39 protein-coding genes and 1 pseudogene are annotated in these 52,834 nt (G+C 74.3%); 14 read left to right on the forward strand and 26 right to left on the reverse strand.

The annotated features are described in order from the left end of the window. From cimA to BGO37_RS13925, 7 genes are all read right to left on the reverse strand, one after another. Positions 1-1,596, reverse strand: a complete 1,596-nt coding sequence (cimA, locus tag BGO37_RS13895; protein WP_291755759.1) for a citramalate synthase — start codon at positions 1,594-1,596, stop codon at positions 1-3. A 249-nt stretch (positions 1,597-1,845) separates the two neighbouring features. Next, positions 1,846-2,946 carry a branched-chain amino acid aminotransferase gene (locus BGO37_RS13900; RefSeq protein WP_291755761.1) on the reverse strand — a complete coding sequence of 367 codons (1,101 nt, stop codon included), beginning with the start codon at positions 2,944-2,946 and terminating at the stop codon, positions 1,846-1,848. A gap of 53 nt (positions 2,947-2,999) precedes the next feature. Then, positions 3,000-4,046 (reverse strand): 3-isopropylmalate dehydrogenase, encoded by a 1,047-nt coding sequence (locus tag BGO37_RS13905; protein ID WP_291755763.1) that lies wholly within the window; start codon positions 4,044-4,046, stop codon positions 3,000-3,002. Positions 4,047-4,090: 44 nt separating this feature from the next. Beyond that, entirely contained in the window at positions 4,091-5,119 is a 1,029-nt protein-coding gene (ilvC, locus tag BGO37_RS13910) for a ketol-acid reductoisomerase (protein ID WP_291755765.1), read from the reverse strand. A 26-nt stretch (positions 5,120-5,145) separates the two neighbouring features. Further along, on the reverse strand, positions 5,146-5,670 hold the full coding sequence (gene ilvN, locus BGO37_RS13915) for an acetolactate synthase small subunit (RefSeq protein ID WP_291755768.1): 525 nt from the start codon (positions 5,668-5,670) through the stop codon (positions 5,146-5,148). 3 nt (positions 5,671-5,673) lie between these two features. Further along, positions 5,674-7,521: an acetolactate synthase large subunit gene (locus tag BGO37_RS13920; RefSeq protein WP_291755769.1), complete on the reverse strand. Its 1,848-nt coding sequence runs from the start codon at positions 7,519-7,521 to the stop codon at positions 5,674-5,676. A 233-nt stretch (positions 7,522-7,754) separates the two neighbouring features. Then, the gene (locus tag BGO37_RS13925; protein WP_291755772.1) at positions 7,755-8,783 is read right to left on the reverse strand and encodes an ornithine cyclodeaminase; all 1,029 of its coding nucleotides are present in this window, start codon (positions 8,781-8,783) and stop codon (positions 7,755-7,757) included. Between the two features lie 64 nt (positions 8,784-8,847). Here BGO37_RS13925 and BGO37_RS13930 point away from each other — a divergent pair, with 64 nt between their 5' ends. Then, the gene (locus BGO37_RS13930) at positions 8,848-12,246 is read left to right on the forward strand and encodes a bifunctional proline dehydrogenase/L-glutamate gamma-semialdehyde dehydrogenase (RefSeq protein ID WP_367188115.1); all 3,399 of its coding nucleotides are present in this window, start codon (positions 8,848-8,850) and stop codon (positions 12,244-12,246) included. Positions 12,247-12,252: 6 nt separating this feature from the next. Here BGO37_RS13930 and BGO37_RS13935 read toward each other — a convergent pair whose 3' ends face one another. The 5 genes from BGO37_RS13935 to BGO37_RS13955 form a co-directional block, all read right to left on the reverse strand. Beyond that, on the reverse strand, positions 12,253-13,248 hold the full coding sequence (locus BGO37_RS13935; protein WP_291755776.1) for an ABC transporter permease subunit: 996 nt from the start codon (positions 13,246-13,248) through the stop codon (positions 12,253-12,255). After that, positions 13,245-14,183, reverse strand: coding sequence for an ABC transporter ATP-binding protein (locus tag BGO37_RS13940; protein ID WP_291755778.1), 939 nt, complete (start codon positions 14,181-14,183; stop codon positions 13,245-13,247). Before BGO37_RS13940 ends, BGO37_RS13935 begins: the two co-directional genes overlap by 4 nt. 81 nt (positions 14,184-14,264) lie before the next feature. Then, positions 14,265-15,575 carry a VOC family protein gene (locus BGO37_RS13945; RefSeq protein ID WP_291755779.1) on the reverse strand — a complete coding sequence of 437 codons (1,311 nt, stop codon included), beginning with the start codon at positions 15,573-15,575 and terminating at the stop codon, positions 14,265-14,267. A 44-nt stretch (positions 15,576-15,619) separates the two neighbouring features. Continuing rightward, entirely contained in the window at positions 15,620-17,482 is a 1,863-nt protein-coding gene (ilvD, locus tag BGO37_RS13950; RefSeq protein ID WP_291755780.1) for a dihydroxy-acid dehydratase, read from the reverse strand. A gap of 70 nt (positions 17,483-17,552) precedes the next feature. After that, positions 17,553-18,449, reverse strand: coding sequence for an SDR family oxidoreductase (locus BGO37_RS13955; protein ID WP_291755781.1), 897 nt, complete (start codon positions 18,447-18,449; stop codon positions 17,553-17,555). Between the two features lie 81 nt (positions 18,450-18,530). Here BGO37_RS13955 and BGO37_RS13960 point away from each other — a divergent pair, with 81 nt between their 5' ends. Further along, on the forward strand, positions 18,531-19,103 hold the full coding sequence (locus tag BGO37_RS13960) for a TetR/AcrR family transcriptional regulator (protein ID WP_291755784.1): 573 nt from the start codon (positions 18,531-18,533) through the stop codon (positions 19,101-19,103). Between the two features lie 9 nt (positions 19,104-19,112). Here the strand turns inward: BGO37_RS13960 and BGO37_RS13965 are convergent, their stop codons facing one another. The 5 genes from BGO37_RS13965 to gatC are packed head-to-tail and all read right to left on the reverse strand — an operon-like array spanning position 19,113 to position 23,956. Continuing rightward, positions 19,113-20,030: a 2-hydroxyacid dehydrogenase gene (locus BGO37_RS13965; protein ID WP_291755785.1), complete on the reverse strand. Its 918-nt coding sequence runs from the start codon at positions 20,028-20,030 to the stop codon at positions 19,113-19,115. A 4-nt stretch (positions 20,031-20,034) separates the two neighbouring features. Continuing rightward, positions 20,035-20,601 carry a GNAT family N-acetyltransferase gene (locus BGO37_RS13970; protein ID WP_291755788.1) on the reverse strand — a complete coding sequence of 189 codons (567 nt, stop codon included), beginning with the start codon at positions 20,599-20,601 and terminating at the stop codon, positions 20,035-20,037. 48 nt (positions 20,602-20,649) lie between these two features. Continuing rightward, positions 20,650-22,149, reverse strand: a complete 1,500-nt coding sequence (gene gatB / locus BGO37_RS13975) for an Asp-tRNA(Asn)/Glu-tRNA(Gln) amidotransferase subunit GatB (RefSeq protein WP_291755790.1) — start codon at positions 22,147-22,149, stop codon at positions 20,650-20,652. Next, positions 22,146-23,660, reverse strand: a complete 1,515-nt coding sequence (gatA, locus tag BGO37_RS13980) for an Asp-tRNA(Asn)/Glu-tRNA(Gln) amidotransferase subunit GatA (protein ID WP_291755793.1) — start codon at positions 23,658-23,660, stop codon at positions 22,146-22,148. Before gatA ends, gatB begins: the two co-directional genes overlap by 4 nt. Next, on the reverse strand, positions 23,657-23,956 hold the full coding sequence (gene gatC, locus BGO37_RS13985) for an Asp-tRNA(Asn)/Glu-tRNA(Gln) amidotransferase subunit GatC (protein ID WP_291755796.1): 300 nt from the start codon (positions 23,954-23,956) through the stop codon (positions 23,657-23,659). Before gatC ends, gatA begins: the two co-directional genes overlap by 4 nt. Before the next feature lie 142 nt (positions 23,957-24,098). Here gatC and BGO37_RS13990 point away from each other — a divergent pair, with 142 nt between their 5' ends. Continuing rightward, a complete protein-coding gene (locus tag BGO37_RS13990; RefSeq protein ID WP_291755798.1) occupies positions 24,099-26,081 on the forward strand; it encodes an HNH endonuclease signature motif containing protein in 1,983 nt (660 codons plus the stop codon). A 129-nt stretch (positions 26,082-26,210) separates the two neighbouring features. Here BGO37_RS13990 and BGO37_RS13995 read toward each other — a convergent pair whose 3' ends face one another. The 4 genes from BGO37_RS13995 to ligA all read right to left on the reverse strand — a co-directional run bounded on the left by BGO37_RS13995 (position 26,211) and on the right by ligA (position 31,501). Further along, the gene (locus BGO37_RS13995) at positions 26,211-26,624 is read right to left on the reverse strand and encodes a pilus assembly protein CpaE (protein ID WP_291755800.1); all 414 of its coding nucleotides are present in this window, start codon (positions 26,622-26,624) and stop codon (positions 26,211-26,213) included. Between the two features lie 85 nt (positions 26,625-26,709). Beyond that, positions 26,710-27,885: a Gfo/Idh/MocA family oxidoreductase gene (locus tag BGO37_RS14000; RefSeq protein WP_291755802.1), complete on the reverse strand. Its 1,176-nt coding sequence runs from the start codon at positions 27,883-27,885 to the stop codon at positions 26,710-26,712. Continuing rightward, the gene (locus BGO37_RS14005; protein WP_291755803.1) at positions 27,882-29,120 is read right to left on the reverse strand and encodes a GNAT family N-acetyltransferase; all 1,239 of its coding nucleotides are present in this window, start codon (positions 29,118-29,120) and stop codon (positions 27,882-27,884) included. The genes BGO37_RS14000 and BGO37_RS14005 overlap by 4 nt, the downstream gene beginning before the upstream one ends. 17 nt (positions 29,121-29,137) lie before the next feature. Then, positions 29,138-31,501: an NAD-dependent DNA ligase LigA gene (gene ligA / locus BGO37_RS14010; RefSeq protein WP_291755846.1), complete on the reverse strand. Its 2,364-nt coding sequence runs from the start codon at positions 31,499-31,501 to the stop codon at positions 29,138-29,140. 168 nt (positions 31,502-31,669) lie between these two features. On the opposite strand from ligA, the gene BGO37_RS14015 reads away from it, so the two are divergent. From BGO37_RS14015 to BGO37_RS14030, 4 genes are read left to right on the forward strand one after another with little or no spacing between them, the layout of a single operon-like run. Next, positions 31,670-32,494, forward strand: a complete 825-nt coding sequence (locus BGO37_RS14015) for a GNAT family N-acetyltransferase (protein WP_291755848.1) — start codon at positions 31,670-31,672, stop codon at positions 32,492-32,494. A gap of 9 nt (positions 32,495-32,503) precedes the next feature. After that, positions 32,504-33,529, forward strand: a complete 1,026-nt coding sequence (locus BGO37_RS14020) for an ATP-binding cassette domain-containing protein (RefSeq protein WP_291755805.1) — start codon at positions 32,504-32,506, stop codon at positions 33,527-33,529. Then, on the forward strand, positions 33,526-34,362 hold the full coding sequence (locus tag BGO37_RS14025; RefSeq protein WP_291755806.1) for an ABC-2 family transporter protein: 837 nt from the start codon (positions 33,526-33,528) through the stop codon (positions 34,360-34,362). The genes BGO37_RS14020 and BGO37_RS14025 overlap by 4 nt, the downstream gene beginning before the upstream one ends. A gap of 1 nt (position 34,363) precedes the next feature. Beyond that, positions 34,364-35,155: an ABC-2 family transporter protein gene (locus BGO37_RS14030; protein ID WP_291755807.1), complete on the forward strand. Its 792-nt coding sequence runs from the start codon at positions 34,364-34,366 to the stop codon at positions 35,153-35,155. 8 nt (positions 35,156-35,163) lie between these two features. On the opposite strand, the gene BGO37_RS14035 is transcribed toward BGO37_RS14030, so the two are convergent. Genes BGO37_RS14035 through BGO37_RS14045 form a run of 3 tightly spaced genes read right to left on the reverse strand, consistent with a single transcriptional unit; the run spans position 35,164 to position 38,485 of the window. Beyond that, positions 35,164-36,183, reverse strand: a complete 1,020-nt coding sequence (locus tag BGO37_RS14035) for a hypothetical protein (RefSeq protein WP_291755808.1) — start codon at positions 36,181-36,183, stop codon at positions 35,164-35,166. Beyond that, positions 36,180-37,280 (reverse strand): tRNA 2-thiouridine(34) synthase MnmA, encoded by a 1,101-nt coding sequence (gene mnmA, locus BGO37_RS14040; RefSeq protein ID WP_291755810.1) that lies wholly within the window; start codon positions 37,278-37,280, stop codon positions 36,180-36,182. Before mnmA ends, BGO37_RS14035 begins: the two co-directional genes overlap by 4 nt. Continuing rightward, positions 37,280-38,485 carry a cysteine desulfurase family protein gene (locus BGO37_RS14045; protein WP_291755811.1) on the reverse strand — a complete coding sequence of 402 codons (1,206 nt, stop codon included), beginning with the start codon at positions 38,483-38,485 and terminating at the stop codon, positions 37,280-37,282. The genes mnmA and BGO37_RS14045 overlap by 1 nt, the downstream gene beginning before the upstream one ends. Before the next feature lie 71 nt (positions 38,486-38,556). On the opposite strand from BGO37_RS14045, the gene BGO37_RS14050 reads away from it, so the two are divergent. After that, on the forward strand, positions 38,557-39,540 hold the full coding sequence (locus BGO37_RS14050) for a phosphotransferase family protein (RefSeq protein WP_291755813.1): 984 nt from the start codon (positions 38,557-38,559) through the stop codon (positions 39,538-39,540). Here the strand turns inward: BGO37_RS14050 and BGO37_RS14055 are convergent. Together BGO37_RS14055 and BGO37_RS14060 are read right to left on the reverse strand one after the other, a co-directional pair. Continuing rightward, positions 39,537-40,496: an electron transfer flavoprotein subunit alpha/FixB family protein gene (locus BGO37_RS14055; protein ID WP_291755816.1), complete on the reverse strand. Its 960-nt coding sequence runs from the start codon at positions 40,494-40,496 to the stop codon at positions 39,537-39,539. The genes BGO37_RS14050 and BGO37_RS14055 overlap by 4 nt on opposite strands. A 13-nt stretch (positions 40,497-40,509) precedes the next feature. Beyond that, the gene (locus tag BGO37_RS14060) at positions 40,510-41,301 is read right to left on the reverse strand and encodes an electron transfer flavoprotein subunit beta/FixA family protein (protein WP_291755818.1); all 792 of its coding nucleotides are present in this window, start codon (positions 41,299-41,301) and stop codon (positions 40,510-40,512) included. Positions 41,302-41,370: 69 nt separating this feature from the next. Here BGO37_RS14060 and glgX point away from each other — a divergent pair, with 69 nt between their 5' ends. From glgX to glgB, 6 genes and pseudogenes are all read left to right on the forward strand, one after another. Next, positions 41,371-43,545, forward strand: a complete 2,175-nt coding sequence (gene glgX / locus BGO37_RS14065) for a glycogen debranching protein GlgX (protein WP_291755821.1) — start codon at positions 41,371-41,373, stop codon at positions 43,543-43,545. A gap of 130 nt (positions 43,546-43,675) precedes the next feature. Next, entirely contained in the window at positions 43,676-45,319 is a 1,644-nt protein-coding gene (locus tag BGO37_RS14070; protein WP_291755823.1) for an FAD-binding dehydrogenase, read from the forward strand. Between the two features lie 110 nt (positions 45,320-45,429). Continuing rightward, positions 45,430-47,436, forward strand: a complete 2,007-nt coding sequence (locus BGO37_RS14075) for an alpha-1,4-glucan--maltose-1-phosphate maltosyltransferase (protein ID WP_291755849.1) — start codon at positions 45,430-45,432, stop codon at positions 47,434-47,436. Between the two features lie 92 nt (positions 47,437-47,528). Further along, positions 47,529-49,202 carry a maltose alpha-D-glucosyltransferase gene (gene treS, locus BGO37_RS14080; protein WP_291755851.1) on the forward strand — a complete coding sequence of 558 codons (1,674 nt, stop codon included), beginning with the start codon at positions 47,529-47,531 and terminating at the stop codon, positions 49,200-49,202. Further along, a complete protein-coding gene (locus tag BGO37_RS14085; protein WP_291755825.1) occupies positions 49,202-50,515 on the forward strand; it encodes an aminoglycoside phosphotransferase in 1,314 nt (437 codons plus the stop codon). The genes treS and BGO37_RS14085 overlap by 1 nt, the downstream gene beginning before the upstream one ends. Positions 50,516-50,535: 20 nt before the next feature. After that, positions 50,536-52,754: pseudogene (glgB, locus tag BGO37_RS14090) on the forward strand (1,4-alpha-glucan branching protein GlgB). Positions 52,755-52,834 lie beyond the last annotated feature (80 nt).

The raw sequence follows: 52,834 nt of genomic DNA on the forward strand, positions 1-52,834 counted from the left end.
TCAGAGGGGTGGAATCCCCAGGTGGTGCAGACCCCAGATGGCAGAGTCGGTCAGCGCCTCCCACGACGCCTCGATGACGTTGGGCCCCACGCCGACGGTCATCCAGGTCGTCGTGCCGTCGCTCGTCTCGATGAGCACCCGCGTCGTCGCATCCGTGCCGTGCTGCGTGTCGAGGATCCGCACCTTGAAGTCGATGAGGACGAACGCCTCGAGCTGCGGGTACACGCGCACCAGCGCCTGGCGCAGCGCCTGGTCGAGCGCGTTGACGGGGCCGTTGCCCTCGCCCGTGCTCACCACCCGCTCGCCGCCGGCGGTGAGCTTGACGGTCGCCTCGGCGTACGCGGGTGTGCCGCGGCCGCCGCGCCGCTCGACGATGGTGCGCCAGGACTCCACCGTGAAGTACGACGGCCGGCCGGCGCCCGCCTCCTCGAGGAGCAGCAGCTCGAAGCTGGCGTCGGCCGCCTCGTAGGTGTACCCGCTCGCCTCGGCGTCCTTGACCCGGTTGGCGACGCGCGTGAGCACGTCCGGCCGGTCCGACAGGTCGAAGCCGAGCTCGCGGCCCTTGAGCTCCACCGAGGCGCGGCCGGCCATCTCGGAGACGAGCATCCGCATGTCGTTGCCGACGTTGGCGGGGTCGGTGTGCTGGTACATGTCGGGGTCGACGCGGATGGCGCTGGCGTGCAGCCCGGCCTTGTGCGCGAAGGCGCTGGTGCCGACGTAGGGCTGGCGCGCGAACGGCGAGATGTTGGTGATCTCGCTGATGGCGTGGGCGATCCGCGTCAGGTCGCGCAGGCCGCCGCCGTCCAGCGCGCGCAGCACCGGGCGGGCGAGCTTCAGCTCGAGGTTGGCGACCACCGTCAGGAGGTCGGCGTTCCCGGTCCGCTCGCCGTAGCCGTTGACCGTGCCCTGCACGTGGGTCGCGCCGGCGTCCACCGCGGCCAGCGTGTTGGCGACCGCGCAGCCGGAGTCGTTGTGGGCGTGGATGCCGAGCACCGCGTGCGGACCGACCGCGTCACGCACCGCCGTGACGGTCTCGCCCACCCAGGTGGGCAGCATGCCGCCGTTGGTGTCGCACAGCGCGACGACCTCGGCGCCCGACTCGAAGCTCGCCAGCACGGCCGCCAGCGCGAAGTCCTTGTCGTAGCGGTAGCCGTCGAAGAAGTGCTCGACGTCGACGACGACCCGCCGGCCCTCGAGCACGAGGTACGACACGGTGTCGCGGATCATCGCGAGGCCCTCGTCCCTCGTCGTGCGCAGCGCGCGCTCGACGTGCCGCACGTCGCTCTTCGCGACGAGCGTGACGATGGGCGTCTCGGCGTCGACGAGCGCCCGCACCTGGGGGTCGTCGGCCGCCCGCACGCCGGCCTTGCGGGTGGCGCCGAACGCCGCGAGCTCGGCGTTCTTCAGGTCGAGCTCCTTGGCGGCGCGCTTGAAGAACTCCGTGTCCTTGGGCACCGCGCCGGGCCACCCGCCCTCGATGACCCCGACGCCGAGCTCGTCGAGCAGGGCGCTGATGAGCAGCTTGTCGGTGATGGAGAGGTTGATCCCCTCCTGCTGGGCACCGTCGCGCAGCGTGGTGTCGTAGACCTGGAACAACTCGGGTGCTCCTTCGTCGGGACGTCGCGGGACGGGTGAGGGGTGGTACCCGGTACAACAAAAAGACCCCCCGTGGTACGGGAGGTCTGCGCGCCGGCGGATGGGCCGACGCGCTAGCCGATAATCAGCGAGTACTGATGCACGCACCCATGGTGACACACGAACCTACGGTCGCGTAACCCACGTCCGCGACCCGGACGCGGCCGGGCACGGCCCGGTCGTGGCCGGCCGGTGGCCGGCGGCGGCACGTCAGACGAGGCGGTAGAGCCAGCCGTGCAAGTCGGCGGCACGGCCGGTCTGGATGTCCGTCAGCTGCTCGCGGATCGCCACCGTCACCGGGCCGGCGCCGCCGTCGCCGACCGTCAGGTCGAAGTCGTCCGACGCCAGCCGGCCGATGGGGGTCATGACGGCGGCCGTGCCGCACGCGAACACCTCGGCGACCTCGCCGCTGGCCAGGCCGGCGGTCAGCTCGTCGAGCCGCACCGGCTCCTCGGACACCTCGTGCCCCGCCTCCGCCAGCAGCGTGAGGATCGAGGAGCGCGTGACGCCCTCGAGGATGGTGCCGGAGATGGCGGGCGTCGTCACCCGGCCGTCCGCGTGCACCACCATGACGTTCATGCCGCCGAGCTCCTCGAGCGTCTCGCCGGCCACGTCGAGGAAGCACACCTGGTCGAAGCCCTTGGCGTAGGCCTCCTGCTGCGGCAGCAGGCTGGCGGCGTAGTTGCCGCCGCACTTGGCGGCCCCGGTGCCACCGGGACCCGCCCGGTGGAAGTCGGTCGAGATCCAGATGGACACCGGCTGCACGCCGCCGGAGGCGAAGTACGGCCCGACGGGCGAGGCGATGGTGAGGAACTCCACCGCGTTGGCCGGCCGCACGCCGAGGAACCGCTCCGCGGCGTACATGAAGGGGCGCAGGTAGAGGCTGGTCTCCTCCCCCGACGGCACCCAGTCCCGGTCGGCCGCGACGAGCGCGGTGATCGCGCCGAGGAAGTCGTCCTCGGACAGCTCGGGCAGCGCCAGGCGATGGGCGGAGCGCGCGAAGCGGGCGGCGTTGGCCTGCGGCCGGAACGACCAGATCGAGCCGTCCGCGTGCCGGTAGGCCTTGAGCCCCTCGAAGATCTCCTGCCCGTAGTGGAGCACCGCCGCCGCCGGGTCGAGCACCAGCGGCGCGTACGGCTCGACACGGCGGTTCGCCCAGCCGCCGTCCGCCGTCCAGCCGATCCGCGCCATGTGGTCCGTGAAGACCGTGCCGAACCTCGGGTGCTCCAGGAGCTTCGCGCGCTCCTCGTCGGGCACCGGGTGGTCGGTGCGGTGCAGCTCGAAGAGGTCGGCGGGCGTCGTGGTGCTCATGTCTGGTGGCCTTTCACGGGACTCGGGACGAGAGTATCCGCCGGCCGGGCGGGCTAGATGCGCGCGACGAGGTCGGCGCCCACCTCGGCCGTCGACCGTACTCGGCCGCCCCGCTCGGCGAGGTCGGCGGCGACCGCGGCGTCCACCCGCGCGGCCTCGTCGTGCCGCCCGAGGTGGTCCAGGAGCATCGCGACCGACAGCACGGTGGCCGTCGGGTCGGCCTTGCCCTGCCCCGCGATGTCCGGCGCCGAGCCGTGCACGGGCTCGAACATGCTGGGCGCGGTCCGGTCGGGGTTGACGTTGCCGGACGCCGCCAGGCCGATGCCACCGGTGATGGCCGCCGCGAGGTCGGTGAGGATGTCGCCGAAGAGGTTGTCCGTCACGACGACGTCGAAGCGGCTGGGGTTCGTCGCGAGGTAGATGGTCGCGGCGTCGACGTGGCAGTAGTCGGTGGTGACGCCGGGGAACTCGGCGTTGACCGCCTCGACCGTGCGGCGCCAGAGGTGGCCCGCGTGCACCAGCACGTTGTGCTTGTGGACCAGGGTCAGCTTCTTGCGCGGGCGGGCGGCGGCCTGGGCGAAGGCGTAGCGGACGACGCGCTCGACGCCGAAGGCGGTGTTGACCGACACCTCGGTGGCGATCTCGTGGGCTGTGCCGACCCGCAGCGCGCCGCCGTTGCCGACGTACGGCCCCTCGGTGCCCTCGCGCACGACGACGAAGTCGACGTCCCCGGGGTTGGCCAGCGGGCCGGTGACCCCCGGGTAGAGCTTGGACGGGCGGAGGTTGACGTAGTGGTCGAGCGCGAACCGGAGCTTGAGCAGCAGCCCGCGCTCGAGCACGCCCGACGGCACGGTGGGGTCGCCGACCGCGCCGAGCAGGATGGCGTCGTGCTCGCGGATCGCGGCGAGGTCGTCGTCGGTCAGCGTCTCCCCGGTGGCGTGCCACCGGGCCGCGCCCAGGTCGAACGGCGTCGCCTCGACCTGGGCCGAGCCGCCGACCGCCTTCTCCAGCGCGAGCAGCCCCTGCTCGACGACCTCCGGGCCGATCCCGTCGCCGGCGACGACCGCCAGCCTGATCGGCCCGTTCTCCGTGTTCGTCATGCCTGCCAACCTATCCGCCCGTCCAAGCCTTGGACCGGCCCGTCTCAGCGGGCGGCCGAGCCCTCGCGGTAGTCGGTGTCGGCGGGCTTCACCCACGCGAACAGCTTGCGCAGCTCGCGGCCGACCGGCTCGATCGGGTGGTTCTGGCCCTTCTCGCGCAGGGCCTTGAACTCCGGGGCGCCGGCGTCCTGGTCCGCGATGAAGCGACGGGCGAACGTGCCGTCCTGGATGTCCGCCAGCACGGCCTTCATGTTCTCCTTGACGTGCGGGTCGATGACCCGCGGCCCGGAGACGTAGTCGCCGTACTCGGCGGTGTCGGACACCGACCAGCGCTGCTTGGTGATGCCGCCCTCGTAGATGAGGTCGACGATCAGCTTCATCTCGTGCAGCACCTCGAAGTACGCGATCTCCGGCTGGTAGCCCGCCTCGGTCAGCGTCTCGAACCCGTACTGGATCAGCTGGGAGACGCCGCCGCACAGGACGGCCTGCTCGCCGAAGAGGTCGGTCTCCGTCTCCTCGGTGAACGTCGTCCTGATGCCGGCGGCGCGCAGGCCGCCGATCCCCTTGGCGTAGCTGAGCGCGAGCGCCCACGCGTCGCCCGAGGCGTCCTGCTCGACGGCGATCGCCACCGGCACGCCGCGGCCGGCGGCGTACTCGCGGCGCACGAGGTGGCCCGGGCCCTTGGGCGCGACCATGAAGACGTCGGCGTCCGCGCGCGGCGTGATGTAGCCGAACCGGATGTTGAAGCCGTGGCCGAAGACGAGCGCGGTGCCGGGGTTGAGGTTCGGCTCGATCTCGTTGGCGTAGACGATCCGCTGCACCTGGTCGGGGGCGAGGATGACGACGACGTCGGCCTCCTTGACCGCGTCAGCGACGGGCAGCACCCGAAGGCCCTGCTCGGTGGCCTTGGCGACCGAGGGCGAGCCCTCGCGCAGGCCGATGCGGACGTCGACGCCGGAGTCGCGCAGGTTGAGGGCGTGCGCGTGCCCCTGGCTGCCGTACCCGATGACGGCGACCTTCTTGCTGGCGATGACGGACAGGTCGGCGTCGTCGTCGTAGAACAGCTCGGCCACGGTGTGGTTCTCCTTTGGGTTCGAGGTCAGGCCGACCGGGTGACCCGCTCGAGGGCCCGGTCGGTGATGGAGCGGGAGCCGCGGCCGATGGCCACGGTGCCGGACTGGACGATCTCCCGCACGCCGTACGGCTCGAGGGCCGCCAGCAGTGCGGTGAGCTTGCTCGGGGACCCGATCGCCTCGATGACGACGGTCTCCGTCGACACGTCGACGACGTGCGCACGGAACAGGTCGACCACCTCGAGGACGCCCGTGCGCTGCGCCTGGTCGGCCTTGACCTTGACCAGCAGCAGCTCGCGGCGCACCGAGGAGTCGTCCTCGAGCTCGACGATCTTGATGACGTTGACCAGCTTGTTCAGCTGCTTCGTCACCTGCTCCAGCGGCCGCGCCTCGACGTCGACGACGACGGTGATGCGTGAGATCTCGTCGTGCTCCGTCGGTCCCACGGCCAGGGAGTGGATGTTGAACGCGCGGCGGGCGAAGAGGCCCGCGACGCGCGTCAGCACGCCGGGCTTGTTCTCGACGAGCACGGACAGGGTGTGGCGGGTCACGGCTCAGTCCTCCCGGTCCCACGCCGGGGTGAGGCCCCGGGCGTACTGGATGTCGTCGTTGCTGACGCCCGCGGCGACCATCGGCCACACCATCGCGTCGCGCGAGACGGTGAAGTCGACGACGACCGGGCGGTCGTCGATCTCGTTGGCGCGCTTGATCGTCGCGTCGACGTCGGCCTTCGTCTCGCAGCGCAGGCCGACGGCGCCGTACGCCTCGGCGAGCTTGACGAAGTCCGGGATCCGCACCGTGCCGTGGCCCGTGTGCAGGTCGGTGTTCGAGTAGCGGGACTCGTAGAAGAGGGTCTGCCACTGGCGCACCATGCCGAGCGACGAGTTGTTGATGACCGCGACCTTGATGGGGATGTCGTTGATGGTGCAGGTGGCCAGCTCCTGGTTGGTCATCTGGAAGCAGCCGTCGCCGTCGATCGCCCACACCGTGCGGTCCGGGGCGCCGACCTTGGCACCCATGGCCGCCGGCACGGCGTAGCCCATGGTCCCCAGGCCGCCCGAGTTCAGCCACGAGCGCGGGCGCTGGTAGTGGATGAACTGCGCCGCCCACATCTGGTGCTGGCCGACGCCCGCGACGTAGACCGCCTCCGGCCCGGTGATCTCGCCGATCCGGCTGATGACGTGCTGCGGGGCCAGGTGGCCGTCGTCGGTCTCGTCGTACCCGAGCGGGAAGGTGGAGCGCCACGCGTCGATCTGGCGCCACCACGCCTCGAGGTCGGGCTTGCCGTGGTGGGCGTGCTCGCGCTCGAGCTCGACGAGCAGGTCGGCGATCACCTCGACCAGGTCGCCGACGATCGGCACGTCGGCGCGCACGTTCTTGCCGATCTCCGCGGGGTCGATGTCGGCGTGGACCACGGCGGCCTGCGGCGCGAAGCTCGACAGCAGGCCGGTCACGCGGTCGTCGAACCGGGTGCCGAGCCCGACGATGAGGTCGGCCCGCTGCAGCGCCGCGACGGCCGGCACCGTGCCGTGCATGCCGGGCATGCCGAGGTGCTGCGGGTGGTCGTCGGGCAGCGCGCCACGGCCCATGAGCGTCGTCGTCACCGCCGCGCCCGAGGCGTCGACCAGCCGGCGCAGCAGCGCGGAGGCGCCGGCGCGGATGATGCCGCCGCCGGCGAGGATCACCGGACGGCGCGCGGTCGCCAGGAGGCGGGCCGCCTCGCGCACCTGCTTGGAGTGGGGCTTGGTCACCGGGTGGTAGCCCGGCAGGTCGATCGTCTGCGGCCAGCGGAACGTGGTGCGCGCCTGCATCGCCGACTTGGCGATGTCGACGAGCACCGGGCCCGGGCGGCCGGTCGCCGCGATGTGGAACGCCTCGGCGATGACGCGGGGGATGTCGTCCGGGTCCGTCACCAGGTAGTTGTGCTTGGTCACCGGCAGCGTGATGCCGACGATGTCGGCCTCCTGGAACGCGTCCGTGCCGATGAGGCTCGCCGTCACCTGGCCCGTGATGGCGACGACCGGGATGGAGTCCATGTTGGCGTCGGCGAGGGCGGTGACCAGGTTGGTGGCACCCGGGCCCGACGTCGCCATGGTGACGCCGACCCGGCCGGTGACGTGGGCGTACCCGGAGGCCGCGTGCCCGCCGCCCTGCTCGTGCCGCACGAGGATGTGGCGCACCTTGGCCGAGTCCATCAGCGGGTCGTAGGTCGGCAGGATCGCGCCGCCCGGGATGCCGAAGACGACGTCGACGCCGGCCTCCTCGAGCGACCGGATGATCGACTGCGCGCCGGTGACCTCCTCCGGCCCGATCACGGGCGGTGCGGGCTGCGCCACGGCGGGCGCGGCCCGGCCGGAGGGCCGCGGCGTCGGCGGTGCCGTCGGCGTGGATCCCTGTGCCATCACAACTCCTCGGGGACGAGCGGCCGCCCCCAGAAAACAGAAAACCCCTCGGCCCGGGGACGGGCTGGTCGAGGGGTGCGCGCAGACGTGGAACGGGCCTCAGCCGGCGCGCCCAGGAAGTACTACGACGAGGGAGATCTGCACGGCCGCGAGCCTACGCGAGCCACGCCCGCGATGTCACATCCGAACGCCCCTATCTCAGAAATCGGTTCACGGTCTCACATCGTGGACCGCTAGTGGACGGGCGCGCCGTGCGTCGCGAAGCCGAACAGGTCCTTCGGGTCGTCGGGCTCGGCGACCAGGTCGATGTCGCGGAACAGGTCCGTGCCGGCGACGTCGTCGCGCACGAAGCACAGGGCGGAGAAGTCCTCCAGGGCGAAGCCGACCGAGTCGAACACGGTGACCTCGTCGGGCGACCGCCGCCCCGGTGCGCGCCCCGCCACGACCTCCCAGAGCTCGGTGACGGGGAACGTCGCGGCCAGCTGCTGGATCTCGCCCTCGAGGCGCGTCTGCGGCTCGTACTCCACGGTCACCGCCGCGCGCTCGAGGATCGCCGGGTCGAGCTCCGTCTTGCCGGGGCAGTCGCCGCCGATCGCGTTGACGTGCATCCCGGGCTCGACCTGCTCGTCGGCCAGGATCACGGCGCGCACCTTGTCGGCGGTGCACGTCGTCACGACGTCGGCGCCCCGCACGGCGTCGGTCGCGCTGGTCGCCGCGCGCACGTCGAAGCCGAGCGGCGCGAGGTTGCGCACCGCCTTGACCATCGCCGCGGGGTCGATGTCCCACACCCGGAGCTGGTCGATCCCGAGCAGCTCGCGGAACGCGATCGCCTGGAACTCCGACTGGCTGCCCGCACCGACGAGCGCCATGGTGCGGCTGTCGGGCCGCGCGAGGTAGCGCGCCGCGAGCGCCGACGTCGCGGCGGTGCGCAGCGCGGTGAGCAGCGTCATCTCGGCCACGAAGAGCGGGTACCCGGTGTGGACCGACGCGAGCACGCCGAACGCCGTCACCGTCTGGTGCCCGCGCGCCGGGTTGAACGGGTGCCCGTTGACGTACTTGAAGGCGTAGGTGTCCGCGTCGGTGATCGGCATGAGCTCGATGACGCCGAACGGCGTGTGGGAGGCGATCCGCTCCCGCTTCTCGAACTCCGGCCAGCGGCGCAGGTCGGCCTCGAGCCGGGCGGCGATGCCGGTGATCGTGGCGGCCGGGCCCCGCGTCCCCAGCCAGCGCACCATGTCCTCGACGCCGACGAACGTGGTCATCCCGCCTCCAGGACGCGAACCTCGCGACGCGCCGTCGCGCCGTACCGCGACGATACTGGCCGGGGTGAGCACCGACGCCCGCACCCTGGCCGACGACGCCGTCGCACTCGTCCGCACGTGGCTCGCGGACCCCGCGGCCGCCCACCCCGATCCCGCCGCACGCCGGCTCGCCGCCCTGCTGCGCGACCCTGCCGGCCTCGAGTTCGCCGTCGGGTTCATCGACGGCGTGGTGCGTCCCGAGGACGCGACCGTCGCGGCCCGCGCGTTCCGGCGGCTGTCGGGGCGGCCGCCGGCGTTCCTCTCCCCGTGGCTGCGCGCCGGCATCCGCGTGGGCGGGGCCGCCGCGCCGGTGCTGCCCGGCGTCGTGGTGCCCACCGGGCGGGCCGCGCTGCGGGCGCTCGTCGGGCACCTGCTGCTCGACGCCGACGGCCGCCGGCTGACGAGCCGGCTCGCCGCGCTGCGGGCCGGCGGCGCCACGCCCAACGTCAACCTGCTCGGGGAGGCCGTGCTCGGGCCGCGGCAGGCCGCCCGGCGGCTCGAGGGCATCGGCCGGCTGCTGGCGCGCGACGACGTCGACCACCTGTCCGTCAAGGTCTCCGCGACCGTCGCGCCGCACGCGCCCTGGGCGTTCGACGAGGCCGTCGACGAGGTCGTCGAGACCCTCGCGCCGCTGTACGGGCTGGCGGCCGCCCGGGGCACCCTGCTCACCCTCGACATGGAGGAGTACCGGGACCTCGACCTCACGCTGGCGGTGTTCCGGCGGCTGCTCGAGCGGTCCGAGCTGCGCGGCCTGGTCGCCGGCGTGGTGCTGCAGGCCTACCTCCCGGATGCCACCCCGGCGTACGACGAGCTCGCGGCGTGGGCCGGCGCACGCGTCGCCGCGGGCGGGGCACCCGTGCGGGTGCGGCTCGTCAAGGGCGCGAACCTGCCGATGGAGCGCGTCGACGCGCAGATGCACGGGTGGCCCGTGGCGACGTGGTCCTCCAAGCGCGAGACCGACACCGCCTACCTGCGGCTCCTGGACCAGGCGCTGACGCCCGCAGCCGTGGCGGCGGTGCGCGTCGGGGTCGCAGGCCACAACCTCTTCGACGTCGCGCTCGCCGTGCTGCTGGCGCGGGCGCGCGGGCTCTCCGACGGCGTCGAGATCGAGATGCTGCTGGGCATGGCTCCCGCGCAGGCCGAGGCGGCTCGGCGGGAGGCGGGCGGCCTGCTGCTCTACACGCCGGTGGTCGCGCGCTCCGACGCCGACTCGGCGATCGCCTACCTCGTGCGGCGGCTCGAGGAGGGCGCGAGCCCCGAGAACTTCCTGGCCAGCGCCCTGCGGCTGGCCGACGACGAAGAAGCGTTCGCGCTCGAGGAGCGGCGCTTCCGCGCGTCGCTGGCCGCGCTCGACGAGCCTGTGCCGACGAGCCACCGGACCGCCGCCACGCCGACGGCTGTCCAGGGGTTCCGCAACGCGTCCGACAGCGACCCGGCGGTCGCCGCGACGCGCGGGTGGGCGCGAGACATCCTGCGGCGCGCGCCGCACAGCACGCTCGGCGAGGGCGCCGTCGCGGCCGCCACGGTCCGCGACGATGCGCGGCTGGGCGCGCTGCTGGACACCGCCCGCTCCGCCGCACCCGGCTGGGCCGCGCTGGCCCCCGCCGCCCGCGCCGAGATCCTCGGCCGCGCCGCCGACGTCCTGGAGCGCCGCCGGGGCGAGCTCGTCGAGGTGATGGTCGCCGAGGGTGGCAAGACGGTCGACCAGGCCGATCCCGAGGTGTCCGAGGCCGTGGACCACGCGCGCCACGACGCGGAGCTGGCGATCGCGGCCGCCCAGCTCGGCGGCGCCGTGCTCGACCCGTATGCCGTCACGCTCGTCGTGCCGCCGTGGAACTTCCCGCTGGCGATCCCCGCAGGCTCGACGCTCGCGGCGCTGGCGTCCGGCTCCGCGGTGGTGCTCAAGCCGTCGCGGCGCACCCCACGCACCGCGGCGCTGCTCGTCGACGCGCTGCACGAGGCGGGGGTGCCGCGCGAGGTCCTCGCGTTCGCACCGGTCGCCGACGCCGCGCTCGGCTCCCGCCTGGTGGCCGACGCCCGCGTCGACCAGGTGCTCCTCACCGGCGGCTACGAGACAGCGGAGGCGTTCCGGTCGCTGCGGCCGGGCCTCCGGCTGCTCGCCGAGACGAGCGGCAAGAACGCCGTCGTCGTCACGCCCAGCGCGGACCTCGACCTCGCGGCGCGCGACGTCGCCGCCTCGGCCTTCGGCCACGCGGGCCAGAAGTGCTCGGCGGCCTCGCTCGTCATCCTCGTCGGGCAGGTCGCCCGGTCCCGGCGCTTTCGCGACCAGCTGCTCGACGCCGTCGACGCGATGCGCGTCGGCGAGGCGTGGGACCCCACGGCGCGGATGGGGCCGCTCATCGCGCCGGCCGAGGGCAAGCTGCTCGACGCCCTGACCCAGCTGGGGCCCGGCGAGCGGTGGGTCCGCACGCCACGGCGCCTCGACGAGGCTGGCAGGCTCTGGACGCCGGGCGTCAAGACCACCGTCCCCGGCTCGTCGTTCCACACCACGGAGTGCTTCGGTCCCGTGCTCGGGGTGCTGACGGCGCGCGACCTCGACGAGGCCCTGGCGATCCAGAACGCCGTGCCGTTCGGCCTGACGGCCGGCCTGCACTCGCTCGACGCCGACGAGGTGGCGCACTGGGTGGAACGGGTCGAGGCGGGCAACCTCTACGTCAACCGCGGCATCACGGGCGCCATCGTGCGGCGCCAGCCGTTCGGTGGCTGGAAGCGCTCGGTCGTCGGGCCGGGCGCCAAGCTCGGCGGGCCCAGCACGGTGCTCGCCGTCTCGTCGTTCCGCCGCGCGCAGGCCGCGCACGACGAGCCGGCCGACGCCCCGGCCGCCGCGATCGTCGCCGCGTTCGGCGCCCGTGGCCCGGAGGTTGCCGCGTTCCTGCGCCGCTCGGCGGCGAGCGACCGGCGGGCCTGGGCCGACGAGTACGGCGTGGTGCGCGACGCGACCGGCCTGGCCGCCGAGCGCAACGCGCTGCGCTACCGCCCGGTCCCGGTGACGGTCCGCGCCGCGGCGGGCGCCGAACCGGCGGACGTCGCGCGGGTGGTGCTCGCCGGCCTGTCGGCGCGTTCGCCGCTCGCCCTGTCCCTCGCCGCGCCGCCGGCGCCCGACGAGAAGGCGGCCCTGGTCACGGTCGGCATCGACCTGCGGGTGGAGGACGAGGACGCGTGGACCCGACGGGCCGGTTCGATGCACGACGAGCGGGTGCGGCTGGTCGGCGGCTCCGCCGCCGCGCTGCTGCAGGCGGTGGGCGGCCGGCCCGACCTGACGGTGCACGACCATCCCGTCACCGAGTCCGGCCGGGTGGAGGCGCTGCCGTTCGTGCGGGAGCAGGCGATCGCGATCACCGCGCACCGGTTCGGCACGCCGAGCCGGATCGTCGAGGCGGTGCCGCTGGGCGCGCCGGCCTGAGCCGGGCTACGCGACGTCGCGGCGCCGGAAGACGACCCATGCCAGCGCGGCAACCACGGCCAGGGCCGCCACGAGCGTCAGGCCCCCGGCCGCCATGGGCAACGTCTTCTGGACCGGGTTGCAGGCCAGCCCACCGAGGGGGTCGGTGACGCACGGCCCCTGCTGGTAGTACGTCGTCCCGGCCCGCAGCCATGCCTGCAGGTTCGTCGCCGCCGCCCAGCGCGGCGCCTGAAGCAGGCCCGAGACCAGGATCCCGTCGATGGCGATGAACCAGGCGATGACCGACGCGATGACGGCGGCGGTGTGCCTCAGGAGGAAGCCGAGCCCCGCGCCCAGGAGCGCCGCGCCCGCCGCGGCGACGGCGATCCGGGCCGACCCGTTCCCCAGGTCGACGAGGGTCTGCGCCTCCACCTGGCCCGTCGCGTGGTTCACCGCAGTCGCCACCCAGAGCACGCCGACGGCGAGCACCGAGACGGCCAGTGCGGCCGTCCCCGTCACCACCGAGGCGACCGCGGCCTTGCTCGCGAACACCCGACCTCGTCGCGGCTCGAAGGTCAGCCAGGTGGACATGGCGCCGGTGCTGAGCTCTGCGGCGACGAACGTCGCGCCGACGATGAGCGACAGCAGCAGGACGAACGTCGCCACCTGGCCGAGCGAGTCGTACGCGTTGGCGGCGAACGTCTGCCTCGGCGGCAGGAAGCTCTCCACGGTCGGCGCACCGCGGTCGCACTGGAAGTCCGCGGAGGGGTCCGTCTGGCGGGCCTGCTCCTGCTGCGCTCGGCACTGCGTCATGTACTCCGCGCCGTGCTGGGCCCAGTCGGCCTGGGCGAGCGTCACCTGCTGCTGCGCCTCGGCGAGCTGCGCCTCGCTCGGCGGGCGGCTCGCACGCCACGCGGCGAAGCCCGTGAGCAGCACGGCGGCGACCATCCCCACGACCAGCCAGCGGACCGCCTGCCGGGCGAGGTACCGGCGCAGCTCGACGCGCATCAGGCGGCCCATCACCTGGCCCTCCGTCCGGTCGGCGCGGTCGGGTCCGTCTGGGTCAGGTCGAGGAACACCTGCTCGAGGTCCGCGCGCTCGGTCCGCAGCTCGTGGGCGTACATCCCCGCCAGCGCGAGCACTCGGTTGACGTCGAGGGAGGTCGCGCCCGTCACGACGAGGTCGCTGCCCTCGTCGGACACCGTCCAGCCCTGGCCGCGCAGCAGGTGGGAGGCGGCGTCGCGGTCCGCGACCCCGACGCGGACGGGTGCCGCTCCCCCGGCGGACAGCAGCTCGTCCACCGGCCCCGACGCGACGAGCCGGCCGCGGGCGACGATCGAGAGGGTGTCGGCGATCTGCTGCACCTCGGCGAGGATGTGGCTCGAGACGAGCACGGTCTTGCCGCGGTCCGCCAGGCCGCGCATGGTCGAGCGGACCTCGCGGATGCCGGCCGGGTCGAGCCCGTTCGTCGGCTCGTCGAAGATCAGCAGGTCCGGGTCCTTGAGGAGCGTCGCCGCGATCGCCAGCCGCTGCCGCATGCCGAGCGAGTAGGTGCGCACCTCGCTGTCGGCGCGGTCGGCCAGGCCGACGTCGCCCAGCACCACACCCACCTGGTGCCGGTCGACGCCGATCGCCTGCGCGAGCAGCTCGAGGTTGCGCCGGCCGGAGAAGTGCCAGAAGAACTTCGGCGCCTCGACGATCGCGCCGATCCGGCCGACGACGGCGGGCAGCCGACCCGGCACGGGCGTGCCGAACACCGCCATCTCACCGCGGTCGGCGTGGACCAGCCCGAGCAGCATGCGGATCGTCGTCGTCTTGCCCGACCCGTTCGGCCCGAGGAAGGCGTGCACGCCGCCGGCCGGCACGTCGAGGTCGAGCGACTCCACCGCGACGATCCGGCGTCCGCGCGTGCGGTAGGTCTTGCGCAGGCCGCGGGTGCTCACCGCCAGGTCGGCCATCGGTCCCCCTCCGACTGGGCGACGCGACGGTGCGGCGTCCGCGGTCACCCTAGCCGGAGGTCATGGCGCCGCGGGGTGGTTTCAGGACCAGACCTCGGCCCGGCCGACGGACACGGCGACGTCCACCTCGTTGCCCTCCGGGTCGGCGAGCGTCCACCAGAACGGCGCGTGCGCGTCGCCGACGAGCCGGCCACCCGCCGCGAGCGCGGCGGCGATGCGCGTCGCCGCGACGTCGTCGGGCACGAACACGTCGACGTGGATCCGGTTGCGCTGCTCGCGCGGCTCGTCCATCGGCTGGAAGACGAGCGCGGGCCCGCGCATGAGCGGGTCGTACAGGTCCTCGTCGCCGCGGCGGGCGTACCCGAGCACGGCCGCCCAGAAGTCGCGCACCGCCGGCACGTCCAGCGCGTCGATCACCACGTGCATGTCGCGCGCCACCCGCGGGTCCGCGGACAGGCCGAGGTCACGCGCGGCCACCTGGATCGACCGGCAGAGCGCGAGGCCCCGGTCGTCCATCCAGCCGTCCTCCGGCGGCGCGACCCGGAGCGTGACGAGGCCGTAGCGCAGGTCGGCGTAGGTCGGCAGGCCGGCCTCGTCGGCCAACGCCGCCGCGGTCGACGCGAGCTGCGCACCCTGCGCCAGCCCGGGCTGGGTCCGGTACAGCGCGGTCGCCCCCTGCAGGAACGCCCAGTCGTCGACGCCGTCCGCCGCCGCGAACTCGGCGGGGGTCAGCCACGAGGGCTCGACCTCGTACGGGAAGCCCTCCCAGTCGTTGACGTCGACCTCGTTGCCCTCGGCGTCGGCGAGCGTCCACCAGTTCGGGGCGAACGCGTCGTTGGCGACGCGGCCGCCCGCCCCCAGCGCGGCGTCGACGCGCGCGGCGCGCAGGCCGCGCGGCCAGAACGTGTCGAGGTGGATCCGGTTGCGCAGCGGGCGGGCCGCGTCCATCTGCTGGAACCAGATGGCGGGCCAGCGCCACTGCGGGTCGAGCAGGTCCTCCTCGCCGACCGGGTCGTGGCCGAGCACGGCGGCCCAGAACGGCCGGACGGCCGGGATGTCCAGGGCGTCGATCGTCAGGTCGACGTCCTGCACGGCCGCCGGCTCGGGGGCCAGTCCCAGCTCGGCCGCGCTCGCCGAGATCGAGCGGGCGAGCCCCAGGTCGGCGTCCGTCAGCGCCCACTCGCTGTGCGTGAACACCCGGGCGACGACCCCGTCACGGCGCAGGTCGAGATCGGGGTGGTGGTCGGCCTCGTCGGCCACCAGCGCGACGCGCCCGACCAGCTCCGCGCCCTGCCGGGCCGAGCCCGCGCGGAAGAACGCGCTCGCACCGCGTGCCAGCGCGCGCCAGTCGGCGGTGCCCTCGGCGGCCTGGAACTGCTGCGCACTCACCATGCGTCAACGGTCACACCGGCCGCCGGAACCGGCGACCGGAGGCGTCAGCGCTTGGGCAGGCGGGACACGTCGCGCACGGCGCCGCGGTCGGCGCTCGTCGCCATGGCCGCGTAGGCCCGCAGGGCCGGCGAGACGTACCGGTCGCGGTGGGCGGGCCGCCACGGGCTCTCGGAGGCGTCCATCTTCGCCCGGCGCTCGGCGAGGACCTCGTCGGGCACGTTGAGGCGGATGAGCCGCTGCTCGACGTCGATCTCGATCTCGTCGCCGTCCTCGATGAGCCCGATGGTGCCGCCGGCGGCCGCCTCCGGGGAGACGTGGCCCACCGAGATCCCGGTGGACCCGCCGGAGAACCGGCCGTCGGTGATGAGCGCGACGTCCTTGCCCAGGCCACGGCCCTTGATGAAGCTCGTCGGGTAGAGCATCTCCTGCATGCCGGGGCCGCCCGCGGGGCCCTCGTAGCGCACGACGACGACGTGCCCGGGCGCCACCTGCTTGGACAGGATCTTCTCGACCGCCTCCTCCTGCGACTCGCAGACGAGCGCGCGCCCGACGAAGTGCCACAGGCTCGGGTCGATCCCGGCGGTCTTGATGACGGCGCCGTCCTGCGCGAGGTTGCCGCGCAGCACGACCAGGCCGCCCTGCGCGGTGTAGGCGTGCGGCACGTCGTGGATGCAGCCGTTCACCGCGTCGGTGTCGAGGTGGTCCCAGCGGTTGGAGGTGGAGAACGCCTTCGTCGTGCGGACGCCGCCGGGCGCGGCGTGGAACAGCTCGACGGCCCGGTCGGTGGCCTTGCCGCCGCGCACGTCCCAGTCGGCGAGCCACTGCTCGAGCGTGGGCGTGTGGACGCTCGTGACGGAGTGGTCGAGCAGGCCGGCGCGGTCGAGCTCGCCGAGGATCGCGGGGATGCCGCCCGCCCGGTGCACGTCCTCCATGTGGAAGTCCGGGTGGTTGGGCGCGACCTTGGCGAGGTTCGGCACGCGGCGGGAGATGGTCTCGATGTCGTGCAGCGTGAAGTCGACCTCGGCCTCCTGCGCCGCGGCGAGGATGTGCAGCACCGTGTTCGTCGAGCCACCCATCGCCATGTCCAGGGACATCGCGTTGGTGAACGCCGCCTTGGTGGCGATGCCGCGCGGCGTGACGGAGTCGTCCTCGTCCTCGTAGTAGCGCTTGGCCATCGCGACGATGCGCCGGCCGGCCTCGAGGAACAGCTCGCGGCGCGCGGTGTGGGTCGCCAGCGTCGAGCCGTTGCCGGGCAGCGACAGGCCGAGCGCCTCGGTGAGGCAGTTCATCGAGTTGGCGGTGAACATGCCGGAGCAGGAGCCGCACGTGGGGCACGCGTTCGCCTCGACGAGGCCGAGGGCGTCGTCGGAGACGCTCTCGTCGGCCGAGTAGTTGATCGCGTTGATGAGGTTGAGGTGGGTCTTGGCGACGCCGTCCGCGACGACCGCCTTGCCGGCCTCCATCGGGCCGCCGGAGACGAAGATCGCCGGGATGTTGAGCCGGAGCGCGGCGTTGAGCATGCCCGGCGTGATCTTGTCGCAGTTGGAGATGCAGACGAGCGCGTCGGCGGTGTGGGCCTGGACCATGTACTCGACGGAGTCCGCGATGAGGTCGCGGCTCGGCAGGCTGTAGAGCATCCCGTCGTGGCCCATCGCGATGCCGTCGTCGACGGCGATCGTGTTGAACTCCTTGGCGACGCCGCCGGCCTCGCGGATCGCGGAGGCCACCAGGTCACCCATGTCCTTGAGGTGGACGTGGCCCGGGACGAACTGCGTGTACGAGTTCGCGATCGCGATGATCGGCTTGCCGAAGTCCTCCGCACCCATGCCGGTGGCGCGCCACAGGGCGCGGGCTCCGGCCATGTTGCGGCCGCGGGTCGAGGTGTTGGAGCGCAGCGGACGGCTCATGGCATCCCACGGTACGTCCGTCTCAGCCCACAAGCACCGAACGTCCGCGCCTCGACCCGCGGCCGGCGCGTCACGCGGCGCCGTAGGCGCCGGCGGCGATGTCCTCGAGCAGCGTCGGACCCGTCGGGGACCAGCCGAGCAGCTCGCGCGTCGCGGCGCTCGTCGCCGACAGCTCCATGCCGAAGAAGGTGCCGATCCAGCCGAAGTGCTCCGCGACGTCGTCGGGCGCGACCGACGTGACGGGCAGGCGCAGCGCGGCGCCGATCGCCTCCGCGATGGCCCGGCTCGGCACCGCCTCCTCGCCGACCGCGTGCACGCGGGCCCCGGCGGGGGCCTGGGCCAGGGCGAGGGCGACGAGGCGCGCGGCGTCGGAGCGGTGCACGGCGGCCCAGTGGTTGGTGCCCTCACCGGGGTAGCCGGACACGCCCTTCTCGCGGGCGATCTGGGCGATCCGGGCGATGAAGCCGTGGTCGCCCATGCCGTGCACGGTCGGGGAGAACCGGAGCGCGACGCTGTGCACGCCCTGCCCGACGAAGTCGAACGCGAGGTTCTCGGCACCGCCGCGCGGCGAGCCGGGACCGTGGTGCGGCGAGGGGTCGTCCTCCGTGGCGGGGCGCCCGGGGGCGAGCGCGGCGACGCCGGAGGCGAAGAGGAAGGGCCTGCCGGTGCCGGCCAGCGTCTCGCCGATGGTCTGCACCGCCGCGCGCTCGCTCGCCATCGAGGCGGCGACGTCGCTCCAGTCGTGCTTGTAGGCGAGGTGGAGCACGGCATCGGCGGCGTCGGCGCCCGCCCGCAGGGCGTCGAGGTCGTCGACGTCGCCGCGACGGACTGCGGCACCCTTGGCCTGCAGCGCCGCCGCTGAGGCGTCGGAGCGTGCCAGGCCCGTGACGTGGTGGCCCGCGGCGAGCAGCTCGTCGACGGCGGCGGACCCGATCCACCCCGTCGCCCCGGTGACGAAGACGCGCATGACGATCTCCTTGGCTTGATGTCAGTGACAGTCATCACTGTACGCCTGACGTCAGTCGCTGTCATCACTACACTCGTCGCCATGGCGCGATGGGAACCGGGGACGCGGGAGCGGCTGGCGCGAGCCGCGCTCGAGCTGTTCACCACGCGCGGCTTCGAGCAGACGACGGCGGCCGAGATCGCGGAGGCCGTCGGCGTGACCGAGCGCACCTTCTTCCGTCACTTCGCCGACAAGCGCGAGGTGCTCTTCGACGGCCAGGAGCGGTACCGGCAGGCGTTCCTCGACGGGGCGGCCGCGGCACCGCCCGGGGCGACGCCGTTCGAGGTCGTCGCCTCGGCGCTGCGCTCGGCGGGTGCCTTCTTCGGCGAGGAGCGGCGCGCCTTCGCCCGCGCCCGCCAGGCGGTGATCGACGCCAACCCGGCGTTGCAGGAGCGGGAGCGGCACAAGCGCGCCACCGTCGCGGCGGCGATGCGCGGGGCGCTGCTCGACCGCGGCATCGCCGACCCCGCGGCCGCGGTGGCGGCCGAGACCACCTCGACGGTCTTCAGCATCGCGTTCCAGCAGTGGATCAGCCCCGGCGAGACGCGCCCGCTGACGCAGATCGCGGACGCCGTGCTCGCGGAGGTCCGCAGCTTCGCCGGCGCCGCGTCCTAGGGGCCGCTCTCAGGTGCGGGCGACGACGTTGACCGGTTCGTCGCCCGCCAGCAGCGTCTCCAGCTGACGGCGCACGAGCGCGGCCACGCGCGGGAAGGTCGCGTCGGTGTTGCCGCCCTGGTGGGCCGTGATGAGGGCGTTCGGCGCGTGCCAGAGCGGGTGGTCCGCGGGGAGCGGCTCGGGGTCCGTGACGTCGAGGGCCGCGCGCAGCCGCCCGGCCACCAGCTCCGCCAGCAGCGCGTCCGTGTCGACCACCCTGCCGCGGGCGACGTTGACCAGGAGCGCGCCGTCCTTCATGCGCGCCAGCAGGTCGGCGTCGACCAGGTGGTGGGTGCTCTCGTCGAGCGGGACCGTGAGGACGACGACGTCCGCGTCCGCGACCAGCGCCGGGAGCTCGTCGACCCCGTGGACGGGTCCCCGGGCCGTGCGCGCCACCTGCGTGATCGCCACCTCGAACGGCGCCAGGCGTGCGACGACCGCCTCGGCGACCGAGCCGGCGCCGACGACGAGCACGTGACGGTCGGCCAGCGACGGGCCGAACGGGTTGTGCCACTCGCCGGCGTCCATCGCGCGCACCGAGCCGACGAGGCCGCGCTGCGCCGCCAGGATCAGCGCCACCGCGAGCTCGGCGGTGCCGGTGGAGTGCACACCGCGGCCGTTGCACACGGTCACCCCGGCCGGCACGTGCGGCACCGCGTGCTCGAAGCCCGCGCTCGGCAGCTGCACCAGCCGCAGGTTCGGCAGCGTCCGCAGCACGTCGAACCCGCCCGGACGCACGAAGTAGTGCGGGATGACGACCATCTCGACCTGGGCGGCGACCTCGTCGGGCAGCGGGTGCACGAGGTCCCACAGCACGAGCCGCACCCGGTCGGTCAGGTCGGCGAGGCGGTCCAGCAGGTCGGGCGTGGGGACGGTGACGGTGAGCAAGCGTTCAGGCCCTCTCAGGCGTGCTGGCCGGCAGTTGCGAGGCACGGTACTCGTCCTCCAGCAGCCCCATGACCAGCCCGTCGGTCCAGCCCTTGCCGTCGCGGAAGGAGTCCCGCAACCGACCCTCGACCCGGAACCCGAGGTTCTCGTACAGCGACTTGCCGCGCGCGTTGATGGCCGGCACCACGGCGCCGACGCGGTGCAGCCCGAGCCCGTCGAACGCCATGCCCAGCACCAGGAGGATCGCCTCCGTGCCGTAGCCGCGGCCCCGGTACGCCGGACGCATCGTCAGCCGCAACCCCGCCGAGCGCACCACGGGATCGATCCCCTCGAGGACGATCTCGCCGAGGTACTCGTCGGACCCGTTCGCCGTCACCGCGAGGTCGATCCGCTCGTCGGACGCCCGCACCGTGCGCAGCCAGCGGTCGACGTCGGCGCGGGCCCAGTCCCGCGTGGTGCCCGCCATGCGCCGCGACTCGGGGTCGCTGACGATCTCCCACACGCCGTCGGCGTCGCCCGCGACGAGGGGGCGGAGCACGAGCATCTCTCCCTGCAGGGTCGGCTTGTCCATGGTCCCGATGCTACGGACGGCGTGTGACCTGCAGGTTGCCGGCGTGGGTCAGGACTGCACCCGCTCCAGGACGAGCTCGCGCACGCGCGCCGCGTCCGCCTGACCCCGGGTGGCCTTCATCACCGCGCCGATGATCGCCCCGACCGGGCCGAGGTTGCCGCCCTGGATCTTGGCGACGACGTCCGGCTGCGCGGCGAGCGCCTGGTCGATGGCGGCCAGCAGCGGGCCGTCGTCGGACACGACCTCGAGGCCGCGCGCGGCGACGACCGCCTCCGGGTCACCCTCGCCGGCCAGCACGCCCTCGAGCACCTGGCGCGCCAGCTTGTCGGTGAGGCGGCCGTCGTCGACCAGCGCCTGGAGGGCGCCGATCTGCTGCGGCGTGACGGGCAGCTCCTCGAGCTCGACGCCGCGCTCCTTGGCGGTGCGGGCCAGCTCGCCCATCCACCACTTGCGGGCAGCGGCCGGGCTGGAACCTGCGGCGACGGTCAGCTCGATGAGCTCCACCGCGCCGGCGTTGACCACGTCCCGCATCTCCGGGTCGGCGTAGCCCCAGTCCGCCTGGAGCCGCCGCCGACGAGCCGCGGGGAGCTCGGGCAGGTTCGCGCGGATCTCCTCGATCCACGCCCGGTCCGGGACGATCGGCACGAGGTCCGGCTCGGGGAAGTAGCGGTAGTCCTCGGCGTCGGACTTGATGCGCCCGCTCGTCGTGTGGCCCGTGTCCTCGTGCCAGTGCCGGGTCTCCTGGACGATCTGGCCACCGGCGTCCAGCACCGCTGCCTGGCGCGAGATCTCGTAGCGCACCGCGCGCTCGATGGAGCGGAACGAGTTGACGTTCTTCGTCTCGGTCCGGGTGCCCAGCGGGCTGTCCGACGAGGGACGCAGGGACACGTTGACGTCCGCCCGGACGTTGCCGCGCTCCATGCGCGCCTCGGAGACCTCCAGGGCACGGAACATGTCGCGGAGGGTCTGGACGTAGGCGCGGGCCACCTCGGGGGCGCGCTCGCCGGCGCCGGTCACCGGCCTGGTGACGATCTCGACCAGCGGCACGCCGGCGCGGTTGTAGTCGACGAGCGAGTAGATCGCGCCGTGGATGCGCCCGGTGGCGCCGCCGACGTGCGTGTTCTTGCCGGCGTCCTCCTCCATGTGGGCGCGCTCGATGTCGACGCGGAACACCGTGCCGTCCTCGAGCTCGACGTCGACCCAGCCGTCGTGCGCGATGGGCTCGTCGTACTGGCTCGTCTGGAAGTTCTTCGGGACGTCCGGGTAGAAGTAGTTCTTCCGCGCGAAGCGGCAGCTCTCCGCGATGGTGCAGTTCAGCGCCAGGCCGATGCGGATCGCGTACTCGACGGCGGTGCCGTTGACGGCCGGCAGGGCGCCGGGCAGGCCGAGGCTCACCGGGGTGACCTGCGTGTTCGGGTCGGCGCCGAAGCCCTGCTCGGCGGCGTCGAACATCTTGGTGCGGGTGCCGAGCTCGACGTGGACCTCGATCCCGAAGACCGTGTCGTACCGGGCCACGGCGTCGTCGTAGTCGACGAGGGTGTCGCTCACTTGGAAGCCTCCAGCTCCGGTGCCTTCGTCAGGATCGGACCGCCCCAGCGGGCCTCGAGGAGCGCCTCGACGGCCGCCCCGACGCGGTAGAGCCGCGCGTCCTGGCGGGCCGGCGCGATCACCTGGAAGCCGGCGGGCAGGCCGTCCTCGCACAGGCCCGACGGCACCGACATGCCCGGGACGCCCGCCAGGTTGGCGGGGATGGTGGCGACGTCGTTGAGGTACATCGCGAGCGGGTCGTCGAGCTTCTCGCCGAGCTTGAACGCCGTGGTCGGCGCCGTCGGGGAGACGAGGACGTCGGCCTCCTCGAACGCCGCGGCGAAGTCGCGCTGGATGAGGGTGCGGACCTTCTGGGCACTGCCGTAGTAGGCGTCGTAGTAGCCGGCGGAGAGGGCGTAGGTGCCGAGGATGATGCGGCGCTTGACCTCGTCGCCGAAGCCCTGGCCGCGGGTGGCGGCCATGACGCGTTCGGCGGTCACCGGGCCCTCGGTCGGCTCGACGCGCAGGCCGTAGCGCATGCCGTCGAACTTGGCGAGGTTGCTGCTCGCCTCGGCCGGGAGGATCAGGTAGTAGGCCGCCAGGGCGTACTCGAAGTGCGGGCAGGAGACCTCGACGATCTCGGCGCCGGCCTGCCGCAGCAGCTCGAGCGACTCCTCGAAGCGGGCCAGGACGCCGGGCTGGTACCCCTCGCCGCTGAGCTCCTTGACGACGCCGACCCTCATGCCCGCCACGTCGCCGGCCAGCCCTCGTCGTGCCTGCGCCACGTAGTCGCCGACCGGGTCGGTGAGCGAGGTGGAGTCGTGCGGGTCGTGGCCGGCGATCAGCTCATGGAGCAGGGCGGCGTCGAGGACGGTCCGCGTCACGGGTCCGGCCTGGTCGAGGCTGCTCGCCAGGGCGATCAGGCCGTAGCGGGACACGCTGCCGTAGGTGGGCTTGACGCCGACCGTGCCGGTGACGGCGGCCGGCTGGCGGATCGAGCCGCCGGTGTCGGTGCCGATGGCCAGCGGCGCCTCGTAGGCCGCCACTGCCGCGGCGCTGCCGCCGCCCGAGCCGCCGGGGATGCGGTCGAGGTCCCACGGGTTGTGCGTGTTGCCGTACCCGCTGTGCTCGGTCGAGCTGCCCATGGCGAACTCGTCCATGTTCGTCTTGCCCAGGATCGGCAGGCGCGCCGCCTTGATCTTGGTGACCAGCGTGGCGTCGTAGGGCGGGATCCAGCCCTCGAGGATCCGGCTCCCGGCCGTCGTCGGCAGGCCGCGCGTCACGACGACGTCCTTGACGGCGATCGGCACGCCGGCCAGCGGATGGAGGCTCTCGCCCTTGGCCCTAGCCTCGTCGACGCCCCGGGCGGTCGCCAGCGCCTCGTCGGACGAGACGTGGAGGAACGCGTGCACCGGGCCGTCCACCGCCGCGATCCTGTCCAGGTGTGCCTGGGTGGCCTCGACGGACGAGACCTCGCCGCTGGTCAGCGCCTCCGCCAGGGCCGCCGCGCTCAGGCGCGTCAGGTCGCTCATGCGTCCTCCCCGAGGATCTGCGGGACGAGGAACTTGCCGTCCTCCTGCGCCGGCGCCATCGCCAGCACCTCGTCGCGGTCCAGCGGCGTCTCGGGCTCGTCGGCTCGGAAGACGTTGGTCAGCGGGAGCGGGTGGCTGGTGGCGGGGACGTCGGGGGTGGCGACCTCGCTCACACGCGCGACGGACTGCACGATGACCTCGAGCTCGCCGGCGAGCCGGTCGAGCTCGTCGGGCTTCAGGTCGATCCGCGCAAGGCCTGCCACGCGCGCGACCTCGTCGCGCCAGGGGGTGGACATGGGGCGAGTCTAGTGAAGCCGTCCGGGCCGCCCTTCCCGGCCTCGGGCTCGGCGGCCCCGGGCGGACGTTCAGCCGCCGGCGGACGACGAATTGGGGGTTTGACCTGGACAGATGTCGGTGACCCGGCGTATCATCGAACACATGTTCGCACCGCTAGAGGTCGTCAGGGACGGCGTCATGCTGCCCCACGACCCGCGTGCGGAGGTCAACGAGGATCGCGTGGTCGTGTCCAGAGACCCGGGTGGGACCGCGCTGGTCGACGATCGCGATGCGCGGTCCGACGAGCCGCCGGCTGATGACTGGTGGTGGCTGTTCGATCCGTTGGGTGATGCCTGGTGGGATCCCGCCGACGCGGGTGCCGAACCGGGTATCGAGATCAGCCCCGAGGTTGAGGCGCTGCTGAGGTTCGTGTCGTGGCCGTCGGAGTCGCACCGAGCCGGCGCCGAGTGCGCCGCGGAGATCGCCCCGGCCGGGCTGGTCGGGCCGTCGCTGTCGATGTGGGACCCGGGCGGTGCCGAGCCCGGCATCGTGGTTGACCCGCAGGTCGAGGGGTCACTGGATGAGGTGCCGTGGTTGTCGGCGTCGTGTCTGGCGGCGATCACCCCGGGGTCCGGACTGGCGGGTGTGCTGGAGCGGGTGGACTTGTCCTCGGCCGGTGATGAGCTGTTGGTGGAGACGGTGGCGGCAGCCGCCCGGCAGGCCGCGTTCGATCACCTGCTGGGTGCGTTGGCGGCGGGTGAGCTGTCGCGGCGGGCGTCGATGAACCCGCTATGGCGCCAGCCGGTGCCCTCGCGCACGTGTGTGGCCGGGGATGAGCTGGCGATGCGGTTGGGCTGGTCACGTCCGGCCGCGGCCCGGCTGGTGCGTGATGGGCGGGCGTTGGGTGCGCAGCTGTTGCCGGTGGCCGACGCGGTCCGCGACGGCCTGCTCGATCTTGCCAAGCTGCGGGTGCTGAGCGACCGGTTGGCTGACCGGGCCTACCAGCTGTCCTGGCCGGTCCTGGAGCAGGTGCTCCCAGACGCGCCGACGCGCACCCCGACGCAACTGGCCGCCGACATCGACCGGGCCCTGCTGGCGATCGATCCGCTGGATGCCGCGGTGCGGTTGCCGAAGGCGTTGGCGGCCCGGCACGTGTGCCATCCGCGTCGGCTGCCGGACGGGATGGCCGGCCTGTGGGCCGTCCTGCCGGCCACGGATGCGGCCCGGATCGACGGCACCCTGGAAGCCACCGCCCGCGCCGCCCGCGCCGCCGGGGACCCCCGCACCCTGGACCAGCTACGCGCCGACACCCTGACCGACCTGGCCACCGGCACCGCCCTGCTGGCCGGTGCGTGCCTGGCGGCGGGTGCGGGTGTTGGCGTAGCAGTGCCGGGCGTCGCTGGAAGCGGCCCGGCACGCGACGCCGGCGCGAGCACCGGCTTGTCACCTGAGCGTGTCACGAGCCCCGATCCGGACGTGATCGGGCTGGAACCGGACGAGACCGGCCAGGAGCCGGACGAGGTCGAACAGGAGCTTGACGGCGCACCGGTCGACGCGGCTCGTCCGCCGGGGCGGGCCGCCCCCAGCATCCGGATCCCCAAGGTCCGCATCGACGTCACCGTCGCCTTGTCCACGTTGATGGGGTTGGACGACAACCCGGGTGAGCTGGCCGGGCTGGGACCCGTCCCCGCCGACCAAGCCCGCGCCCTGGCCCTCGGGGGAACCTGGCGACGCATCGTCACCGACCCGCTGACCGGCGCCGTGCTGGACGTCGGACGCACCCGCTACCGGCCACCGGCCGCCCTGGCCGAGCACGTGCTGGCCCGCGACCAGGTCTGCGCCGGTCCCGGCTGCAGTGTGCCCGGGCACCGCTGCGACATCGACCACACCACCGAGTACCACGGCACCCCCGCCAACGGCTCACCCGTGGCTGGCACCACAGCAGCGGACAACCTGGGACCCCTGTCCAGCCGGTGCCACCGCCTGAAGACCGACGGCGGCTTCACCCTGCGACAAGTGACCCCCGGCGTGTTCGAGTGGCGCACCCCCGCCGGCCTCGCCTACCGCGTCACCCCCGGCCAGAACGGCCACACCCAAAAGCTCGACACCCACCACCACGCCATCCCCGACAACCCACCCTTCTGACCAGCAGAGACGCCCGGTCAGCAGGCCGGCGTGGCCGGACCGCTCGGCGCGCAGCCTCGAGCCGTGCGCCACATGTCCCCGCAGCTCCGCGCGCCGCCGCTCCTCGTCGTGCTCGGCGTCGGCGCACCCTCAGGCGGTCACGGAGGCCATGAGCGCGAGCAGCGCCTCGGCGTAGGCGTCGGCCGGGTTGTCGGAGCCGAACACCTGCTCGGGCCGCCCCGGGACCTCGATGAGCACCTCGAAGCGTCCCGTCGTCGAGCGCGCGAGGCTGCGGAACGAGCGGCCAAGCAGCTCACGCAGCTGGTCCTCGCGCGGCAGCCACAACGCGTCGTCCTGCTGCACCGAGTCGAGGGCCCACTCGGTGGTGCCGTTGAAGCCCAGCACGGTCCCCGTCGGGTACTCGCGCGGCTCCACGACCATGTCGCTGATGGTGAAGACCTGGCTCATGAGCTCGGCCGAGCGGATCGTGAACCTGTCGCCGGCACCCGGGTGCCAGACGAGCCCCGCGAGCGCGAGCCGCTCCGCTGCCGACACCGAGATCACGGCGCCAGTATCCGCCGGGCCGGTCTCCCGTGCTGGTACGAGGGCTGAGCTCGTCGTCCAGGACGGCTCGACGACAGGGAGCCGGTCAGGCCGGCGCGACCACCGGCGCCCACCGGCTGTCGTCGGCCGCCGAGCGCTCGACCGCGTCCAGCACCCGCTGCACCTGAAGCCCGTCCGCGAACGTCGGCGCCGGGTGCTCGTGTGCCGCCACGCCGCGGACGAGGTCCACCACCTGGTGGGTGAACGCGTGCTCGTATCCCAGCGCGTGACCCGGCGGCCACCACGAGCCGCCGTAGGGATGTCCAGGCTGCGTGACGTCGATACGACGGAATCCGGCCGTCTCCGCCGGCTCCGTCGCGTCGAAGAAGAGCAGCCCGTTCATGTCCTCGAGGTCGAAGGCCAGCGAGCCCGACGAGCCGTTCACCTCGAGCCGGATCTGGTTGCGCCGACCCCAGGCGAACCGCGTCGCCTCGAACACGGCCATGCCGCCGCCGGACAGCCGGCCGAGGAAGGCCGCCGCGTCGTCGACGGTCACCGGGCGCAGCGGGCTGTCCGGCGTGACCGTGCCGCCGAGGCCGTGCAGCGACGTCGGCACGGGACGCTCCCGGACGAACGTCTCGAGCATGGCCGAGACGCCGGTGAGCGACTCCCCCGTGACGAACTGCGCGAGGTCGACGACGTGCGCGCCGACGTCCCCGAGCGCGCCCGACCCGGCCTGCTCCCGGTCCACGCGCCACACCCACGGCGCCCGCTCGTCGGCCAGCCAGTCCTGGAGGTACTGCGCCCGGACGTGGCGCACCGTGCCGATCCGGCCCTGCTCGACGAGCCGGCGCGCGAGCTGGATGGCCGGCATCCGCCGGTACGTGAAACCGGTCATCGCCACGAGCTCCGGGTGTGCCGCCGCGGCCGCGGCCATGGCCTGCGCCTCCGCCACGGTGTTGGCGAGCGGCTTCTCGCACAGCACGTGCTTGCCCGCCTCGAGCGCGGCGATCGCGATCTCGGCGTGGGTGTCGCCCGGCGTGCCGATGTCGACGAGGTCGACGTCGTCGCGCACGACGAGCCGGCGCCAGTCGGTCTCGACGTCCGCCCAGCCCAACCGCCCGGCCGCCGCCCGCACCGCGTCCTCGGTGCGCCCGCCAAGCACGGCCATGCGCGGCGTCAGCGGGAGGTCGAAGAACCGGTGCGCGTTGCGCCACGCCTGCGAGTGGGCCGCGCCCATGAAGGCGTAACCCACCATCCCCACGCCCAGCGCGGCGGTCATCCGTCCTCCCTGACGAGGTAGGCGTACCCGTCGGCCACGACGAACCCCAGCTGCGCGTACAGCGCCGCCGCGGCCGCGTTCGCGGCCTCGACCTGGAGGAACACCCTGCTGGCGCCGTGCCGCGCCGCGAGCGCGAGGCCGTGCCGCGTCAACGTCCGGCCGAGCCCGTGGCGCCGGGCGTCCGGCGACACCGCCAGGCACGAGAGCGCCGCCCACTGCTCGGCGAACGCGACGCGCAGGGTGCCCACCGTCTCGCCGCCGGACGTCGCCGTCAGGTACTGCGCCGGCGCACCCGTGAGCACCGCGCGGGCGACGTCCGCGTGGTCCACGCCGTTCTTGACCCCGAGGAAGGCGCGCAGCCAGGCGTCGTCGGGCTCGTCGGCCACGTGGGTGTGGCCAGACCAGCCGGGGCCGGGCGCGGCCGGTCCCACCTCGCCGGCCGCCCGCACCAGCACGTCGGTCCGCGCCCGCTCGGCGTACCGGTGGGCGGACAGGTGCTCACCGAGACCGGCCGGGGCGCCGCTGCCCACCCGGACGGTCGGCGGCAGGCCCGCCGCGGCGTACACGGCCTCGACCCGCGCGAGGGCGCCGCCGAGGTCGGCGGGGCGACCGGAGGGCAGGGCCGAGTTGGCGCGCCGTGTGAAGCCGCCGGAGAGGCCGGCGCGCCAGCCGTCGGCGGTCACCACCGTCCGCGCCGCCGGCCAGGTCGCGGCCTCGACGAGCGCCCCGGGCGCCTCGGGCGGTGCCCAGGTGTAGACGCGCAGGTGGACCACCTCGTGGCCCCAGTCGCGCTCCGGCTCGCGCACGAAGCCGAGCCGGTCGTAGAGCCGCTGGGCGGCGGCCATCGCGTCGAGCGTCGACAGCACGAGCCTGCGCGCGTCGCGCGCCAGCGCCTCCCGCTGCGCGGCGCGCATGAGCTGCACGGCGACGCCGTGGTGCCGGGCCTCGGGCGCCACCGCGAGCATCCGCAGCTCCACCTCGCCCGGCTCGGCGATCTCCGCGTACGACGAGCCGTAGGGCGCCACGGTGATCGTCCCGACGACGGCCTCGCGCCCGTCCGGGGTCGGCGCCATCGCGACGAGCAGCACCGCCTCGTCGGCACGCCGCTGCGCGTCCCGCAGCTCGGCGGCGTAGTCGTCCTCGTCCGCGATGAGGCCGTCCGCGAGGTACGCCTCGGCGGTCAGGGCGCCGACCGCGACGACGTCGTCGGGCCGCGCCACCCGGATGGCAACCACGGCGCCATTCTGCCCACTCAGGCGTCCGTCAGCGCTGCCGGCCCGCCGTCGAGGAGCCGCACGAACCGGTCCTCGTCGAGGATCGTCAGGCCGAGCTCGCGGGCCTTGGTCTCCTTCGAGCCCGCGTTCTCGCCGACGACGACGTAGTCGGTGCTCTTCGACACCGACCCCGCGGCCTTGCCGCCGCGCGCGAGGATCGCCTCCTTCGCCTCGTCCCGGCTGAACCGCTGCAGGCTGCCGGTCACCACGACGGTCAGCCCCTCGAGCGTCCGCGGTGTCGTCTCGTCGCGCTCGTCGCGCATGACAACGCCGGCGGCGCGCCAGCGCTCGACGATCTCGCGGTGCCAGCCGGAGTCCGGCCCGGCGAACCAGTCGACGATCGACTGCGCGATCACCGGGCCGACGCCCTCGACCTCGGCGAGCGTGGCCATGGCCGCCGCGCGGGCCTCGTCGGGCACCGCCGCGACGTCACCGACGGCGGGCTGGCCCGGCTCACCCAGGGCGGCACCGCCGGTGACGAGGGACCACAGCGCGTCCATCGTGCCGAGCTCGGCCGCCAGCGCCCGGGCCGCGGTAGGGCCGACGTTGCGGATGCTCAGCGACACCAGGACGCGCCAGAGCTCCTTGGTCTTGGCGCCGTCGAGCTCGTCGAGCAGGGTCCGGGCCTGCTCCGACGGCTCCCACTCCGGCAGGGTCCGCCCCTCCGCCGCCGCGGCCGCCACCGCGGCGCGCGAGTGCTTGAGCTGCCGGCGGAACGGTGCCCGGCGGCGGGCCACGCCACCCTCGTCCTCCCGCGGCAGGCCGGTCTCGGGGTCGCGGACGACGACCTCGACCTGCGCCAGCAGCGCCGCGCTGGCCGCGCGGACCGCCGCCTTCTCCTCGTCGGGCGCGCCCGCGGGGTAGCCGACCAGGTCGAAGAGGTACGCCTCGGTGGGCACGGGTGGGGTGGACGGCACCTCAGGCCGCGTCAGCGCACCGGCCGTCACCTCGCCGAGCGCCTCGATGTCCAGCCCGCCGCGCGAGCCGATGTGGTCCAGCCGGCCGAGCACCTGCGCGGGGCACGAGCGGGCGTTCGGGCAGCGCAGGTCGATGTCGCCCTCGCGCATGGGCCGCAGCGGCGTGCCACACACCGGGCACGCCTTGGGCATGTGCCACTCGACGCGTTCCACGGTGTCGTCGGGGGCGGCCGGGGCGGGCCCGACGATCTCCGGGATGACGTCCCCGGCCTTGCGCAGCACCACCATGTCGCCGATCCGCACGCCCTTGGCCTTGACGACCTCCCGGTTGTGCAGGGTCGCCCGCCCCACCGTGCTGCCCGAGACGAACACGGGCTCCAGCACCGCGAACGGCGTGGCCCGGCCAGTGCGCCCGATGCCGACCTGGATGTCCAGCAGCCGGGTGTTGACCTCCTCCGGCGGGTACTTGTAGGCGATCGCCCAGCGCGGGGCACGGCTGGTGGCGCCGAGGCGCCGCTGCATCGCCAGCTCGTCGACCTTGACGACGATGCCGTCGATCTCGTGCTCGACGTCGTGCCGGTGCTCGCCGTAGTGCTCGACCATCTCCCAGACGGCGGCGCTGCCGGCCACCACGCGGTTGTGCCCGCTCGTCGGCACGCCCCACTCGCTGAGCAGCTCGTACACCTGGGACTGCCGCTCGATGACGCGCTCGCGGCCCTCGGCCCACCGCAGCGCGCCGAAGCCGTGGGCGTAGACGCGCAACGGCCGGCTCGCGGTGACCCCGGCGTCCTTCTGGCGCAGCGACCCCGCGGCGGCGTTGCGGGGGTTGGCGAACGGCGCCTTGCCCACGGCGACCTGCGCCTCGTTGAGCCGGGCGAACTCGGCGACGGGGAAGAACACCTCCCCGCGCACCTCGATGAGGTCAGGGTGGCCGGCCGGGTCGCCCGCCAGCCGGTCCGGCACGGTCGCGATGGTGCGGACGTTGGCGGTCACGTCCTCGCCGACCCGCCCGTCACCCCGCGTCGCGGCGCGGACCAGCCGGCCCTTCTCGTACAGCAGCGCGATCGCCAGCCCGTCGATCTTCAGCTCGCACAGCCAGTGCAGGTCGTCGGCCTGCTCGAGGTCGCGGTGCACGCGCTCGGCCCACGCGAACAGCTCGTCCCGCGAGAACACGTTGTCCAGCGACAGCATCCGCTCGACGTGCTGCACCGAGGCGAACGTGGTGGTCGCGGCGCCGCCGACCGTCTGCGTCGGGCTCGTCGGGCCGGCCAGCTCCGGGAACTCCGCCTCGAGCTCGGCGAGGCGGCGCAGGCGCTGGTCGTACTCCGCGTCCGACGAGACCGGCGCGTCCTTCTCGTAGTACGCGACGCGATCGGCCTCGACCTTCTCCGCGAGCGCCGTCCACTCGTCCCGCGCCCGCGGCAGAGCCTGCGCGTGCGCGGTGGCTTCGTCGGGCTTCGTGGCGTCCTGGGGCCGCGTCGCGTCGCTCACCGACCCATCATGGCGCCCACCACCCACAGCCACGACCAGGAGCCTCGCGGGCAATTCGCCTGGTGGTCCGTCCGACGGTGGACCACACTCGCCGCCGTGACGATGACGATCCGGCGCGAGGGGCCGGCCGACCACCGGGCCGTCGAGGAGCTGACGCGCGACGCCTTCTGGGGGCTGTTCGCCCCGCGCTGCGACGAGCACCTCGTGGTCCACCTGCTGCGCGGCAGCCCGGCGCTGGTGCCGGAGCTGGACGTCGTCGCCGAGGTCGACGGGGAGCTCGTCGGCCACGTCGTGTACTCCCGCGCCCGCGTGGTCGAGCCGACGACCGGGGCCGAGCACCCGGTGCTGACGTTCGGGCCGCTCAGCGTGCGGCCGGACCGCCAGGGCGACGGCATCGGGGGCGCGCTCATGCGTCACACCCTGGCGGCCGCGGCCGAGCTCGGGCACCGCGCGGTCGTCGTGTACGGGCACCCGGACTACTACCCCCGCTTCGGCTTCCGGCCCGCCGCCGCCGTCGGGATCACCGCGCCCGGCGGCGCGTCGTTCGACGCGCTCATGGCCCTGCCGCTGGTGCCGGGCGGACTCGACGGCGTGACCGGGGAATTCCACGAGGACCCGGTGTTCGTCGTCGACCCGGAGCGGGTGGCGGAGTTCGACCGGGGCTTCCCGCCGCGGCCGGACGCCGTGCTCCACCCGATGGAGGTCATCGAGGGGCGGCTGCCGGCGGCCGCGACGCAACGCCTGCGCGGCCTGGGGATCGGGCACCTGGAGGACCTGCGCCGCCTGTCGCGCGCGGAGGTCGCGGCCGGGGCCGGGCTGGACGACGAGGCGAGCGACGCGCTGCGCGCGCTCCTCGCGGAGCACGGCATCCCGTGGGGCTCCCCGCGCGGGCATTCGGCGTGGACGGGTGCCGTCGACGTCTCGTAACGTGCCCGCGTGGCACGCATCGAGGCGGACGACCTCCGCAAGGTCTTCCGACGCCCCGACAAGGGACCCGGCCTGGCGGGCTCGCTCCGCCACCTCGTCGAGCGCCGGTACACCGAGAAGGCCGCGGTCGACGGCATCAGCCTGCGTGTCGACGCCGGCGAGGCGGTCGCCTACGTCGGCCCGAACGGGGCCGGCAAGTCGACGACGATCAAGCTGCTGACCGGCATCCTCGTGCCCACGTCGGGCGAGGTGCGGGTCAACGGCATCGTGCCGCACCGCCACCGCATCGAGAACGCGCGGGGGGTCGGTGTCGTGTTCGGCCAGCGGACGAGCCTGTGGTGGGACCTGCCGGTGCGCGACTCGTTCGAGCTGCTGCGCGACATGCACGGGCTCGGCGCCGCCGAGTACCGCGAGAACCTCGACCGGCTCGTCGAGATGCTGCAGATCGGCGACCTCCTGGACTCGACCGCGCGCCGGTTGTCCCTCGGCCAGCGCATGCGCTGCGACCTCGCGGCCGCGCTGCTGCACGCCCCGCCCATCGTCTACCTCGACGAGCCGACGATCGGCCTCGACATCGAGGTGAAGGACCGCCTGCGGACGTTCCTGCGACAGGTCGTCGCCGGTGGCACCACGCTGGTGCTCACCACGCACGACCTCGGGGACATCGAGGACGTGTGCTCGCGCCTGGTCATCATCGACCAGGGCCGGATCGTCCACGACGGCGGCCTGCGCCAGGTGATCGAGACCTACGCGCGGGAGCGCGTCATGCACGCCGACCTGGCGTCCCGGCCGGTCTCGCTGTCGGGCGTCGCGGCACGCCTGCCGGGCGCCACCGTCACGGAGGAGCGCGACGGGCTCGGTGTCGCCGTCGCGTTCGACCCCCTCGCCCACACCGCCGCTGCCGTGCTGAGCGCGCTGCAGCAGGAGGCCGAGGTCGTCGACCTGCGGATCGAGGAGCCGGCGATCGAGGACGTGGTGCGCCGGATGTACGCCGGGCAGCTGGACGCCGCGCCCGGCGAGCGGACGGGCACGTGACGGCGCTCGCGGCGGGCGTCGCGCCCGCGGTGGGCCTCCGCCGCGCCACCCGCGCCTACCGGGCGATGAGCCGCGCCGCGTTCCGCAGCCTCGTCGCGTACCAGACGAGCTTCCTGTTCGGGCTGCTCGCCACGACGCTCGCCGCCGTGGCGATGCTCTACCTGTGGCGCTCCGTCCTGGCGGCGGGCACGGTGCGCGGCTTCGACTGGCCCGCGATGAGGGCCTACCTGCTCGTCGCGTTCGTGGCCGGCTCGCTCGTCTCGAGCTACGTCGACTACCGCATGGCGGGCCGCATCCAGCAGGGCGACGTCGCCATGGACCTGGTGCGCCCGGTGGACTACCAGAAGTCCCGGTTCGCCGAGGCGCTCGGCTTCGGCGTCTACGAGCTGGGCACCGGGCTCGTCGTGGCCGCGGCGGCGGCCGCCCTCTTCGGCGGGGTCCCCGCACCGGCCCGCGGCGGCGTCGTCCCGTTCGCGGTCTCCGCCGTGCTGGTCATGCCGCTGCGGTTCGGCATCGTGTACGTCTCCGCCCTCGTCGTCTTCTGGACGCGGAACTACGTCGGGGTGCAGTCCGCCCGCATCGCGCTCGTCACGCTCTTCTCCGGCGGGCTGGTGCCGCTGGCGTTCTTCCCCGGGTGGCTGCAGGGGCTGGCGGCGGCCCTGCCGTTCGCCGGGATGGCCTCGACGCCGGCGCTGCTCTACGTGGGCGGCCTCAGCGGCGCCGCCGCGTGGCGGGCGGTCGCGGTCCAGGCGGCGTGGACGGCCGGCCTGTGGTGGCTGGGGCGGGCGATGTGGCGCGGTGCGAGCCGCCAGCTCACGGTGCACGGGGGTTGACGTGCGACGGAACCTCTGGCTCTACCGACGCTGCCTGGGCGCGCAGCTGCGCGCCACCCTGGAGTACGAGGGCGACTTCTGGATCATGTCCGTGGCCGCGCTGCTCACCCAGGGGATGGGCTTCGTCTTCCTGTGGGCGATCTTCCGGGCCATCCCTCAGATCAACGGGTGGCGGTTCTGGGACGTCGTCCTCATCTACTCGCTCGTCGCCCTGACCGAGGGCGTCGCCGTGCTGCTGGCCCAGGGCGCGTGGACCATGGCGGTGACCGTGAACCTCGGCGGGCTGGACACGGTGCTGGTGCGGCCGTTCTCGCCGCTGCTTCAGGTGCTCAGCTCGCAGATCGGCATGAACGGGCTGGGGAACCTCGTCCTCGGCGGCTCGCTGTTCGTCGCCGCGCTCGTCCACGTCCACGCGACCTGGACACCTGTCCGGATCGCGACGGCGGCCCTCGTCTTCGCGTGCGCGCCGCTGGTGAAGATCGGCCTCAACATCCTCACCAACTGCTCCGCCTTCTGGCTGAAGACGCCCTGGTCGATGTTCCCCTTCGCCTTCCACACGCTCGGCGAGCTGGCCCGGTACCCCCTGGGCATCTACGGCCTCGCCGTGCGCCTGGTGCTGTCCGTGGTGCTGCCCTACGCGTTCATGAGCTACTTCCCGGCGACCGCGGTGCTGTCCCTGGGCAGCGCCCCGTGGCTCGGCCTGCTGACACCCGTCGCCGCGGCGTGGTGCCTGCTGCTGGGACGGTGGGCGTTCCGCCGCGGCCTGACCCGGTACGAGAGCTCCGGCAGCTGAGGCGGGTCTCAGGCCAGCGCGACGTCCACGACGGCCCGGGCGGCCCGCACCGCGTCGCCGAGCCCGGCGCGCGCCGCGTCCGGGGACCAGCGCGCCTCGGGGCGGCCGGCGACGAGCACCACGTCGGCCAGCGCGCCCGCGGGAAGGCCCACCCGCCGCCACGGCCCGACGAGCGCCTCGGCATGGGCCTTCGGATCCCGGCCCTCGCGCTGCGAGGACGTGGCGGGAGGCAGCTGCGCCCACAGCCCGAGCCCCTCCTCGACCGCGGTGGCGACCCGCTCCCACGCCGGCTCCGGGAGCCCGCCGACGTCCAGCCCGACGGCGTCGGCGCCGGCGGCCTTCGCCGCCCCGACGACTCCCCCACCGGCACCGACGTGCAGCGTCACCGCGCTCGCGCCGGCGCTCCGGGCCGCGGCGACGACCGCGCCGACGCGCTCGGCGGCCACCGGCCCGTGCAGGGCCCGCAGCTGGCCGCGGCCCGAGAACGTCGGGATGACGCCGGCCACGGCCTGCGCCAGCAGCGGCTCGTGCAGCAGCACGCGCGGCACCGCCCCGGGCACGGCCCGGACGAGGGCGGCCAGGTGCTCCGCCACGCCCGCCGCCAGGGAGTCGGCGGCGTCCCGCAGTGCGGCCGGGTCGGCCAGCACCCGGTCGCCGTGGGCGAGGTCCACGCGCGCCGCGAGGCTGATCGGCCCCAGCAGGGGCACGACGAGCGGACCGGCGTAGCCGTGCGCGGCGACGGCCAGCGCGTCGAGGTCCTCCCGCGCGAACGACCGCGAGCGCGCCAGGTCCCCGCCGGCGTGGTCGGTGAGCCTCCAGCCGTGCGTGCCGAGCTCCGCCGGCAGCTCGACGAGCAGCCCGACCGACCGGCCGAGCGCCTCGCCCCACGGCCCGCGGTCGACGAGCAGCGGCGCGAACGGCAGGCCCTCGACGTCCGAGGGGGTGTCGGTCAGGTCGCCGACGACGGTGACCGCGGCCGACAGCGGGTCGGTGCCGGGCCAAGGCCCGGCACCGGTGACGGCGGTCATGCGGGCACCGCCACCGGGAGGCAGGCGCGCACCGTCGCCTGGCCCAGCACCCGCGTGCCGTCGTACAGCACCACCGACTGCCCGGCCGCGACACCCCGCAGGCTCGCGCCGTCGTCGAGGGCGACGACGAGCTCGTCGTCGGCCCGCTCGACGACCACGGGGACCGGTGTGCCGTGGGCGCGCACCTGCGCCGCGCACCGCGTGCCGGCCGCCGGGGCGGCGCCGAACCACACCGCGCGCTCGCCGACCAGGCCACCGACCGCGAGCTCGTCGGCCGAGCCCACGACCACGCGGTTGGCCACCGGCTCGATCGACAGCACGTACCGCGGCTTCCCGTCGGCGGCCGGCCGGCCCAGCGCGAGCCCGCGCCGTTGCCCCACCGTGTAGGCGTAGGCGCCGTCGTGGTGCCCGACGACCTCGCCGGACGCGTCGACGATCTCCCCGGGCCGGTCGCCGAGGCGCGAGCGGAGGAACCCCTGCGTGTCCCCGTCGGCGACGAAGCAGATGTCGTACGAGTCCGGCTTGGCCGCGATGGACAGCCCGCGCGCCACCGCCTCCGCCCTGGTCGCGGCCTTGGACGGCGCGTCCCCCAGCGGGAAGAGAGCCCGGGCGAGGCGCTGCGGTCCCATGACGGCCAGCACGTACGACTGGTCCTTGGCGGCGTCCGCCGCCCGGTGCAGCTCGCGGGTGCCGTCGTCGCGAGCGACGACCCGCGCGTAGTGCCCGGTGCAGACGGCGTCGAACCCGAGCGCGATCGCCTTGTCCAGCAGCGTGGCGAACTTGATGTGCTCGTTGCACCGCACGCACGGGTTGGGCGTGCGGCCCGCCGCGTACTCGGCGAGGAAGTCGGCGACGACGGTGTCCTCGAACCGTTCGGACAGGTCCCACACGTAGAACGGGATGCCGAGCCGGTCCGCCGCCCGGCGGGCGTCGCCGGCGTCCTCGATGGAGCAGCAGCCCCGCGAGCCGGTGCGGAACTGGGCCCGGGACCGGGACAGCGCCATGTGCACGCCGACCACCTCGTGCCCGGCGTCGACGGCGCGCGCGGCGGCGACCGCCGAGTCGACGCCGCCCGAGAGGGCCGCCAGGACGCGCATCAGGCGTGCGCCACGGCGTGCGCGACGGAGTGCGTCGCGACGAGCCCGGCGGCGCGGGCGCGCTCGACGACGCCCGGCAGCACCTCCAGCACGCGGTCGACGTCGTCGTCGGTCGACGTGTGCCCGAACGAGAACCGCAGCGCGCCCCGCGCGTCGTCCTCGCGGATCCCCATCGCGAGCAGCACGTGGCTCGGCTGTGGCACGCCCGCCTGGCACGCCGACCCCGTGGACACCTCGACGCCCGCCGCGTCGAGCAGGTAGAGGAGGGAGTCTCCCTCGCAGCCGGCGAACGTGAGGTGCGCGTTGGCCGGCAGCCGGCGCGCCGCGTCCGGCCCCCGCAGCGTGGCCCCCGGCACCGTGCCCAGGACGCCCGCGACCAGCCGGTCGCGCAGCGCGCCCACCCGCGCGGCGTACGACGAGCGTCCGGCGACCGCCGCCTCGGCGGCCACCGCGAACGCCGCGGCCAGCGGCGCGGACAGCGTCCCCGACCGCACGCCGCGCTCCTGCCCACCGCCGTGCAGCACCGGCTCGAGCGCCAGCCCACGGCGCGCCAGCAGCGCGCCGACGCCCACCGGGCCGCCGAGCTTGTGCGCGGTGACCGTCATGGCGTCCAGCCCGCTGGCGCCGAAGTCGACGGGCACCTGTCCCACGGCCTGCACCGCGTCGGCGTGCACCGGGATGCCCTGCGCGTGTGCCGCGGCGACGACGTCGGCCAGCGGCTGCAGCGCCCCGACCTCGTTGTTGGCCCACATCACCGAGACCAGGGCGACCTCGTCGGCGTGCGCCGCCAGCTCGTCGTGCAGCGCGTCGAGGTCCAGCACCCCGGAGGCGTCCACCGGGAGCAGCACCGCCTCCGCACCCTCGTGCGCGGCGAGCCACGCGGCCGGGTCCAGCACCGCGTGGTGCTCCACCGCGGAGACGAGGACGCGGCGCCGACGGGCATCGACCGCTCGCCGGGCGCGGAAGAGGCCTTCCACCGCGAGGTTGTCCGCCTCGGTGCCGCCGGACGTCAGCACCACCTCCGACGGGCGGGCTCCCAGCGAGGCGGCCAGCCGCTCGCGCGCCTCCTCCACGGTGCGCCGCGCGGCGCGCCCGGAGGCGTGCAGGGACGACGGGTTGCCGGGGCGCGCCAGGGCGTCGGCCAGGGCAGCCACCGCCGTGGGCAGCACGGGCGTGGTCGCCGCGTGGTCGAGGTAGACGGTCATCGCGTCGAGTCTACGAACCGATTCGCGGACACCCGTCGAGAGCCCCCGCACCACCTGGCAGGATGACCCCCGTGAGTGCCGACGACGCCGTCACACTGCCGCACGCGTTCAGCGGGCAGCGGCTCGACTGGCGCGATCTCCCGCGGCACGTACGGCGTCGTATCGATGAGCTGGCCGGCGCGCAGGTGACCGCAGAGATCACCGCGACCGAAGGGTTCTCCCCCGGGTTCGTCGCGGTCCTCGAGCTGACCGACGGCCGCGACGTCTTCGTCAAGGCGATCTCGCGCGACATCTCCCCGGTCGCCGTCGCGGAGGCGCGCCAGGAGATCGTCGCCGCCGCGGCGCTCCCGCCGTCGGTGCCCGCCCCCCGGCTGCAGTGGTCGGACGACGACGGCGAGTGGGTGCTCCTCGGGTTCGACGCCGTGCACGGCCGCTCGCCGGAGATCCCCTGGAAGCGCTCCGACCTGGACGCCGTGCTCGCCACCGTCGACGTGCTGGCGCACGCCGCGCCGCTGCCGGGGCGGTCCCTGCCGCGGACCGCCGACCTGCTGGCCGACGAGTTCACCGGCTGGTGCCGCATGCGGGGCGCCGCGCAGGAGGTGCGCGACGAGTTCGCGGCGACCGTCGGTCCGCCGGCGGCGTGGGCCCTGTCGCGCCTGCCCGATCTCGCCCGCTGGGAGCAGGCCGCGCTCGACGGCGCGACCGGCGAGGGGATCGTCCACGGCGACCTGCGCGCGGACAACGTCATGATCGACGCCGACGGCAAGGTGTGGCTCATCGACTGGCTGCACGCCTCGGTGGGACCGAGCTGGTTCGACCTGGCGTTCCTGCTGACGTCGGTCGGCGCGCAGGGCGGTGGCGACCCGGCCACCCTCTTCGCGCAGCACGCCCCGTTCGTCTCGCACGACGAGCTGCGCGCGGGGCTCGCCGGGCTGACCGGCTCGCTGGTGTGGGGCTCGATGCAGCCGGCACCCCCCGGCGTGCCCAACCTGCGGCCCTTCCAGTCGGCGCACGCGGAGGCCGCGCTGCGCTGGCTGCGGGACCTCTGCGACTAGCCGCGCAGGCGGCGCAGCTCCGCGGTGGCCTGCGGGAGCACCTCGAACAGGTCGCCCACGATCCCGTAGTCCGCGATCTCGAAGATCGGCGCGTCCGGGTCGTTGTTGACCGCCACGATGGTGCCGGCGGCCTGCATGCCGCCCCGGTGGTGCACGGCGCCGGACACGCCCGCACCGATGTAGAGGCGCGGCGAGACGGTGACGCCGGTCTGGCCCACCTGGGCCTCGCGGGCGATCCAGCCCTCGTCGGTCGCCACGCGCGTGGCGCCGATGGCCGCGCCCAGCTCGTCGGCCAGCTCCTCGAGCGGGCCGAAGTCGCCCTCCGTGCCCCGGCCGCCGACGATCACCGTCTGCGCGCTGGCCAGGTCCGGGCGCCCGGTGCCGGCCCGCTCCGTCCGCTCGACGACCTCCACCAGACCGCCGACGTACGACGGCGCGACGGCGTGCTCGACGACCTCCGGCGCCGCGGCGGGCTCGGCGGCGTCGGCCGCCCCGGCCTTGACCAGGACGACCGCCAGCGGCGCGACCACCTCGACGCGCGTCGTCCACGTCCCCGCGAGCACGGTCTTGCCCGCGACGACGGTCCCGTGCTCGACGGCGACGCTGTCCGCGTCGGTCACGACACCCGCGCCGTGCAGGGCCCCGAGGCGCGCGGCGACGTCCTTGTTCTCGAAGGTCGACGCCAGCAGCACCACGGACGCGCCCGTGGCGTCCACCACGGCCGCCACGGCCTCGGAGACCACGGGCGCGACGTGCTCCCCTTCGGGGGCCCAGTCGTTCGCCACCGCGACGCGGTGCACCCGGGCGAGCCCGGACGGCAGCTGCGCGGGCAGCGGCGCGGCGCCCACCCAGACGCCCTCGGCCTCGCCGAGCGAGCAGGCGAGGGCGACGAGCTCGGGCGCGGTCGCGCGCGGCTCGCCGGCGTCGGTGTGGTCGAGCAGCACCAGGACGGTCACGGCGGTCCTCCGGTCAGGCGAGCTTGTGCTCGACGAGGTAGGCGGCGAGCTGGGCGCCCGCGTCGCCGGTGTCGGTGACGAGGACGCGGTCCTTGCGGGCGGGCCGCGGCTCGGCCGCCAGGATCCGGGTGCGGGCGCCCGCCGACCCCACCTCGTCCGGCGGCACGCCGAGGTCCGCCAGGGACCACACCGCCACCGGCTTCTTGCGGGCCGCCATGATGGCGGCGAAGTTCGGGTAGCGCGCCTCGTTGGCGCGGTCCGAGACGGACACCAGCGCGGGCAGCGCGGCGCGCAACGTCTCGTCAGCGTGGTCGAGCTCGCGGCGCACGACGACGGCGCCGTCGGCGACGGTGACGTCCACCGCGAGCGTCAGCGCGACGATGCCGAGCTCCGCCGCGAGCGCGGCCGGGACCAGCGACGTCAGCCCGTCGGTGGCCGCCATGCCGGTGACCACCAGGTCGACCGGCCCGTCCTCGGCGATCTTCCGCACGGCGGCGGCCAGGACGTGCGCGGTCCCCAGCGCGTCCGACCCGGCGGCCGCCTCGTCGAGCACGTGGACCGCGGAGTCGGCCCCCATCTGCAGCGCGCGGCGCGCGGCGTCGACCGCGTCGTCCGGGCCCATGGTCAGGGCGATCACCTCCGCCCCGCCGGCACTCTCGGCGACGACGAGCGCGGCCTCGACCGCGTTCTCGTCGACCTCGTTGAGCGTGCCGTCCCCGCCGTCGCGGGCGAGGCGGCCGTCCTGGCCGAGAGTGCGATCCGCCTGGATGTCCGGGACGTGCTTGACGGCGACGACGATCCTCACGGCAGGGAACGTTACCCGGCACCGCGCGGGCTGCCCGACCTTGGTCCCACCGCCCCGCACAATGGACACGTGACGTCCCCCCGCAACCGCCCGCCGCGCCTCGGCGTGCACGCGACGGACGACGGGGTCGAGGTCGCGGTCCTCGCACCGCACGCCGAGGCGGTCGAGCTGTGCCTGCTCGACGGCCAGCACGAACGCCGGGTGCCGCTCGACGGCCCCCGGCTCGGCGTCTTCTGGGCCCGGGTGCCGGGCGTGCGCGCCGGCCAGCGGTACGGCTTCCGCGCGCACGGCCCGTGGGAGCCGGCCTACGGGCTGCGTTACAACCCGGCCAAGCTGCTCGTCGACCCGTACGCGCGCGGCATCGTCGGCGCCCTGGACTACGGCCCGGCCACCTACGGCCACGTGGTGGACGACGAACTGCAGGGCGACCCCCTGGGGGCGCCCGATCCCCGGGACTCCGCCGGCCTGGTCCCCCACGGCGTCGTCGTCGACACGCGCCACCTGCCCGGGCCCGACCCCGCGGCGAACCGCCCCTGGACGCCCTGGCGCGACACCGTCGTGTACGAGGCGCACGTCAAGGGGTTGACGCTCCACCACCCCGAGGTGCCGCAGGAGCAGCGCGGCACGTACCTCGGCCTGGCGCACCCGGCGGTCGTCGACCACCTGCTGCGCCTCGGCGTCACCGCCGTCGAGCTGCTGCCGATCCACGCGTACGCCACGGAGCCGCACCTCGTCGCCAAGGGGCTGACGAACTACTGGGGCTACAGCACCTTGGGCTTCTTCGCGCCGCACGCCGACTACGCGACCGCGGCGGCGCGCGCGGCCGGCCCGGCGGCGGTGCTCGACGAGCTGCGCACGGCCGTGCACCGGCTGCACGAGGCCGGGCTCGAGGTGCTGCTGGACGTGGTCTACAACCACACGTGCGAGGGCGGCCTCCCCGGTCAGCACCTGTCCTGGCGCGGCCTGGACAACGCGATGTACTACCTGCACGACGGCAACATCCCGGCCTCGCTCGTCGACGTCACCGGCACCGGCTCGGCGCTCGACTTCCGGCGGCCGGAGGTGATCCGGCTCGCGCTCGACTCGCTGCGCTACTGGGCGCAGACCGTGGGCGTCGACGGCTTCCGGTTCGACCTGGCGGTGACCCTGGGCCGGGGCCAGCAGGGCTTCACCCCCGACCACCCGCTGCTCGTGGCGGCCGGGCAGGACCCGGCGCTGCACGGGCTCAAGCTCGTCGCGGAGCCGTGGGACATCGGCCCCGGCGGCTGGCGCACCGGCCAGTTCCCGCCCCCGTTCGCGGAGTGGAACGACCGGTTCCGCAACGCGGTCCGCTCGTTCTGGCTGGCGGACCCCGGCCGCGCCGCGCACGGCCTGCCGGGCCACCGGATGCGGGACCTCGCCACGCGCCTGTCCGGCTCGGTGGACCTGTTCGGCCACGGCACGCCGCCGCTGATGCGCAGCCCCACGGCGTCGGTCAACTTCGTCACCGCCCACGACGGCTTCACGATGGCCGACCTCGTGGCCTACGACCACAAGCACAACCTCGCCAACGGCGAGCAGAACCGCGACGGGTCCGACGACAACCGCTCGTGGAACCACGGCGCCGAGGGGCCGGTCCGCACCGACTCCCCCGCCGCCGACGTCCTGCCGCTGCGCCGCCGGTCCGTCCGCAACCTCTTCGCCACGCTCGTCCTGGCCGCCGGCACGCCGATGATCACCGCGGGCGACGAGATGGGCCGCACCCAGGGCGGGAACAACAACGCCTACTGCCAGGACAACCCGACCTCCTGGGTGTCCTGGGACCTCGACGAGTGGCGCCGCGACCTGCTGACGACGGCGTCCTTCCTCGTCGGCCTGCGCCGGGCGCACCCGGCGCTGCGCACCATGACGTTCTACTCGGGGCTGCCCGCCGGTGACGGCGCGGCGGCGGACCTCGCCTGGTACACGCCGGAGGGCACGGAGTTCGACCACGGACGCTGGCACGACGCCGCCCTGCGCACGTTCCAGATGTCGCGCACGACGAAGGACGGCGACGCCGTGCTCCTCGTCGTCAACGGCGCGCTGAACCCGATCGACGTCCACCTGGCCGCCGGGGACAACCCCTGGGAGCTGGTGTGGGACTCGGTGTGGGACAACCCCGACGACGCCCGCGACTCCGCGATCCACGGCGGCCTGCACCCGGCACCCGCCGAGGTCGTCACGCTCGAGCCGCTCAGCCTGCGCGTCTACGTCCCCCGCGCCTGACCGCCACCCTCCACGCCCGGCCCCTCGGCCGCGCCCTCCCCCTCACAACCCACTCGTCATTTTCCTGACGTTCCGGGTGCGGATCGCGACAAGAACGTCAGGAAAGTGATGTTCGTGCGAGGGTGCGTCCATGACAGACCGCTACGACGTCGTGGTCGTCGGCGCCGGGCTGGCCGGGCTCGTCGCGACCGCCGAGCTGACCGCGGCCGGACGCCGGGTGCTCCTCCTCGACCAGGAGAACCGGCGCAGCCTCGGCGGGCAGGCGTTCTGGAGCTTCGGCGGCCTGTTCCTCGTCGACTCCCCCGAGCAGCGCCGGCTGCGCGTGCGCGACAGCGCGGACCTGGCGCTCGCGGACTGGCTGGGCTCGGCCCGGTTCGACGAGTCCGACGCGATGGGCCGCGCGTGGGCGGAGGCGTTCGTCGGCTTCGCCGCCGGGCCGATGCGGGCGTGGCTGCACGGCCTCGGCGTCCGCTGGTTCCCGCTGGTGCAGTGGGCCGAGCGGGGCGGGTACCCGCCGGGTGGTCACGGCAACTCGGTGCCGCGGTTCCACATCGTGTGGGGCACGGGGCCCGGCCTCCTCGAGCCGTTCGTCCGGTCGCTCCTCGACGCCCGTGCCGCCGGGCTCGTCGACGTGCGTTTCCGGCACCGGGTCACCGAGGTGGTCACCACCGGCGGGCGGGTCACCGGCGTGCGGGGCGAGGTCCTGGCGCACGACGAGGCCGCGCGGGCCGTGCCGACGAGCCGCGCGGCCGTGCGGCCCTTCGAGGCCGCCGCCGACGCCGTGCTCGTCGCCACCGGTGGCATCGGCGCGAACCACGAGATCGTCCGCTCGCTGTGGCCGCCGGCGGAGGGGCGCCTGCCCGACCGGATGCTGTCCGGCGTCCCGGACCACGTCGACGGCTCCGGCATCGCCGCCGCGCGGTCCGCGGGCGCTGCGGTGGTCCACGAGGACCGGATGTGGCACTACCCCGAGGGGGTCGCCGACCACTCGCCCGTGTGGACGCGGCACGGCATCCGGATCATCCCGGGGCCGTCGTCGCTGTGGCTCGACGCCGACGGCCACCGGCTGCCGCCGCCGCTGTTCCCGGGCTTCGACACGCTCGGCGCGCTGACGCACATCACCGGCCGGGGCGACGACCACTCCTGGTTCGTGCTCGACCGCACCGTCCTGGGCCGCGAGTTCGCGCTGTCGGGCTCGGAGCAGAACCCCGACCTCACCCGCCGCGACCTCCGGCTGCTGCTGGAACGGCTCCGGCGCGGCGCGGTCGGGCCGGTCGAGGCGTTCGCCCGGCGCTCGCCGGACTTCCTGCACGCCGACACGCCCGAGGCGCTCGCCGCCGCGATGAACGCCCTGACCGGCCAGGGCCGCATCGACCCGGCGGCGCTGCGCGCGACGATCGAGGCGCGCGACGAGCAGGTGGCCACCGGCCTCGGCAAGGACCCGCAGGTCGTCGCCACGAGGGCGGCGCGCGACTTCGTCGTGGACCGCGCCATCCGGGTGGCCCCGCCGCACCGCCTGCTCGACCCGGCGCACGGCCCCCTGTACGCCGTGCGCCTCTCGGTGCTGACGCGCAAGACCCTCGGCGGCCTGCACACCGACACCTCCGGCCGCGTGCTGACCCCCGCCGGCGACGTGCTGGACGGGCTGTGGGCCGCCGGCGAGGCCGCCGGCTTCGGCGGAGGCGGCGTGCACGGCCACCGCGCCCTCGAGGGCACGTTCCTCGGCGGCTGCCTGTTCACCGGCCGGATCGCCGGCCGCGCCCTCGCCCGCTGAGCGGGCCACGGGGTTGCAGATGGCTCACGCGGCGGGCGCCGGATAGGTTCGCACCTGTGGCGACCCAGTCCCAGCGCTCGTCGGGCCCCGGCGAGACCTCGGCCACCCGCGTGACGGCGCGCCCCCTGGCGCCCGCCGCGCGGATCGGCCGCATCCCCGTGCTCGACGTCTACCCCGTCGCCGAGGACGGCCTGTTCCCGGCGAAGGCGACCGTCGGCGAGGCGATCCCCGTCCGCGCGACGGTGTTCCGGGAGGGCCACGACGCGTTCGGCGCGACCGCCGTGCTGATCCGGCCCGACGGCACCGTGCACCAGCGCGTCCGCATGGTCGAGGTCGCCCCCGGGCTCGACCGCTACGAGGGCTGGGTGGTCCCGGACGCCCGGGGCACCTGGCACTTCCGCGTGGAGGGCTGGAGCGACCCCTACGGCACCTGGGCACACGACGCCCGGATCAAGGTGCACGCCGGCATCGACGTCGCGCTCGTCCTCACCGAGGGCACGCGCCTGCTGACCCGTGCCGCCGGCCGGCCCGAGGTGCCCGCCGAGGACGCCGCCGCGCTGCGCGCCGCCGCCGCGGCGGTGGCCGACGACCGCCAGGCTCCGGAGGTGCGGCTCGCCGCCGGGCTGTCCGACGAGGTCGTCGCCGCCCTCGCCCGCACGCCCCTGCGCGACCTCGTCTCACCCTCCCGGCAGTACCCGCTCGTCGTCGACCGCCCGCTCGCCCTCGCCGGCGCCTGGTACGAGATGTTCCCGCGGTCCCACGGCGCGCACCGCGACCGGCAGACCGGCACGTGGGTGTCCGGCACCCTGCGCAGCGCCGCCGAGGAGCTGCCGCGGATCGCCGCGATGGGCTTCGACGTGGTCTACCTCACCCCGATCCACCCGATCGGGACCACGTTCCGCAAGGGGCGCAACAACGCCCTGGCCGCAGCGCCCGGCGACCCGGGGTCGCCGTACGCGATCGGCTCGCCCGACGGCGGGCACGACGCCATCGAGCCGTCCCTGGGGACGTTCGACGACTTCGACTGGTTCGTCGCGCAGGCGCGCGCCCAGGGCCTCGAGGTGGCGCTCGACCTCGCGCTGCAGTGCTCGCCCGACCACCCGTGGGTCCACGAGCACCCCGAGTGGTTCAGCAAGCGCGCCGACGGCTCGATCGCCTACGCCGAGAACCCGCCGAAGAAGTACCAGGACATCTACCCCCTGAACTTCGACAACGACCCCGAGGGCATCACCGCGGAGATCCGCCGGATCGTCGAGCTGTGGATCTCCCACGGCGTCACCGCGTTCCGCGTCGACAACCCGCACACCAAACCGCTGCCGTTCTGGGACCGCCTGCTGACCGACGTGCGGGCCGCCCACCCGGACGTGCTGTTCCTGTCGGAGGCGTTCACCCGGCCGGCGATGATGCTCACCCTGGCCAAGGTGGGGTTCCACCAGTCGTACACGTACTTCACGTGGCGCAACACCAAGGAGGAGCTCGAGGAGTACCTCGCCACCGTCGCCGGCGACCAGGCGGCGTGGCTGCGCCCCAGCTTCTGGCCGACGACGCACGACATCCTGCCCGCGTACCTGCAGGCGACGGGTCTCGGCGGCTTCGCGGTCCGCGCGGTGCTGGCGGCGCTCGGCTCGCCTGCCTGGGGCATGTACTCGGGCTACGAGCTCGTGGAGCACGTGCCCCGGCCCGGGGTCGAGGAGCAGGTGGACAACGAGAAGTACGAGTACAAGCCGCGCGACTGGTCCCGCGGTGACCACCTCGGCGTCGCCCTGCTCGTCGGCAAGCTCAACGAGATCCGGCACGCCCGGCCGGCCGCCCAGCAGCTGCGGGTGCAGCGCGTGCACCCGACGACCGACCCCGCGCTCGTGTGCTTCTCCCGGCACCTGCCGGCCGAGCTCTCGCCGGACGGCGAGGCGGACACGCTCGTCGTCGTCGTGAACCTGGACCCCGTGCACACCCGCGAGGGCAGCGTCCACCTCGACGCGGCGGCGCTCGGGCTCGACGGGTCCTTCGAGGTCGAGGACCTGCTCGGCGGTGGCCGGTTCACGTGGAGCCCCGACGCGTTCGTCCGGCTCGACCCGGCCCTCAGCTGCGCCCACGTCATGCGTGTGGTCCGGTCGTGAGCGAGACCGGGGCCGGGCGACCCGCGCTGCGCGTCGAGCCGACGACGGCCGCCCTCGCGCTGCACGGCCTGCCGGCCCGGCGCCAGCCGAGCATCCCGGCCTCCGACGCGCTCGCGGCCCTGCGGGACGACCCGGAGTGGTACCGCACCGCGGTGTTCTACGAGGTGATGCTCCGCTCCTTCTCCGACTCGACCGGCGCCGGCACCGGCGACCTGCGGGGCCTCATCCAGCGGCTGGACTACCTGCAGTGGCTCGGCGTCGACTGCCTGTGGCTGCCGCCCTTCTACCCGTCCCCGATGCGGGACGGCGGCTACGACGTCGCCGACTACACGGCCGTCGCCCCGCAGTACGGCACGCTGGCCGACTTCACGCAGCTCGTCGGGCAGGCGCACGAGCGCGGGATGCGCGTCATCGTCGACCTCGTCATGAACCACACGAGCGACCGGCACCCGTGGTTCCAGGCGTCCCGGTCGGACCCCGAGGGCCCCTACGGCGACTTCTACGTGTGGCGCGACGACGCGACCGGCTACCCCGACGCGCGCATCATCTTCGTCGACACCGAGACGTCCAACTGGACGTTCGACCCGGTGCGCCGGCAGTTCTTCTGGCACCGGTTCTTCAGCCACCAGCCGGACCTCAACTTCGAGAACCCCCGGGTCATCGACGCCCTGTTCGACGTCGTGCGGTTCTGGGCCGGCCTCGGCGTCGACGGCTTCCGGCTGGACGCCGTGCCCTACCTGTTCGAGGCGGAAGGCACGGACTGCGAGAACCTCCCCGAGACGCACGCGTTCCTGCGCCGGCTGCGCGCGATGGTCGACGAGGAGTTCCCCGGCCGGATCCTGCTGGCCGAGGCGAACCAGTGGCCCGAGGACGTCGTCGCCTACTACGGCACGCCCGACGAGCCGGAGTGCCACCTCTGCTTCCACTTCCCCGTGATGCCGCGCATCTTCTACGCGCTGCGCGACCAGCGCGCCACCCAGATCGTCGACATCCTCGCCGACACCCCCGCGATCCCCGCCGGCGGGCAGTGGTCCACGTTCCTGCGCAACCACGACGAGCTGACCCTCGAGATGGTGTCCACCGAGGAGCGCGCCGCGATGTACGGCTGGTACGCCAGCGACTCGCGCATGCGCGCCAACGTCGGCATCCGGCGCCGGCTGGCGACCCTCCTGGACAACAGCCGCAAGGAGATCGAGCTGGCGCACGCCCTGCTGCTGTCGCTGCCGGGCAGCCCCTGCCTGTACTACGGCGACGAGATCGGCATGGGCGACAACATCTGGCTCGCCGACCGGGACTCGGTCCGCACGCCGATGCAGTGGACGCCGGACCGCAACGCCGGCTTCTCCACGGCCGACCCGGGCAAGCTCTACCTCCCGCTCGTGCAGTCGCTGGTGCACCACTACGCCCACGTCAACGTCGAGGCGCAGCTCGCGCAGCCGACCTCGCTGCTCCACTGGGTGCGCGGCATGCTCACCGTGCGGCGTCGGCACCGCGCGCTCGGAGTCGGCGAGCTCGTCATGCTGCCCAGCGAGAACGACGCGGTGCTCACCTTCCTGCGGCGCACCGACGACGAGACGATCCTTGTCGTGGCCAACCTCGCGGCCACGCCGCGCGCCACCCGCACGCAGCTGCCCGCCGCGTACGCCGGCTGGTCCGTCACCGACGTCTTCGGCGGCTCGTCGTTCCCGGCGGTCCCCGCGGACGCCGTGGCCGGCTACACGCTGGGGTCTCGCGAGTTCTTCTGGCTCGAGCTGACGGCGCCCTGATGCTGGTGGCGACCCCGCCACGCGGCGGCCCCGCCGACGACGCGCTCGTCGCGCTGCTGCGCGCGTGGCTGCCGGCGCGCCGGTGGTTCCCCGCCAAGACGGGCCGCGCCGAGGTCGGGCTCGCCGGCATCCTGACGTTCCCCGGCGACCCCGCCGGGGAACGCCTGCGGGTCGCCCTCGTGCGCGTCCGCGCGCGAGGCGTCGACGCGGTGCTGCAGGTCCCGCTGGCCTTCGGTCCCGGCCCGGGCGCCGTGCTCGGCGTGCTCGACGGGACGACCGTGCGCGGCGGCGTGGGCGACCCCGAGTTCTTGCGCGCGTGGCTCGCCGCGGCCGAGGGCCCGGGCGCGGGCGTCGACCCCGACGGCGCCCGCGTCATGACGGGCGAGCAGTCGAACACCTCCGTGGTCCTGCCGGGCCCGGGCTCCACCCGTCCCGTCGCGATCCTCAAGGTGCTGCGCACCATCGCCGACGGGCCGAACCCCGACGTCGACGTCCCGCGGCGCCTCGTCGAGGTGGGCTGGGACGGCGTGCCGGTGCCGCTCGGGTGGCTCGTCGGCCGCTGGACCGGGCCGGACGGCGCCACCGCCGAGGGCTACCTCGGCGTGATGAGCGCCTTCGTCCCGGAGGCGGAGGACGGCTTCGAGCTCGCGTGCCGGCACGCCCGCGAGCACGTCGCGTTCGACGACGACGCGGCCCGGCTCGGCACCCTCGTCGCGGACATGCACGCCGCGCTCGTGCGGGGCTTCGGCACGGTGCCGGCCGACGGCGGCGCCGGGCTGGTCGCCGCCCAGGTGGGCGACCGGTTCGCGTGGGCGGCGAGCCAGGTGCCGGCCCTCGAGGAGCTGCGCGGGGCCGTCGAGGGCGTGCTGACGGAGCTCCAGGCCGTCCCGGGGGCGCCGCGCCGGCAGCGGGTGCACGGCGACCTCCACCTCGGCCAGGTGCTCCGCTCGGGCACCCGGTGGTACGTCACGGACTTCGAGGGCGAGCCCCTCGCCCCGCTCGCCGAGCGCACCCGCCCCGACTTCGCGGTGCGCGACGTCGCCGGCCTGCTGCGGTCCTTCGACTACGCGGCCGCCGTGGGCGGGCTGCGCGGCGACGACGCCAGCTCCTGGTCGGGCCGCGCGCGCCGCGCGGCCCTGCTGGCGTACGACGAGGCGGCGGGGACCACGCTGGCCGACGGCACCGGAGCGGCCGGCAGCCTGCTGCGCGCCCTCGAGCTCGACAAGGCCCTCTACGAGGCGGTGTACGAGCAGCGCAACCGCCCGGACTGGCTGGCCATCCCGCTCGCCGGCCTCCACCGGCTGCTGGGGTAGCACGTCACCCGAGTGGTGCGCTGGCGCGGATCGCTCGCGGTGGTTGGGTAGGGGGATGACGACCGTCGCTCCCGGCCCGGTTCCTGTCGATGACGACACCCTGCGGCAGGTGGCCGCCGGCCTGTTCCACGACCCGCACGCCGTGCTCGGCGCCCACCCGGGCACCGACGGCGTCACGGTCCGTGTCCTGCGCCCGATGGCCGACCGCGTCGCCATCGTCACCGCGGACGGCGAGACCGAGGCGACGCACGAGCTGGACGGCATCTGGGTGGCCGTGCTCGACCGGCCCGAGGTCGCGTCGTACCGGGTGTCCGTCACCTACGGCGCCGACACCACGGTGTCCGACGACCCCTACCGCTTCCTGCCCACGATCGGCGAGCTCGACCAGCACCTGCTGCGGGAGGGGCGGCACGAGCAGCTGTGGACCGCCCTCGGCGCCAACGTGCACCGGTACCCGGACCCGCTCGGCGACGTCGTCGGCACGGCCTTCGCCGTGTGGGCGCCCACGGCGCGCGCGGTGCGCGTCATCGGCGACTTCTCGTACTGGCAGGGCCAGCAGTACGCCATGCGCTCGTTGGGCGACTGCGGGGTCTGGGAGCTGTTCGTCCCCGGCGTCGGACCCGGCGCCCTGTACAAGTTCGAGATCGTCGGCTCGGACGGCGTGTGGCGGCAGAAGGCCGACCCGCTGGCCAAGGGCACCGAGGTGCCACCGGCGACGGCCTCGGTCGTCGTCGACTCGTCGTTCGCCTGGCACGACGAGGACTGGATCGCGGCCCGCGCGGCCAGGGACCCCCACGACGGGCCGCTGTCCATCTACGAGGTGCACCTCGGCTCGTGGCGCTCGGGGCTCGGCTATCGCGACCTGGCCGCCCGGCTGACGGAGTACGTCCTCGACATGGGCTTCACCCACGTCGAGTTCATGCCCGTCGCCGAGCACCCGTTCGGGGGCTCGTGGGGCTACCAGGTGTCGTCGTACTTCGCGCCGACCTCCCGCTACGGCTCGCCCGACGACTTCCGTCACCTCGTCGACGCGCTGCACCGTGCCGGCGTCGGCGTCATCATCGACTGGGTCCCGGCGCACTTCCCCAAGGACGAGTGGTCGCTCGGCCGGTTCGACGGCTCGGCGCTCTACGAGGACCCCGACCCGCTGCGGGGCGAGCACCCCGACTGGGGCACGTACGTCTTCAACTTCGGCCGGCCCGAGGTGCGCAACTTCCTCGTCGCCAACGCCACCTACTGGCTCGAGGAGTTCCACGTCGACGGGCTGCGCGTCGACGCCGTCGCCTCGATGCTCTACCTCGACTACTCCCGCGAGTCGGGCCAATGGCGGCCCAACCGGTACGGCGGGCGCGAGAACCTCGAGGCGATCTCCTTCCTCCAGGAGGCCAACGCCACCGCGTACCGCCGCACGCCGGGGATCCTCATGATCGCCGAGGAGTCGACCGCCTGGCCGGGAGTCACCCGGTCCACGGAGTCCGGTGGCCTGGGATTCGGCCTGAAGTGGAACATGGGCTGGATGAACGACACCCTCCGCTACATGCAGGAGACGCCGGTGCACCGGCGCTACCACCACAGCGAGCTGACGTTCTCCCTGGTCTATGCGTTCTCCGAGCAGTTCGTGCTCCCGCTCTCGCACGACGAGGTGGTGCACGGGAAGGGCTCGATCTACGGCCGCATGCCCGGTGACCACTGGCAGCGCCTGGCCGGCTGCCGCGCCCTGTATCTCTACCAGTGGACCCATCCCGGCAAGCAGCTGATCTTCATGGGGTCGGAGTACGCGCAGGGCGGCGAGTGGACCGAGCAGCACGAGCTCGACTGGTTCACCCTCGACGACCCCGGGCACGCGGGCGTCAGCCGGTGCGTTCGTGACCTCAACCGCGTCTACCGCGCGACACCCGCGCTCTGGCTCCGCGACCACGCGCCGGACGGCTTCGAGTGGATCGACTCGGACGACGCCGACGGCAACACCCTCGCCTACCTGCGCCGCGCGCCCGGCTCGCCCACGGCCGTCGTCGTCGTCAACTTCGCCGGCGTCCCCCACGAGCAGTACCGGCTCGCCCTGCCGCACGGCGGCCACTGGCGCGAGGCCATCAACACCGACTCGCCCTACTACGGCGGCTCCGGCGTGGGGAACCTCGGCGAGATCCTCGCCGATCCGATCCCGCACCACGGCCGGCCGTTCTCCGCGTCCGTGCGGGTCCCGCCGCTCGGCGGCGTGATCTTCGTCGCGGAGGAATGAACACCCTCCTGGAATGCAGAAATGCCCCCCGACTGGGTCGGGGGGCATTTCTGAATGGGTGTCCGGCGGCGTCCTACTCT

This window comes from Cellulomonas sp. 73-92, from assembly GCF_001898175.1.
Lineage (GTDB): Bacteria > Actinomycetota > Actinomycetes > Actinomycetales > Cellulomonadaceae > Cellulomonas.

Coding starts and splice junctions, on each gene's coding strand:
- mnmA (WP_291755810.1), bottom strand. CDS start 37,280: ATGCGCGTCCTGGCGGCCCTCTCGGGCGGCGTCGACTCGGCGGTCGCC.
- ilvD (WP_291755780.1), bottom strand. CDS start 17,482: ATGAGCCGTCCGCTGCGCTCCAACACCTCGACCCGCGGCCGCAACATG.
- BGO37_RS14045 (WP_291755811.1), bottom strand. CDS start 38,485: ATGACCGTCTACCTCGACCACGCGGCGACCACGCCCGTGCTGCCCACG.
- BGO37_RS14085 (WP_291755825.1), top strand. CDS start 49,202: ATGCTGGTGGCGACCCCGCCACGCGGCGGCCCCGCCGACGACGCGCTC.
- BGO37_RS14000 (WP_291755802.1), bottom strand. CDS start 27,885: ATGACCGCCGCGCTGGGCGTGGGGATGGTGGGTTACGCCTTCATGGGC.
- gatA (WP_291755793.1), bottom strand. CDS start 23,660: ATGAGCGACCTGACGCGCCTGAGCGCGGCGGCCCTGGCGGAGGCGCTG.
- BGO37_RS13970 (WP_291755788.1), bottom strand. CDS start 20,601: ATGGACAAGCCGACCCTGCAGGGAGAGATGCTCGTGCTCCGCCCCCTC.
- BGO37_RS14070 (WP_291755823.1), top strand. CDS start 43,676: ATGACAGACCGCTACGACGTCGTGGTCGTCGGCGCCGGGCTGGCCGGG.
- BGO37_RS13945 (WP_291755779.1), bottom strand. CDS start 15,575: ATGGTGAGTGCGCAGCAGTTCCAGGCCGCCGAGGGCACCGCCGACTGG.
- BGO37_RS13955 (WP_291755781.1), bottom strand. CDS start 18,449: ATGCGCGTCTTCGTCACCGGGGCGACGGGGTGGATCGGGTCCGCCGCC.
- BGO37_RS13960 (WP_291755784.1), top strand. CDS start 18,531: ATGGCGCGATGGGAACCGGGGACGCGGGAGCGGCTGGCGCGAGCCGCG.
- BGO37_RS13990 (WP_291755798.1), top strand. CDS start 24,099: ATGTTCGCACCGCTAGAGGTCGTCAGGGACGGCGTCATGCTGCCCCAC.
- BGO37_RS14035 (WP_291755808.1), bottom strand. CDS start 36,183: ATGACCGCCGTCACCGGTGCCGGGCCTTGGCCCGGCACCGACCCGCTG.
- BGO37_RS13925 (WP_291755772.1), bottom strand. CDS start 8,783: ATGACCACGTTCGTCGGCGTCGAGGACATGGTGCGCTGGCTGGGGACG.
- BGO37_RS14015 (WP_291755848.1), top strand. CDS start 31,670: ATGACGATCCGGCGCGAGGGGCCGGCCGACCACCGGGCCGTCGAGGAG.
- BGO37_RS13900 (WP_291755761.1), bottom strand. CDS start 2,946: ATGAGCACCACGACGCCCGCCGACCTCTTCGAGCTGCACCGCACCGAC.
- BGO37_RS13940 (WP_291755778.1), bottom strand. CDS start 14,183: ATGGCCGACCTGGCGGTGAGCACCCGCGGCCTGCGCAAGACCTACCGC.
- gatC (WP_291755796.1), bottom strand. CDS start 23,956: ATGTCCACCCCCTGGCGCGACGAGGTCGCGCGCGTGGCAGGCCTTGCG.
- BGO37_RS13905 (WP_291755763.1), bottom strand. CDS start 4,046: ATGACGAACACGGAGAACGGGCCGATCAGGCTGGCGGTCGTCGCCGGC.
- BGO37_RS13920 (WP_291755769.1), bottom strand. CDS start 7,521: ATGGCACAGGGATCCACGCCGACGGCACCGCCGACGCCGCGGCCCTCC.